This is a genomic window from Bacillus cereus group sp. BfR-BA-01330, from assembly GCF_022663885.1.
Lineage (GTDB): Bacteria > Bacillota > Bacilli > Bacillales > Bacillaceae_G > Bacillus_A > Bacillus_A cereus.
Genome location: NZ_JAKUGK010000009.1, coordinates 57,672 through 115,342 on the forward strand (window position 1 = coordinate 57,672; position 57,671 = coordinate 115,342).

Sequence of the window (57,671 nt, forward strand, 5' to 3'; positions counted from 1 at the left end):
ACCATTGGAAATTTTCAAACCGATTAAAATATTGGCATATTTTTCTCCCCAATGCCCTTTTAAATCTTCAAATTTAACCTGCTCATTATGATTTGGTGTGCTTTGTAGTTTATATGCATTTACTAGCATCGTAGCCATAGCAGCGCGAGTTACTTTTCCGGATGGATTGAAGATTCCATTACCCTCACCTTTAACAATACCAGCTTTTTCAGCAGCAGCAATATACGGAGTCGCCCAGTGGTTTTGTGAATCTGTAAATGATGGTTTTGCATTAGAGTCAATTTGTAGACCTAAAACTTTTGTCATAATTTTTGTAGCCGAAGCTCTGTCTAATGAGTCATTTGAACCGAAAGTTCCGTCTGGATAGCCATTCAATACCTGTTTATCAACTAAATAATTAACGGATTTGTCCGCCCATGCAGGAACATCTGGGAACTTATGAGTATTTGCAAATGTATTAGATGAGTAGGATAATAGACTTCCAGCAAGAATTCCTGTAGCAATTAATTTGTATTTCAAAATGTAACACCTCTATCAAGTTATTACAATTTGGTAAATATATCATTTATAATTAATCTTTAAATAATACGACCTTGAATAAAGGATAGATTAAGTTCTTCGCATTACTATATAGCAGATAATGAATTTAAAATCGAACTATTACTCCAAAAATAATCCTCGGACATACACTTATAGATAGAGATTATTAAATATAATTACCAACATCGTGTAACCAGTATAGTTACTTATATATATGAGTGTCAATTAAAATAACCTTACACTTTTGTAAGATAATCACCTTAATAGTAAACCAAGTAATTATTAAATAATATAAATAGTTACTACATATAATAAAATAATAATCTTAAATTTTGAACAAAAGCTAATTATTTTGATAGAAAAACAACTTATAATAACCACATTTTTAACAATGCTTTTGAATCCTACTTTACTCTATAATTCTCTGTTATATCCCAACGTGAATGCTCCTATACTATAGTCAATTGCTGCAATGAATACTACAACTTATAATATTGTATTCCCTCAAAAAACATCTCTAGAAGCCACCTAAAGTAGCCTTTATTAATACACCCACACAATCCATCTTTTCACCCCCTTAAGACATCCTCAAATTTTACAAGGAATGAAAAAAGAAGAGGGATACCTTCCCTCTTCACCAAAAAAATTAAAAAACACCTTAATTTATATCCCCTGCCCTTTACAATCTCACGTCTATTGATAGCCAGTTTAATTCTTCAATTCTATTTTTGTAGATCCATATATTCTTCTAAAGTCTGTTTTTGTTTATATATAGTTCTTAACAGAAAGACTGTATATCCTTCTATTTGTTTGACATCATTAAAATGCTCACAGATATAAATAAATTCTATTCCTACATATAGATAAAAAATCTAAAAATTTATATAATAAGATTAGAAGTGTAGCATATTATTATTGAAGGGTCTTGGTATAATGCTAGGCATTAATGTAAAAAAAACAAATGAAAAGTTAATTATTTCATGGCAATTGGCGGAGATTACAATTCCATTACGTGATGTGATTGAGGTTACCGAAGATGCTACCTATGCTGGTGTTGAAGAAATAGATGTAATACGTATTGGAACAGCTTATGGGACAACAGACCGTATTTTAATTAAAACAGTAAAACAAAATTATGTATTATTTACTACAAATAAAGTTGCTATTTTAAATGCCATTCACGCTTAAATATAGGAGTCTTCTTGGCTAAAATGATAAAAATAAGCACATCTTGTTATAAAAACAGATGTGCTTATTTTTTAATTTCTATGCATTTTTACGTTTTAAGAAAATCACTCCACCAACAATTAACAGTAATGCTCCTGCAGCCATAGAGATCCAACTTGTAAGATTAGTACCTGTTTGCGGTAACCATCCAATTTTAGATTGAATTTCTTTCTTAAGTTGTGGTTGTTCTTTTACTTGCTCGTTAGGTTGCTCTGGTGTTGTCGTATTTTTACCTGAATTTGGCTGTTCTGGTTTTGGTTGTTCCGATTTTCCCTCTTTAAATTTCACTGTTTGTCCCTTATCTTCAATTTCAGCGTGAATAGCTACTAATATATTATCTTGATACAGTTCTTCAAATACTACTACTTCTTTACCTTGTAATGCAGAAGCATTGAAAGTGAAGTCTAATGTGATAGAACCATTCTTCTCTTTAGCAGTAAACTTAGATTCTACTGTTACTTCTTTACCATCAACTAATAATGGCTTGTTTGTTGCTTTATCCACTAGTTTACCTTTTACTACGTACTCTTTACCCACGATTAAGTCTTTGTATTCCACTTTATCTTGGATTGTTACAGATTTAGAAGCATCTAACTCTTTAGAACCATCAGCTTTGTTTGTTGCTGTCGTTTTAATAAAAGGTTCTACAAATCGAACTGTTTGACCTACATCGTTAATGTCAGCATGAGTTGCAATTACTTGCCCTTCATGTAATAAGTCTTCGAACACAACTACTTCTCTTCCTTGCTGTTCAGCACCAACAAAAGTAAAGTCTAATGTTACAAAACCGTTCTTTTCTTTTGCAGTAAATTTAGTCTCAGCTGTTACTTCTTTACCATCAATTAGTAATGGTTTGTTAATAGCTTTGTTCATTAATTTTCCTTTTACAGTGTACTCTTTACCAACAACTAAGTTAGTGTACTCCACTTTATCCTGGATTGTGATAGAATCCTTTGAATGAATCTCTTTTCCACCATCAGCTTTGTTTGTTGCTGTCGTTTTTACTGATGGCTTAACGAACTTAACTGTTTGACCTTTATCATTGATATCAGCATGTGTCGTAACAACTTTTCCGTCTTTCAATAACTCTTCGAATACTACTACTTCTTTTTCTTCTAAACCAGTTGCATCAAAAGTGAAATCTAGTGTAATAGAACCATTTGCTTCTTTTGGTGTAAACTTCGTTTCAGCAGTTACTTCTTTACCATTTACAACTAATGGTTTATTAGTCTCTTTATTCATTAATTTACCTTTTAAAGTATACTCTTTGCCTACTTGTAGGTCTTTGTATTCCACTTTATCTTGGATTGTTACAGACTTAGACGTGTGCATTTCTTTTGTACCATCTGTTTTATCAGTAGCTTTTGTTTCTATTGAAGGAATCTTTTCATCTTTGACAATGTGTTTAATGATTTGACCATTCTCTTTAATTTCAAAAGAGAACGTTTCTTCATTTAATACATAACCTTTTGGTGCAACAGTTTCTTTATATGTGTATTTTCCAAATGGTAACTTTTCAAATTTAGCGATTCCTTTATCGTCTGTTTTTCCTTTTACTACTTCTTTTCCTGCTTCGTTATAAATCGTAAATTCTGCATTTGGAAGCTTGTTATTTCCATCAGCTACATCTACCTTTGTAATTTCTAGATCACCTTTGATAAGATGATTAACTGCCAATAGCTCAATAATCTTTCCATGTTCCTTTATTTCGAACATAATTGGTTCTTTAACAAGAACGTAACCATTTGGAGAAGCCTTTTCTACAAATGAATATTTACCATACGCTAAATCTTTGACGTTAATCTCACCATTTTTATCTGTCTTATATTCCCCAACTACTTTTCCACTTGCATCTTTTAGCTCGAATGCTGCACCTTCTAATTTTTTACTAATATCTTCATTATCTACTTTTAGTAATTTTACACTACCTTTCACTTCGGTATTTTCCACTGTAAAAGTAAGTGTTTTATTGTGCTCTTTAATTTCAAAAGGATGCTTTGTTTTATTTCCAATATATCCATTAGGTGTTTTTGTCTCTAAGAAATAATATTTACCATACGTAAGACCTTCAACGTTTGCAATTCCATTTTCTTTTGTTACTACTTTTTTCACTTCTTTTCCATCTTCAGTGAAGACTGTGAATTCAACATTTGGTAAAATCTTTCCTGAATCACTAAGCTTTTTAATTTCGATGCTACCTTTTACTTTGTTATTTACTATTTGGACAGCTCCTGTTTCTCCTGTCTTAACTTCAATAGTTTGTGGTTTATCATCTGAAACATAGCCTGTTGGTGCTTTAATTTCTTTTAATGTGTAAGTACCAATTGGTAAGTTGTTTAATTCTGCCATACCATCAGCACCAGTCGTGATTTTTCCGACTGATTCATTATTTACATTAAAGACCTCAAATACTGCACCAGCTAAAACTTCTCCATTTTCTCCAACCTTTTTAATTTTTAAAGAACCAGCTGCTTCCCAATTTACTGCAAGATCACTACTAAGCTTTTCTTCATTTCTCTCTAATAGTACTGTAGCATTCTGAACAGTATCCGTACCACGGTAAGCAATTGCTTGAACTTTAGTTAAATTAGCAGCAACACTTAAATTAAATTCACCCGTTTTTGTATTCTTAGGAATTTGGATACGAAATTTTTCTCCAACTGAAAGCTGATCTTTCACTTCTCCATTTTCACTTACAATTCTAACTCCATTAGGTGTATTTTTCGCTACTACCTTATAAGAACCACTCTTAGCATTTGTTTGTACTGAATATAGATTTGTTTCGAAGAATTCACCCTTTAATTCTGCTTTTTGCTTTTCAGCAGGAATCACATTCATAAAAACATCTTGAGTCTCTTCACTATTATTAGCATTACTAATAATAGCCTTAGCTGCTTTTTCAACATTTTTATTCTCATGTTTTAATTCATTTACATCGAGTTGACCTAATGCATTCCAAACCGCAAGTTGCGTTGCATAATGCGCTTCATTTTTATTAGCTACTCCCAGCTGTTCAGCACTTTTTTGCGGGAAACCATTTAATAAGACTCTATATACTACATTATCTGTTTTCCCCATTTCAGGAAGATCTTCACCATTTGGTGATTTTAATCCAAGGGTTAAGCAATAAGCAATTTGACCACTTGAATTTTTAATCATTTCAGTGCGAATGTACTTACCTAGACTATTACTATAACTCCAGTCCATTGAATATTTCTCATGCGTCATAACCTCTGCACTAGCCCTAGGTAAAAATACATTAAGGAATAATGCCAGTACTGATAATAATGTAAAAACTCTTATAATGACTCTCTTACCCAATTTTGTAACCTCCCTAGAATAAATTAATCCGAGTATATATCGCAATATCTAAAACATTCACGATCGACCCATTTATCATTATAAAACAATAAATTACAAATATTAAATAATTTTAATAAAATAGTCAAAAAATTTACACATTTTATTATTTATCAAGTTTTTTAACGAATTTACTATATACAAATTCTAAAACACGCCTACAATTTAAAAGACAAATATGTATGTTAAATATATAAATAGCAATTCCTTTACTCCAGTTATTAAGCTTTCCCCTATTAAAAATATCCTCTTCATTTTCTTGTTAACCTGAGTAACTTATACACCTCTTCTAATCTATTACACTCCTCCATTTAAATATAAAGGTGACTTCTCGTTCAAAGAATAAAGTGAAACTTTAATCCTCCCGATTCCCATCTAACTTCTTTGCTTTCATTGAATTTTTGGGCGGGAGTCTTACTGCCCCAAAATAGCGGGATACATTATGCAATATTGCATTTGATAATCATTTTCAGTGTAACTATAATGATTACAGGATTACTATTAATCCAATATTCTACATGGAGGTTTTATTATGTTTAAAAAAATTATTGTATCTTCTATGGCGCTTACTATGTTCGGTGGAGCTGCAACTATGCTAGAGGCACCTACTGCTCAAGCAGCTTCTTATAACTCAACGTCATCCTCTTACTTTGATGTCACTCCTGAAGAGGCCGTGGCTTTCTATCAATCTCAAGACTATAAAAAATTAAAAGTATTTTTGGATGACTTTGAAGCAAGAAACCCTTATACTCCAGGTGGAGGCTACGCTCAAGGGAGTGTACGTATGCAAAAATTCAACGATGCTCTTAGAGATGCAAAATTAACAAATGTCTATCAAGAATTTATTAGAATCTCATACTACAATCATTATCCAGAACCAAAATAATAACAACGGATTAAATGTTTATTATTTCTATAACTTAGCCTAATTTTAAATGTATAACCTAAAAATAATTACTAAAACCACTCATATAAGGGTGGTTTTTCTATTTCCCCATATAATTTAGCGGAATGTTACATCATCTTTATTTTAATATGTTTTATAGTAGACATTCTCTAGTTGACACAATCTAGTAGGTTAGCAATGGGAATATCAAAATATATTTATAATTATTTTCTGTTTAATAGCAAAAAACGAACACCCTCTCACAATTAGATAAGGTGCTCGTTTTCATTTTTATCGGTAATTCTCAATTCACTTTAGCTTCTTTCCAATAAGTAAAGATTAAATTAACTTAAAAACAAAGCGTTTTAAATTTAATTCATAGATCTTACTGAAACTTGGAATTGCCCCTTAGAACCATCATCATTTGAAACGTAAATTTTATATGTTCCATTCGGCAATGGAGATAAAGCATTCCGTACATTTGTAACATTAATTTGTTGTTCTCCAGGTTTTATATAACCACCAACAATTAGCTCTGTATTTGGACCTTTTACACTATATCCCATTGTATTTTGACCATTATTTTTCATAGAAAAGCTTAAGTCAGTACTCCCATCATATACGAAAGAAGTTACAGCCTCGCCACTATAATCCATTGTTTGGGTTAATAATAAGTCTGCAGAAACATGTTCAACTACATGAATTGGATCATTCGTTTTGTGTACTTCTTCAGCATAAGTATTATTCCCTAACACACCAAGTGTTAATGCTGAAACTACTCCACAACTAAGCACTAGTTTATTTAACTTCATTTTAAGTTCCCCCTTGATGTTTGTATTCTATTACCATCATACATCCTTTTTAAGTGCGTTTTTATGTAATAATTCATATCTATAAACCTATATATTTTAACTTTCCGCCTTAATAGTTATTGAGAAAGCCACATAGATAAAGCTACAATATTACACTTCATAAAAAACTTATAAATTTTAAAATCTTTTTCTAATAAAGTTTTATACGAGGAAGTACCAAAATACTCAAATAAATAGCATTTCTATTTCAGATAAAATGTACTAATAAAATTTTTCTAAAATTTCACTTTGTAATTTGATATATTCCATGTTAATATAACGAAGGCTACAAAATAGGAGTCACCACACATATCATTTTCACAGAATATTCATACTTAAAGAACCTTATTTTATCAGTAACTCAATCCCAATTTTACCTATACAAAAGTTAGTTTATAATTTCATATGCACATGAATTTAAATAGATTTTTTATCTATTATTTTTTCTATTTTCCTTATCGATTTTAATACGAGTAATATAACAGCACTTTTCAAGTACCCTTCCTTTTTAGATAAAAAGTCTACTAATACTAAACATCTTTGTCCAACTCATACATAATTCTACTTACAAACTATCGGAGATGCAAAACTATGGGAATTTCTACTCTTTTATTAAATACCTTTATTATAATAATTTGTATCCTTAGCTATCACGTACTCTGGCTAGAGTTTAAAGAAAAAATAACATGTAATAATATGTTATTTTCTATCCTTTCCTCCATTGCTATTATTTTTTGTATGACTTTTCCTTTTCATTTACATGTGGGATTTATTTATGATTTACGTTTTATTCCTATTATATTAGTTTTTCTATATGGAAATACAAAAAACATTGTTTTTATAGGAATTTTATATCTTTCTTACCGGTTTTACTTAGGCGGAAATGGCGTTCTTCCATCATTTATTATCTTCACTATTATTTTGGGTATAACAATGCTCTTTCGTTACTTATTACCTATGTATTTTAAAGAAAAAAAGATATTATTAAGCTTACTTCTTATTTTAGTATGTACAGCTTCACTTTCTATTTGCGGTATTGTAACTCAAATAAATACAGGAGGTAAAATAGACTCTACTCTCATAGAATTTTTATTAAATTATATAGTCATTAATATTTTCACAGTATTATTATCAGTTTATTTTATAGAGGAAATGATTGAGAAATATAAAATGAAAGAAAAACTGCAACGGGCTGAAAAATTTTATATAGCTAGCGAACTAGCAGCGTCAATTGCACACGAAATCCACAACCCACTAACCACGGTACATGGATTCACTCAATTATTAAATGAAAAACATGCCTCTAAGCTATCTCAGGAGCAATACTTAGAAATCATGTTAATTGAAATGCAGCAAATACAATCTACTATTAATAACTATTTATCTTTAACCAAACCACAGAACACCCTAAAAGAGAAAATAGATATTAATCACATTTTAAATCAGGTGAAAGATACTATTTCACCACTCGCTCTGTCATACAAAGTTGAAATCAAACAAAATAGTACAGATTCCTTTTATATAAATGGGGACCCCGAAAAATTCAAACTCTGTCTAAACAACATCATCCAAAACGGAATTGAGGCTATGAAAAATGGTGGATTATTACAAATAAATATACAAAAAGTAAAAGAAAATATCATAATTGATATTATTGATTCAGGAATTGGGATGTCATCTCAACAAATAAAACGAATTGCTTTGCCATTCTATTCAACAACAGAAAAAGGAACTGGGCTTGGTACTATGATTGCTTATAGTATTATTAGAGAATTAAACGGAGATATAGAGATAGAGAGTGAATTAGGTAAAGGGACACGTTTTTCTATTAGTATCCCTTGCTAACGTGATAACAATTTTCTATTTAGTTAATTACATAAAAGGATCAGAGTATATCTATTGTTACAGATATACTCTGATCCTTTAGTTTAATTCAATTAAAAACACTTAATATTTATAACTTTTCTTACATCGTGATGAAATACTAGTTCATCGATTTTATCTCATTTACTGATTAGATTTGTTTAATGTAAATATAATATCTCGCGATACTTAATTTGTTATTATCATTAGGGACATTTCCTGCAGTTGTTTTTTCATTAAAGTACAGACCTTGTGCCATTCATTGAAAAAGACAACTCCCTTTTTACTACTTCACTTCCACCGTATAATTCCCTGTTCCACCACCATACTGATACACATGTAAATAATACTTCCCTGGATACGTGTAGTAACTACCTACTAGTTTATTCCCTTGTTGCTGAGCATACGTAACATAATTATTTAAATCTGCTTCAGAATAAAGTACCCAGTTCATTCCGATATTATTTTCATTCGTTACGTTAATTTGAAGGTTTTTAGCATTCTCCACATTAATTTCAAAGAAGTCACTTGTATCGCCATTTCCTAAACTAGCATGTAAAACTTGATTTAACTGCAGTTTGTTTGCTGTTTGGAATGAGTTATTCGGTTCTTTTTCTACACTGTTATCTTCTTTCTTTTGAACAGTTACAGTCGCTGTAGCAGTATTAGTTGCTCCTTTATCGTCTGTTACTGTTAATTTAGCCGTATACGCTCCTTCTTTTGTATATACGTGAGTTGGATTTTGCTCATTACTTACTGCTCCATCACCAAACTCCCATTTATATGAAATAATTTTCCCATCTTCATCTTTTGATCCGTTGCTTGTAAATGAAATTGCTTCATTTACATTTCCACTATACGGACCGTTTATAACCGCAACTGGTGCTTTATTCTCTGCCCCTTCTTCCGTATCAATACCATGGAACACAACATCATATTCAAATTGTCCTGATGCATTCACGCGATAATTTACGAAGTATGCTGTTACTGTTTTATAGCCTGTCCATTCCTTTACACTTAAACGTTTTAACGTATCATTAACGTTTTGTGTAATTGTTTTCCAATCTTCATATTCTCCTTTTGCTGCAGTTCCTGTATATGTTCCTTGTAGTGTGAATGTATTAAAGAACTGTGATTTATTTTTCTTCACTGATACATTTTTCAATTTTGCTTCCGCTGTTATTTCTGCTGCAATATCTGAAACTGGCTTCGATGCATGATTCGCTAAATAATCGTCTGATACTAATGGCACATTATACTTCTCACGATTATCAACTAGCATTTGCATATAGTCTTGATATTCTTTATTTAAATTCGCATCTTTACTTAATGTAGAGCGATATGCATCATATGCTGTTACATCATTTTTCCTAATAAGATCATGTATTTTATCGAACATATCATATCTCTTATTGTACATATACGATTGTAAAGCAAAGGAATAATTATAGAAATCCCACGTTCCATACTTTGCATTTAACGTTCGCTCTGCCGTATAACGCTCTGCTGGATTTGAAGATAATCCTCCTATAATACTCTTTCTCGGTACAACATTATCCGTTCTCGTTGCCCCTGCAAAAAATTCAGCATTCCCTTCTTCAAACCAAGATAATCTTTCATTTTCATATATTTTCCCTTGTCCCCATAACCCTGGTACTTCATATCTGCCTTGTAAATAATGCGTGAACTCGTGTCTGAATAATTCTTCTAAACTATAAATACTTTCTTCTGGCGTACGCTCATAAGTAAAGAACGTACCTGTTCCTTCTATATAAAGACCACCGTTATTCGTTTCATAACCGTACAATTGACGATTAAATTGATATTCTGCTGGGCTATTATAAATAACCATCGTTAGTACATCATCAGGATTTCCTTTTTCTAAAGGTTGATCACTTTCAACCGTACGATGGAATTGTGCCTTCACTTCTTTTGCCGCCCAATATAAACGTTTTACTTTTTCTTCTGTCACTTTATCTCCAGCTTTTAAAACAATTGCCCCATCATCAAACGTATACGTTTTTGGCAAATATTTTTTCTTTCCATCTTCTCTTATTTGATCTAAATTCACCACTTTACCATTTGCATCTTTTCCGCCATAATTCGTTGCGATTTGCTCAGCAGCTACGAAATATTGCTCCCCTAAATACGGATAAATTTTCATCGCATCTGTTACAACTTGTAACCCTTTCGTTCCTGTACTATGGAATGTACCGAGTCTACCTGTATAATAAATGCCATTATTAATAAGCCAACCGTTTTTTGCTGTAATCGTTCCCATTAATGCAAAACGACTTAGTTCATTAATATAACTATCTATTTTCTGATACCATACTGTATCTTTCGGTGCTTTCCTCGTATCGTACAAATACGATTGAATGTCGTAATCAACACCTTGCATAATATCGTAAATAGCATTTCCAGCTGAAAGATTATCTACTAATGTAGAAAAATTATCATTATATTGTTTAAAAATCTTTGCAGCTGATGTTATCGTTTCCACATCACTCGAAGCGTTTCCTATTAACTTTCCGTATGATGATACCACTCTATTTTGCTCTAATGTACCCAGCTTGAAATTTGAATTGTTAGCTATCGCTTTTAATGCAGGTAAGCATTTATCATGATAACTCCGTTCATTTAATTTACTAAGTTCCGAATTATAAAATCCTAAATAAAATCCTGAACGCAATACCTCCACTAATGTCTCAATCCCTTTTGAATCATCCTTCGTATAGGCTTGTCCTTGCTGCTTCAATTTATCAATAATCGCCTGCATCCTACTATCATTTTGATAGAATGCTAGACTGTCTGTATTAAACTGAAATAGCCCCGTAATTTGCTCCCAATCAATTGTTACAAGTAAATCTACTAACTGCTGATTGCTTAATTGATTTAATTCAGCAATTGTATAAGTTTTCGCTACAGCTAATTGCTTACTTTCTTTTTTCACCTCAGGTGGTCTTTGTGATAAATCGGCAAATTGTAGCCTTTTCTCAAAAGACTTGCTTTCGAGCACTTTCGATGAATGAGCTAATTCTTGTACTGGTAGTTGTACACCGACTGGCTCCATTTTGAGCACATTTCGATAAGAAACTTGCTCTCCCTTAGTATCTTCTGCCAAACTGACCCCTTGAAAACTCCCTAACATTAAACTAGCAAAACTTACCCCTACTAACATTTTCTTTGAATAGCTTTTCATGCTCTCCCCTACCTTACATTTTTAGTGTCCCGCTCCATTATTTTACTATTTTTACTTTTTGTCCTGTATTGAGAAAAAATAAGGTAACGTTCACACATATATTCATTTCATGTAAAATTAACGCTTGACTTTCCGTGCATTTTAGATCAAAAAAAGATAGATAATAGCAAAATTTCTGCTACATCTATCCTCGTTTTCAACACTATGATTTTAACTTTATAAACGTAACTTCCGGTAATGTTTGCATATGCTGAATAAACTCATTCTTTTCTTCTGACGATATATTTTTCAGCTGCATTCCTACCTTATAAACAGTTTCTGTACCTTGCTGTGAAGCTTCCACCTCATATGAGAGTATTGGGATGCCTTTCACTTGTAGTGTTTCTAATATTTGTTGTATCGCTTCATGTTTATTTACAAACATTTGCACTGTTATATTTTGTGGAAATAGAAATTGCACCTTAAAAATACGACTTACAATTTCTAAACCAATTAAAACGAGGATCGTCGCTCCAATGCCTACTACATACATTCCCGCTCCAATTGCTAATCCTATACCGGCAGTAGCCCATAAACCAGCCGCGGTCGTTAATCCTTTCACCGCCTGCTTTTGAATAATAATTGTGCCTGCACCTAAAAAACCAACTCCACTAACGACTTGTGCTGCAATCCGACTTGGGTCTAGAGACGTATGCTCTTCATACACAATATCTGAAAAGGCATATTTCGAAACAACCATTATTAACGCACTTCCTACCGCTACGAGGAAATGAGTCTTTAATCCAGCTTCTTTCGATCGAATTTCTCTTTCAATACCAATCATTGCTCCTAACAAGCCAGCAACACCGATTCGTATAATAAAATCAAAATCTACACTCACGGGCACTTCCCCCTTTCATTCATTATAGATAGATAAAACAAAAATTATCACAAACATCCATTTATCACCATGAAAGAATACCACTAAAATACACTTAATACTCCGACTGTTTTATGTTAATATTTTAAATATTAACATAAAATAAATAACTCATGATTTTAAACCTTCACTAATTTTCTAAAAAACCAAAGGTGGATTGCATGAAATTAGGTTGATAAATTTTAGAAAACGCTTTCATTTTGTTTCATAATTTTTTATAAAAAATACATAAATAAAGGAGCTTACTAACAATGAACGTCTCGTTACTTACACCTACTACTGATTTACAAGAAGAATACTTAGATTTCTATAACGAATGGAAAGATAGCGGTGAAACAATGATCCCGTGGGTTATCTCAAAAAATCCTGCCAACTTCCCAGCTATGGTTCAAGAACTTCTCGATGCGCATAACGGAATAAATATCCCTGAAACTTGGGTACCAGACTCTACATATTGGCTTGTTACAGATGAAAATAAAATTGTGGGAGCTGTTAATATACGTCATAGTTTAACCGAACATTTATTTAACGCTGGCGGTCATATTGGTTATGGCATTCGCCCTTCTGAAAGAAGAAAAGGTTATGCTACGAAGTTACTAGCATTATCATTAGAAAAAACGAAGGAATTAGACATCACGAAAGTACTTGTCGTTTGCGACGCAGTGAATACCGCTTCTGAAAAAACGATTTTACATAACGGCGGGCTTCGTGATGATGATTTCACTGAGGAAGATGGGAATGTAGTAAGAAGATATTGGATTGAGCTATGAATGATCACAAATAAGCGAGAAAGTGATTATACACTTTCTCGCTTATTTTACACTGCTTCTATTTCAAACTGCACTGTAATACCACTTGGATCTACCACCACAAACCCATTTGTAGTTTCATTTATTTCATGTTGTTTTTCTATTAATCTTTCTTTCACTTCATCTAACGCTTCTTTATACGGTAGTACAATCGTATACACCTTTAGCCCAGTTGCATGTACTGGTGGGTGTGGATTGTTTACTCCGTTCCACGTATTTGCACCAATATGGTGATGATATCCCCCTGCTGAAATAAATAAGCAATCCTCTTCACGCTGTTGTACTTCAAAACCTACTGTTTCCACATAAAATTCATGTGATTTCTCTACATCAGCTATTCGTAAATGTACGTGCCCAACGACAGTATTAGCAGGCAAACCATCAAACTCATAATCAACGAATGTTGCCAATTCTTTTAAATCAAGTGGTGTACTTCCTCCTGGCCCTTCTCCCCATCGATCGCGCGGACGGTCTGCATAAATTTCAATACCATTCCCCTCTAAATCTTGCAAATAAAAAGCTTCGCTATATGTATGATCACTTGCACTATTAAACCTTGAAATTGGTAAAATTTCATTTGAATATGTATAACGCCCTTCTTGCTCAGCCGGGCTGTCAATTACATTCTTATTACGAAGAACCCCAAATAGCGCAGAAGCAAAAGCTTCACGAGTCGGAACTAAAAAGGCTACATGATATATACCAGTCGTACGCGGTTCTTGCAGTACCCCGTCCTCTAACTTTTCAAGAACAAGTAACGCATTCTTTCCACCTTTTCCAGATAAATATGCTTTATTCCCCTCTTGCTTAATTACCTCTAATCCTACAACATTCTCATAAAAAGCAATTTGACGCTCTAAATCTTTCACTTTAAATTCAACATGACCAATACGTGTTTTCGGATGAATTTTTACCATGAATAACTTCATCTCCTTATCCCTATATTTTCCCATTACATATAACCGTTACTATGAAGGATACAACTAAAATCATCCTATGTAAATAAGAAAAGTCAGAATTTACATACATTTTTATTTTCATAATAAAAAGCCACCTTTTCTAACTTTTAGAAAAGGTGGCTTTTTAACTCTTATCTCATTTTATGTACTTCAGCAACTAGCTTTCCACCCTGAATGCCCATATAAAGCTTCACAGGTGCATCATTCGTATTTTCAAATACTAAATCTAAGTATGGATATGCAATTGTAGCATCTCTTCCTTGTGGAACATAACCTACCGTTTTAGAATGTGTAGTTCTCTCCACCATTTTCAGACCAGCTTGATCTGCTGCATTGTATAAAGTTGAAGATGTTTGACAAACACCACCGCCATATCCATCTACTAATTTACCATCAACTATTTCTTTCCCTAATTGATATCCTTTATCTGGTGTTGTATCACCGATTAATGAATTAAAAGAGAAACGGTCTCCTTTTGCTAACACAACTCCATTTATGCTCGCTGCTGACAAACGAATATTCTCAATACGGCCACCTGTTGAACCACCTAAGTTCGTTTCATATCTACCAATTACCGTACCATTTCCTTGCGCATCACTTAATGTTGCGACTGGTTTTTTCTCCACGATCGGCAACTGATACGTAGCATCCCACATACCAACATTTAACAATTTATCTACTAATTCTTTTTCCATTAATTCATAAGAAGGTTTTCCTTCTTGCCAACTTCCATCAGGTGCTATACGTGAAGGAACCATTTTTTTGTCGACGCTTTTTCCAACCTCACCAACAACCTTTGTTACAGACTTTTTAAATTTCGCTTCATCTTCAAAATAGCCTAAACTAGATAAATCTAATTTTTTCACTTCAGTACCAGTTCGACCATCAACTAAACTAATAGTATCCTGCACTTCTGCTTTAGCCTCTACAGTATGCCCACCAATATCACTTACCAATGCAACATCACTTACTTTTGCACCACAGCCACTCATTATAGCTACACATAACACCCCAACCAATATACCCTTTACTTTACGGAACAATATACTCTCTCCCTTTCCCCAACATCACTATTATGTATTTATTTCATTTTCATGTATGTTTTGTTACAATCATTTTACAATATGTTTATAAAATGTTACAAGTTATTTTTCACTCTATATAAATTACTCTTTTCTTTTATAAATGTCTATACATATTTACATAAAAGTTTGAGTTTGATAGAATTGTAACTTTTATGTAAACTCTCTTTTATCCAGTATATACCATTAAGTAAAAGAAATACAAATCAAAAACCCTCAAGCTATTTTTTATAAAGTGAAACTGTAATCAGTGGGGGTTTTACGGGCATCCCGACCTTCTTTGTTTCTGCTGAATTTTGACATGGGGGTCTTATTGCCCAGCAAATAGCGGGATAAAGAGAAATCCCGTCAACATAAATAGGTATTTGCCGTGCCACCACTCCGCTTTTGCACATACATTATGGTGAATTCAACCTATTTTAAAGAAATGGAGGATGTTATTATGTATCCCTACAATCCATATGATCCATATAATCAATATGCGTACCAACAACCACAGTATGACTTACAAACACAATATCAATCTTATATAGATCAAGCAGAGCACACGAATCCATATGACCAAAATAGACAATTCCAACTTCCAATCTCTTTTCCTGGCACTGGAAATCGTCAATTAGAAAGACGCGTAAATGAGCTTGAACAAAGAGTTCGTCAACTAGAAAATACAGTTGAGCGCCATACACGTAGACTAAACCGCTTAAACCAACGTTTACGCACAGTAGAAAACAGACTAAACATTCCATTCGCAGCATTAGAAGACGGATTTTAATCGAGAAAATAAAGATTATATAAAGGAAGGGGCTTCCCCTTCCTTATATAAATTGACGAAAGTTTTTTCCATCTCTATACTGATAAGAGTTAATGAAATGAAACAAGGTGATAAATATGGATTTTGAAATAAATTATCTTTCCTTTTATGTTGTACAAGTAGAAGGAAAAGGTGAAGCAGTTGATAAACGCTACAAACATTTTCAAACTTTAGACGCTGAAGAATATGAAGATAGTTCCTTAAAAGAATTTTTGAATGGTGAGTTATTAAAAATATCGAAGCGAAAAGTAGAACGTCATGCAAAAACAGAACAAGCCCCAACAAAAATTGGTCGCTTTATTGTAGAAGAAGGGCACGAACTTGATTCAAACCCTCATTACAACCTTTTTAATCGTATTCGCTTTGCAGAAACAAAAGAAAACTTTAAAGATATGAGCGAACCTCTCGTTTATACATATCTTGACACAAGCGCTGTACGTGGTGGTGTATTTTTAATTGCTCAGGCAAAACTACGCAAATACTTTGATGATCCATTCGTATTCGTAATGAAATGCGACTTTGAACCAAAGGTTGCTTCTATTTCTGATGAATCAACACTGATTCGTAACGTTGAAATGGCCATCACAACAAAGAATATGAAATCTATCCAATATCCGTACATGCCTGAAGAAGGTATGGTTGAAGTAGGCGAACTAAAAATACACCAAGCATCACATGCCCGCTACTTTGAAGACTTCTTAAAATTCGTCGAATACGAACGCTCTATGCCTGAAATTATGAAAACACAAGTAATGGACATGGTATACGACCAAATTGAAGATGTATTTGAAGAAGGTACGGAAGAACGCGAACAATTCGACCAAGCGATGGAAGTATGGGCTGCCAGTCCGAAACGCGAAATTATGGAACAATTTTCAACCGAAGAAGTAATGGAAGCAACTGCTCAAATCGTCGAGCATGCTCCTGAAGTCGAATTAAAACTAAAAGCAGATCATATCTCTGTGAAGGCCCTGCTTGCTGATTTCGGGGATCAAATACATATTGCGAAGGTAAATGATCGATATGTACTTATGATTGAAGCAGACACACTTACATTTGAAAAAGGCTTCTCTCCTATTGAGTTTCTGAAGCCAGATGAGCTGCAAGATGTGATTGAGCGGATTGAGAATAAGCAGCAGTATTCGTTTGATCCGAGCGGTATTGAATAAAGTGAAACTTTAATCAGTGGGGTTTTGTTCATCCCCCACTAATTATTAACCCTCACCAATCGGGCTTTTACGGGATAAATACTTCCATATAACTGTTGTTACTGGGCGCTTATAATAAGCGCTCTTTTGTTTATATTAAAAACCGATTCTACTAAGAATCGATTTTTCTGCTTTATAATAAAACATGTTTATTTTCAAATTTTTTTGATGCAAGATGACATTTGTTGCAGAATCAAATACATCCCTTCCTTGTTATACAAGCTTATTTCCATTAGAAATATCTACTTCAATATTTCTAGTTGACCAAGTCCTTCTATAAGTTGTTAAGATGCAAATTCACTTTACTACCTCAAATTTATTGTACTCGTAAAAAGATAATTGAAAACGATATTCCGGATGTTCTCTCACCCAATCGTAGGCTTCTTCTAAAATTTCCATTTTGTTTTGCAAGTCATTAAGTTCACTACATTCGTCCCTTTTCTGTTTGCACAGAGGGCAGAATCCATTCACTATTTCCGCACTCGTCGCCCTAATAGTTTTACTTTCTAAATCAACTACTAGACGAAGAATAACAGAATGCTCTTCTTTTGTAGTCACCTTCATTTCAGCAATCCGATCCTCATTCCAAAAGACACCGTTTAATTCCATCTTTACTGTGACATCTTTAATATCCAAGTCTACCACTATCACACCTCCCTTGTACAAAGCTCAATCTTACTCTTCTATTTTAAACTTTAATACACCACAACTTAAAGAGATATTAAGTTTTTTCCAATTCTTCTTTACTATGAAAGAAAGTGTAGTTAATGCTAATTGTGTGGTAAATATTATCCCAAAAACTAAAACAGTTAAAATGTTAAAGATTGTTTCCATTAAACTACACTCTTTTCTTTATATATATATTTATTTTATTAATACGGTTTAAAGCTCTTATTACGTCTTAACACTCCCAAAGCAATTATAATGCACAATCACAACAACAAGTTGATGCCTATTTAATATCAATACGCTGTTATTACATGTATGTAGTTAGAGGTGGAGGAGAAATTCATTTAACCTCTGTATTCTCCTCCATCTCAGCCAAATACCTAATCTGCCGTTCCGCTTTTCTCACTGCTGTACGAAAATGTTTTTTCAGGAGTTCTACTGTATTTTCACTTATATAATATCTTTCCGTTATACTTTCCCACGTGTCACTACTTTCAAATGTACTCCATTCAAAAGGGCGTTCTGTATTTTTCTTTAGTTCTTTAAATACCCATTTTCGCATCTTTTTTTTCGCTTTTTCTGTTAGTTTTCCGTTTTTTACAAGTTCAAGTTCACCATGTCTTTTGTATCGCTTATTAATATCTCTCTCGCTATATACTTTAAGAAGTATATTTGCTGTATTTTCAGCATCTGCTAAAGCACGGTGCTGTTTTCCTTCCCACGTTAAAGCGAGCTGTTCTACCGCAAAGTGTAAACTTGGCGTATGTTCAAACAATTCCTCATATGCTTGGAAAACAAATTTTTGCAAATCAATTCTATTTTCTTTTTCTATACTTGGGCATTCAACACCATATAATGTACAATCATGAGATAGAAAGCGATAATCTTCTTTTCCCCATGAAACAAATATAGAACCTTCGCCGATGAACTGAATAAATTTCTCTATAATTTGAGGGAATTTTTCTACACCCATTAAATCTTTTTTCGTAATACCGGTTAATTTTGTTGTATGACGAGTTAATCGTGCACTTGGTTTTACTAACTCCGAAAATTCTTCAATTATCTTCATTGTACCTATTTCTATTTTTACAGCTCCGATATCAACTATTTCTGATGGATCTTCTGATTTATACGGTCTGAAATTCCTTTCAATATCAAACACAATGAAATGTGTAGCGTTTTTCAATTTATTTACCTCTTTCTAAATTCCTTTTCACACAAACACTTTATTTTCAGTATTTATTTATTCATGTACTTTATACAAAAATACTCCGAATAAATAAATGAAAATTCAGTCTTGTTATGATATGTAAGTAGGAGGACATCTATAAAAATGCAAAAAAAAAGAAGGGCGAGCCCTTCTTTTTTCAAAAATTACTTCTTGTTTACGTTAGTAGCTTGAGGTCCACGGTTACCTTGTTCTACTTCGAAAGTAACTTCTTGACCTTCTTCTAAAGTTTTGAAGCCTTCGCCTTGGATAGCTGAGAAATGAACGAATACGTCTTCTCCGCCTTCAACTTCGATGAAACCGAAACCTTTTTCTGAGTTAAACCATTTTACTTTACCGTTTTGCATGAAAAAAATCCTCCTACAATGTACCTATATGTACATATTCATTTTCAACCACCTTACAATAATAAGCCAGATATTAAAAAACTGCAACCCCTGAGGAGATTTAACATTGCTATCCTCCTCGGAAGTTACAGCTCATTTAAATCTCTATATTATTAAAAGTAAAATGGTTTAAATATACTATATCATATCAATATAATAAAAGTAAAGTTTTTTTCTTAAATTATTTTTTGTTCCCACTGCATTGCTTTTAATTCACCTGATCCGGCTACTACATAACCATCTTTTTGATTAACAATGCGCCATCCGTGCCCTTTAACTGAATCACATACTGTAACAATACCTTCTTCAAGAAGCACACGGCACACACTACTAATCCCCGCCTTATTTTGCGTTGAAGTTGTATATAAAACATGTTGATCTACACTTAAGTCTAAATAACTACTTGCTTTCTGCTCACTTTGACATGTATGCCAATATATTTTTTCACTTGCAATACTTTCATCTATTTTACAATAAGAAATATTTCCGCTAACTCCCTTGCACGATCCACTTGCCGCTACTAAATAAGAATTGTGTAAAGTCAACGCGGAGATCATTTGATTCATCGCAATTTTAATCCTCTTTAATTTACGTGTCTTCAAATCAAAGAGCCAAACACCACCATATTTAGCATGTATTTTCGTACCAATAAATAAGTAATGTTTATATAAAAATAATGATCGAATAGACGGTGCCGCACTGCCATACTCAAGAAACGGATGAATAGTTTCCCATGTCAAACCGAAATTATTAGAAAGATACAGCGTTTTTTCTCCATGAGCAACAACAGTTCCTTGTACATTGCTACATACATTCCAACTCGTTGCTTTTGTTGGAAAACGCTGAATTGTCCAGTTCTCTCCACCATTCATACTGCGAATAAAAATCCCTTCGTCACCTACACCATAAACTACATTATCTTCGCTATGTAAATCCCTAATTCGTTTTTGAAAACCATTTAAAATTCGTTTCCATTCTCCGTCTTGTTCAACAAATAAGCCATTATATGTAGTAGCTAACAACAGTTTTCCATCTCTTAACTTTGTAATAGCAGTTGCACTTAACATTGTCTCCACGTTGACACTCCCATTCTTAGAACTTCTCAGCAAATGCAATTGCAAAATTACTGCATTTTTCAACATCCTCTTCATCTTCTGGAGCTAATTCAATTTTCAGCCCTTCTTGTACAAGCTCTGCACCGCGTTCCACAAGACGTTCTTCAAATATCGTTACCGCTTCACAAAACAGTTCATACGCCGTATCACCCGATCCGAATACCGCTACCTTTTTCCCAGCTAAATCTATATTTTCTAAGTCATCATGAAAATCTTCCGCTTCAAATGGTAATTCACCATCGCCCCACGTATAAGATCCTAAAATGATTCCATCATAAGCTAATAATTCTTCAGCGTCCATGCCTTCCATTTCTTGCAATACTACTTCATGATCAAAAGCATCTAAACTAACTTTAATTAAATCAGCAATACTCTCTGTATTTCCTGACATACTTGCATAAGCTATTAAAATTTTTGCCACTTTGGCATCCCCCTCTAACAATAAATGATTCTCATTCTCATTATATTAATAATGAGAATCAATTTCAATTGATTTTTTCTACTTTTTTTACATTTCACATTACTTATTTCAAATAAGGTGAAACTTTAATCAGTGAGGGTATTCATCCCCCACCTAACTTCTTTGTTTCCGCTGAATTTTGAGGCGGGGGGGCTTACTGCCCGGCAAATAGCGGGATAAAGTGAAAGTTTAATGAGTCCTCACCAATCAGGCTTTTTCAGACAACCCACAAAGAGCGGAATAAATAAAAAAGCACAGATGACTATACAATCATCTGTGCTTTTTTATTATTTTTTAAAAATACCAAAAGGCTTTCCTACTGGTAAAACAACTTTTCCGAAGTGTGTATTTAACACTGCTGCTGCTGAACCGTAGAAAGATAATAATGAAATAAGAAGTTCAGAATATGCTGCTAAATTATGCATTGCATGCGGCATAACACCTAAAGTACTTAATGAAAGACCGATAAATAAGAAATCAATAAGGACGAAAATCATAAATAATACTTTATGTGTTTCCATTGCACCAATTGTCATAAAGATTGTGAAAATCAAATATCCGATAAAGGCTACACCAAGCTGTTTTGAATCTGCAGCTTGTGCTAATTTTTCGCCAAATACTCCAAGTTGAATTAACCAAGTCATTCCAACACCTAGCCAAAATAGACCGTACGCACCGAATGCTGTTGTACCGAATGTATTGTTATGCTTTGCATCATGAATGCAAGCAAAGATTTGTGCAAATCCTCCTAAAAAGATTGCCCACGGTAATACAAGTGAAACGCCATCTGTTAAGCCTAACTTTTGAGATGATGCTACAAGTGTTACCATCGCTAATCCAAATAGACCAATTCCAGATGGATCCGCTGTTGTCATTTTCACATGATGTGTAGTAGTTTGATTGCTCATATAAACCTCCTGATTATAAACATACTCGAATACAATACTTAAATCAGAAGACTATGTCAATGGTTTTTTTTGTATGTTGTCAGACGTTATATTTTATAATGATTAAATATATTTCTGACCACTTCATAAGGTTTTATATTCACTTTTTCCAACTCGTTTATCGGTAGCCATAACGGAATATAATTTCCCCTACCTTCCAGCTGAAATTCCTCAGCTGTTCCGCTTCCGAACACTCCGCCTGTAATATAGGCAGCATAATAATATTCATTTCCTTTATATTTTACCTTTGCAATAAGGTGCTCCACTTGTATATGTACCCCTAATTCTTCGTATACCTCTCTTTTCGTTGCCTCTTCAGGCGTTTCACCTTCCTCAATCCCTCCGCCAGGAAAAACATAATATCTTTCCTCTTCTCGAATACGTTTTATAAGAGCGATTTTTCCTTCCTGTACAATGATAGCGGCTCCGCGATTTCTTATCATTTTATTACCTCAATACGAATCGCAACTGTTCCCCACTCTTTTTCTTGTTCTTTCGTATATATTTTGTATGTACTTTCTAACATTTCCTCTAAACTATCATTTTCACAATCCAATAATTTTTTATCGATTTGTTCATATATAGCTTTAAAGCTCTCGTATCGCTTTATTTCCGTTACTTTTACCGTCATCATTTCTGTTGTCTTAAGATTCGTAAATACGATTTCATCGTCTTTGTTTATTAGTTGACGTTTTTTATCGTATAGGCGTACTTCATATACTTTTTCCCCTGATTGAATTGACTGAAACGGTTTATTATATAAACCCATTTCGTATCGCATACATCCCACTCCCTTTTGTTCATTTCACCTATTAATACAGTTCACATTACTACATCTTGCATATAATATTCCATACGTATCACTTAATTGAGAAAGGAGGCTGAAGAAGCATGTTATATTTAAATCAAAAACCTGAATATAATAAATATGATATTGGTGATTATACTTATAGTAAAGTAGGGCCAACCATTTTTTCTTGGAACGATGAAACAAAATTGAAAATAGGTAAGTTTTGTTCATTAGCAGAAGAAGTCGTTTTCATACTTGGCGGTGAACATCGCGCAGACTGGATAACGACTTATCCATTTAATGCACTTTTTGATGAAGGAGCACATATTACTGGTCACCCTTCTTCAAAAGGTGATATCGTAGTTGGCAATGATGTATGGATTGGTTATCAATCCTGCATTTTATCTGGTGTTACAATTGGTAACGGTGCCATTATTGGTGCAAAAAGTGTTGTTACAAAAGACGTCCCTCCATATGCAATTGTGGCTGGTAATCCAGCAAAATTTATTCGATATCGTTTCCCGCAAGAAACAATTGACAAACTAGAGAATCTTGCATGGTGGGACTGGGACATTTCTGTTATAAAAGGAGCTATTCCATTACTACTTTCCGACAAAATCGACGAATTTTTCACCTCGCCCGAAAAAGAATCTACATGATTAATGAAGAAAGAGCATCCTTCTCTTACAGGATGCTCTTTCTTCATTTATTTTTTCTTTATTTGCAAATGATCACACGGAGAACATTGAAAAGGAATTTTCCCTAAGCAATTAAGATTCGTTTCGCAAATTTGTTCAATCGTTGGAACAAATGGAATGACAACTATGTTACTTTCTACTATTTGTGTAACAGGTGGCAATACTGTGCCTACTTGATGTTCAAAACGAATACTCGCTTGATTTATATAATTTCCTGAACCATTTGGCGCGCTCTGTACTGCTACTTGGAACGAAACTGTCCTTGCTTCACCAGGATTTAAACTTCCGATAAGAAACCCTACTGCCGGGCTTACATTCGGCACTGGCGTATTATCAACCGTTACACTTCCAGGAACAAATCGAACACTACTATCTAACATATCTTGAAAACGAATATTTTGCATTACAGTATCACCCGTATTTGTGATGACTGTCGTAAACGTAATGACATCTCCAATTGTTGCTACCTGTAAATCTGCCGTTTTTACGACTGTCGTTGAGACATTTTGAGGAATAAACGGGATAACAACTGTATTACTATCACCTTCAACTACTACTGGCGGCTCATTCGGATTTACAGTTGCAAGCCCATTCGCTGTAGCAGTATTTGTAACTAAATTATTTACTTGCCCTCCTATTATTACAACTTGGAAATTAATAATTGCTGCATCATTTGGCTGAAAATCACCTAACGGAATACCAGTATTCGGATTAGCAAATGGAAGAGGTACATCATTTACCGTTACCGTACCATTTATAAATAGCGTATTCGGATCAATGATATCTGTTAACACAATATTGGTCACAGGAACTGTACTATCATTTATAACAGCGATTCCGTAAGTGACAACATCCCCTATCATTGCTACTTCAAAGTTTGCTCCTTTTGCAACAAATAAGATTGCAGTATTTACCGTCACTATAACTGTATTGCTTGTATCCATCACTGTAACTGGCGGCTCCCCTGGTACTAAAATATATTCTGCTAACGCCCCAGCAACGTTCACTACTGTACCACCATCCGGAAAACTTGTAATCGTAGCTTCATATGTTACAAGTGCCGTCTCACCAACTGGTATATCAGGTATCGTAAATCCAATCTGCGGATTTAACCCCGGTTGCGGAACCCCATTTATCGTTACACTATTTGGAACGAAATCAGCTTCCTGAGATAGCACATCGATAAATTGAACATTCATTGCATCAGCAGTACCAGTATTTAATATACGAACAGTATACGTTACCGTTTCTCCTACACCAACAACTGAATGGTCTACTTCTTTTAGCATATCTAAGCTGCCTCTATTTACCGGCGTAACCGTCGTATTACTTGAATTTGTAATTGTAGACGGAGGTTCTCCTGGAATCAATTCGAAATCACCCGTTACTCTTGCTGTATTCATAATGCTACTAGAAGGCGGAACTGCGATTACATTTACTTCAAATGTAATTAATACACTATCCCCTACTGCAAGATCAGGCAATGCAAAGCCTACAAATGGATCTAAACCTACTTGCGAAATCCCATTTATTTGTACACTTCCAGGAACGAATTCTAAACTAGGTGATGGAACATCGATAAACTGAACATTCGTTGCTGTTACCGTTCCCGTATTTGTAACTTGCACACTATACGTTAACGTATCTCCTAATCGTGTCGCTTCTTTATTTACAGATTTTATAACGCTGAATCGTCCTCTATTCACTCTAGTTATCGTCGTATTACTCGGCTCTGTTACTACAACTGGTGGTTCTCCTGGCACTAAAGTAAAGCTTCCTGTTATATTTGCAACGTTCGTAATTGTTCCTGATGACGGGATGTTTGTAACTGTCGCTTGAAACGTCACTATAACTGTTTCACCAACTGGGATATCTCCAACTCCAAATCCAGTAATCGGATTTAAGTTTGGTTGCGGGGCTCCATTTATCGTTACACTATTTGGTACAAATGACGCTCCTGCTGAAATGGTATCAACAAACTGAACAGCATTAGCTGTTACTGTTCCTGTATTTGTTATTTGAACCGTATACGTTAATATATCTCCAACGAGAGTAGCAACCCTATTTACTTGTTTAATAACATTAAATTGCCCTCTATTTACAGTTGTAAGTGTTGTATTGCTCGGCTCTGTTACTATAACTGGTGGTTCTCCTGGTACTAATACAAAACTTCCAGTTACATTTGCCGTATTGGCAATTGTTCCGTTTGATGGCGCACTAACAACGGTTACTTGGAAGATGACTTCTACACTTTCACCTGGATTTATATCTGGAAGCGGGAATCCGTTATTCGGATTGAATCCAGGTTGTAACACACCATCTATCGTTACACTGTTCGGCACGAATGCTATAGAGGAAGGTAATACATCACTATATTGAACATTCGTTGCTGGCACTGTTCCTGTATTTTGAACTACTGTTGTATATGTGATTGTATCGCCTACTGCAACAACCGGCTGACTCACTGATTTTAAAACATTCAAACCAGGCTCATTGATTTCTGTTAATGTCGTATTACTTGTCGTTGTTTCCGTAATAGGCGGTTCTGTTTCACTTACAGCAAATGTAGCTGTAACGTCTACAAAATTAACAATCGTTCCACCTTCTGGTATGCTTGTAACCACTTCCTGATATGTGACAAGTACAAAATCATCGACAGGTATATCTGGAACTGTAAAACCAATGAAAGGATCTAATCCTGGTGCTGGTACCCCGTTTATGCTCACACTTCCTGGTACAAATGCTACACCCGCGGAAGTAGTATCGATAAATTGAACATTCGTCGCTGGCACTGTTCCGAAATTAAAAATCAATACATCATACGTTAATATTTCTCCTACCGTCGCTACTTCTTTATCTACTAGTTTCAATGGAAAAATAAACGCTATATTAATTGTCGTAACGACTAAATTTGTTAATATCGTTTCCGTAATCGGTGGTTCCTGCGGATTTGGTTGTGAAGTAAATGTAACATCTGCATCATTTAATATGACTTCATTATCTGGAATTTCTGTAATCGTCACTTGGAATGTGACCTCAATACTTCCACCAGCGATTAATAATGGAGTAACTGTAAATCCTATTTCTGGATTTAAACCAAGTTGCTGCACTCCACCTATCGTTACACTATTGTCAACAAACGTCGTTCCTTCTGGTATGACATCTTGGAAGAACACATCTGTAACAGGGATAATTCCTACGTTTGAAATGAGCACAGTATACGTTAATACATCCCCAACGGCCCCAGTTGCAACATCAACTGTTTTTGTTGCAGTTACTTCACCAGGAGGAGGTAACGGTATTGTAACTACCGTTGTATTACTTGAATTCGTTGTTGTTACAGGTGGCTGTAAAGGATTTAATAAGAAAGTGGCTGTAGCAGATGCTGTATTTAATACTGCTCCACGTGTAGACGGTGCAACTACCGTAACTTGGAACGTTACTGTCAATGATGTTCCAGCTGCAATATTAGGAAGCGGGAAACCAACATTTGGGTCAAATCCAGGTTGTGGCGTTCCATTTATCGTTACACTATTTGCTACAAAAGTTGTTTCTAAAGCAATTGGATCAAGGAAAGAGACATTCGTTGCTGTTACTGTACCGTTATTTCGAATGACAACAGAATACGTGTAAGTTTCTCCAAGTGCTGCTTGTTGTACAGATGAAGATTTTTGTATATTTAACTGTGCTGTGTTTACTTGCGTCACTACAAAATTACTATTTGTAACAGTCGTTATTGGAGGGTTTGCTGGATTTATAAGAAAACTTGCAGTAACGTTCGATTGGTTTCTTATATTTCCACCGCTCGGAACACTCGTCACTGTAACTTGAAACGTAATCGTAGCCGTTTGCCCGACCGGAATATTTGGTACCGGGAAACCTAGCATAGGATCCGCGCCTTGCTGTACGACTCCATTTATCGTCACACTATTTGCTACAAAGGCAGTACCAGACGGAATTGGATCTTGAAAAACAATATTCGTTGCAGGAACAGTTCCTGTATTTTGAATAAGAATCGTATACGTTAACGTATCTCCTACACCGGCTTGTAGTGTATTTACACTCTTCATTACATTAAGTGATCCTACATTCACTCGCGTCACAACAATATTACTAATCGTTACAATTGTAATTGGTGGCTGGAGAGGACTTACTTGGAAATCAGCAGTGACATTCGCATTATTCGGAAGAACTCTATTTGGTGGTACACTCGTGATTGTCACTTGAAAAGTGACCGTCACCATTCCTCCTACTGGAATATTAGCAAGTGGAAATCCAGTTGTCGGGTTTAAACCTGGTTGAGGTGTCCCGTTTATTGTTACACTATTCGCTACAAAAGTGGTTCCAACTGGAATCGGATCAAGGAATGATACATTTGTCGCTGTCACCGTTCCACTATTTTGTATACGAACTGTATACGTTAACGTATCTCCTACACCGGCTTCAGTAGCACTTACACTTTTCATTACATTTAACCCTGAAGAATTCACGATCGTCATAACAGTATTACTTGGTACTGTTACAGTAATCGGCGGCTCTGTTGGATTTACAAGGAAATCTCCAGTTACATTCGCATTATTTACAACATTATTTCCTTGGGGAATTTCATCAATTAATACTTCAAATGTAACAATAACACTGGCGCCAGTAGGCAAATTATTTAATGGGAATCCAAGTTCTGGATCTGCCCCTTCTTGTAAAACACCATTCACAACTACACTATTTTCAATAAATAATGTCCCTTGGGGAATTGAATCTTGGAAAAATACATTCGTAGCTGGTACACTACCTGCATTTATGACTTCTATTGTATATACTAAAATATCCCCTACTGTTGCAACATCCGTATTGACTGCTTTCACAACTTCAAAGTTTCCTGATTGTACTGTCGTATTCACAACATTACTCGGTACATTGATTGTTACTGGTGGTTCATTCGGATTCACTTGAAAGCTTGCTGTTACATTTGCTTGATTTAAAATATCTTCATTTTCTGGATTCTGTACAATTACTACGTCAAATGTGACTACAACCGTTTGAGCCGCAGGAATATTCGGAAGAGAGAATCCTGTATTCGGATTTAGTCCACTTTGTTGTACTCCATTAATTGTTACAGAATTTGCAACAAATGAAACAGCAGAAGAAATAGGGTCTTGGAAAAATACATTTGTTAACGGAACATTCCCTGTATTTTGGACGGCAATTGTGTACGTTAAAGTATCCCCTACCGCCGCTTGCGTTGTATTTACTTCTTTTATTACATTTAAACCGCCTGTATTAACTTGTGTCACAACTGTATTCGTTTGTCTATTAATTGTTATCGGTGGCTGATTCGGAATAACGACGAAATTAGCAGATACATTTCCGCGATTCGCAATCGTACCTCCCGATGGTGTAGATGTTACTCGTACTTGAAATGTAACAGTCCTACTTCCGCCAGGAGATATATTAGCTACTGTAAACCCAGTCGCTGGATTTACCCCAGGTTGTGAAACCCCATCCACAGTCACACTATTTGCGATAAATGTCGTTCCAATTGGGATCGGATCTTGAAAAATAACGTTCGTTGCAAGTACATTTCCTGTATTTTGAATTGTTACCGTGTACGTAAGAACGTCGTTAACCGTTGCAAAAGCTTTATCCACTGTTTTTCTCGTTGTTATATCAGCTATATTAATTGTCGTAACTACAGTATTACTTGTCGCTTGCCCTGAAACTGGTTGTTGACCAGGCACTGGAGTAAAGTTAAATGTTACACTCGCACGGTTTGGAATTGGATTGACAAGAGGGTTCGATGTTACTCGAACTTGAAAGCGCACTACAGTCGTTTGCGATGCATTAATACTTCCAAGATTAATACTACTTGCTGGATTCGCTCCTGGACGCGCTACTCCATTTACCGTAACGCTATTTGCGACAAATGTTGTTCCAGCGGGGATACTATCAACAAAAATAACATTGTTCGCAGTGACGTTTCCATTATTTGTGACATTAACTGTATACGTTAATACATCATTAAGTGTTGCCGTCTGTAAATCTACAGATTTTTGCATACTAATAGTTGCTTGGTTCACTGTCGTTTGTACTGTGTTTGAAGAAGACGTACTTGTAATAGGGGGACTACCAACGAAGGGACGGAATTGATATGACACCATTGCACGATTTAAAATAGGATTGGGATTCGGGAATGATGTTATTCGAACTTGAAATGTAACAATTCTTTGCGTGTTATTTGGGATTGTACCTAAATTAATTCCATTAGCAGGGTTTGCATTCGGCTGTGTTACTCCCCCTACCGTAACACTACCTGCAACAAACGTCGTTCCGTTCGGAATACTATCACGTAATACAATGTTTTCTGCACTTCCTGTTCCTGTATTTGGGACCGTAATTGTATAAGTGAGAGTATCCCCTACCCCCGCGACTGTTCTATTAACTGATTTAACAGGATTAATAATTGGACCTGTTGCATCAATTTGAACACCAAAACCAGCTGCTGCGTATCCATCTCCATTTGTAACAAATCGAACCGTTGCTGATGTTTGACTGTTTACTAAAGATGAGGAGGCATCTACATTCGTAATATCCCACCCTTGTCTTCGGACGGCCAAAGCTACCCCTAACGGCTGATTCAAATCTCCAAACGTGCCGCTCGTATCTAAATTTCCACTATCATTACAAATTTGTGACTGAAAGAAATTATTCGCAGGATTTCTCGGTCCGAATAATGCAACTGTAGCATTTGCATTCGGCCCAAAGCGAAGTTGATCTCCAACAATGTTAGAATCACCTTCTTGAGCAGTTACGAGCACTCTTCCTGTAACAGCTCCTGTTGCCGGCGTAGCAAAACCTGAAATTGTAGCATCAACTGGCGGGGATGAAGCATCGATAATTTCTTGACCTGCATATACTGACAAATTTCGAAGTGGTAAACTTGCATTTTGATACACAACCTCAAGCGTCCATCCAGCTGAACGACTGATTGTTGGGTCGGCTGAAGTTCTTGCAGCTGGCACAGCACCCGTTGTATATGTGCCTGCTCCACCTGCACTAACAAGATTTGTTACATTGGCAGAGCGAGCATAATAAAACTGATTTCCTACTGAACCTTGCTGCGCGGTAGCAGGATCTGGCGTAACAGAAAACGTCCCTGCTGGCGTTGTAAATGTAATGTTATCATTTAAAAATGGTAACACATCTTCCGTATCAGTCCGGAAAGTACCAGCCCAAACTAATTCTGCATATAATACACTGCTTCCCGCTGGAAGATTTAAAATTGCACTTGAAGAATTCAATTGCCATTCATCTGTTGTCCCTGCTGGGAACCCTGGTACTTGCAATGCTGTATTTACTGTCGTAAACACAGCAAGTGTACCAAAAATATTACCTGGTGCAGGTGATGTAGGGCTAAGTCCCAGCGTATTCCCAGTAAACGTGACGGCACCAGGTACTGTTGTCGTAAACCTATTTATAAAAGGCACACAATCATCTCATTTCATTTATAGTAAAAAGTGCTCTATACTATAAAATGTAGACAAACTATATAATGTACGTTGTCCAACAAAATTCCACATATATGGAGAGGGGTTTATTACACTATGCGCTACGTTATCATAACAGGAACTTCACAAGGCTTAGGTGAGGCAATCGCTACGCAATTGTTAGAAGAAAATACAACTGTCATCTCTATTTCTAGAAGAGAAAATAAAGAGCTTACTAAACTTGCAGAACAATATAATAGCAATTGCATTTTTCATTCCCTAGATCTTCAAGATGTACATAACTTAGAAACTAACTTTAAAGAGATCATTTCATCTATTAAAAAAGACAATGTATCCTCTATTCATTTAATTAATAATGCGGGTACAGTTGCACCTATGAAGCCAATTGAAAAAGCTGAAAGCGAACAATTCATTACGAACGTTCACATTAATTTACTTGCACCTATGATTCTTACATCTACATTTATGAAACATACGAAAGACTGGAAAGTAGATAAACGCGTTATTAACATTTCATCTGGTGCAGGAAAAAATCCTTACTTTGGCTGGGGCGCTTATTGTACAACAAAAGCTGGTGTAAATATGTTTACACAGTGCGTAGCAACTGAAGAAGTAGAAAAAGAATATCCAGTAAAAATCGTCGCTTTTGCACCTGGTGTTGTTGATACTAATATGCAATCACAAATTCGTGAAACAAATAAAGAAGATTTCATAAATTTGGACCGCTTCATTGCATTAAAAGAAGAAGGAAAACTATTATCACCTGAATATGTTGCGAAAGCTATTCGTAACTTACTAGAAACTGATGACTTCCCTCAAGGCGAGATTATTAGAATTGATGAATAACAAAAAGGTGTGCTAAAATTGCACACCTTTTTGTTTTACTTCTCTAAAAATATAAGCACAGACTCCGCAATTTGCTCATAACCAATTTCTTGATAAATTTTATTCGATATCGGATTCGCTAAATCAGTATATAACGTAGTCGTCTTGTACCCTTCATCTAACATACGTTGACTAAGTGCCGCTACACAATTAGATGCGTATCCCTTTTTCCTTGCTTCTTTCGGCGTGTATACGAAATTAACTGTTATATTATTTTTCGTTGGTCTCGTTTTTGCAGCTACAGAAACAAGTTTCCTATCTACTTCCAAACCAAACAGTCGATTTGTAGTTATTAATGTATGCGCAGTTTGTTTTGCTTCTTCTTTCGTAGTAGGAAGCTTTACGTCTTCACAAAATTGATATATCCACTGTTCTATTAATGGTAATTCATCATTATTTACCGCCCGGAAAAGTCCGTTCGCATTACACTTCTTCTTTACTCTGTTCAGCTCATACACACCTTGCTCCATTGCAACATTCATTTTCTTATTTTCTAATACCGCAATCTCTTCCGCTAATTTCTGTACAATTTTCTTATTACCGATCAATCCAGGAATATCCGGATATACTTTCGTTAACTCTTTTGCAAGTTCCTCAATAGCTACTCCCGAAATTTCAGAAGTTGCAACAATGATTTGTTTCTTCTCTTCTGTTTGCAGAAATACAACCGCAATGTCTTCTCCTTGTTTCGCTATCCCCATAAATATCGGTTCTTGAACCATTTGTAATACACCTAATATGAGATTGTTTTCCTGCTCATTCTTTTCTAGAAATGGTGTAACATCTTCTTTAAAATGAAAAATCTCTTCATATACATGTAATTGAATCATCGACAATCTCTTCTCTCTATTTATATTTTAATTAAGTATTGGCGATTAATTCATTAAATCCCTCTTTTACGATTCAATAATATTCAAAGCTAATGTATTCAAGGCATTTTCAGCTTGTAAAATTCTCTGTTTTTCCTTATCAAATACATCTTCTTCTTTTCGAAAGGACTCTTTTCGATTTTTAATCATACGCTTCATTTCTTTTTTACTCGGTCCACCGTATACATTTCTTTTTTGAATAAAAGCTTCTGGCGATATAATTTCTTTCCACTCTTTTTCTAATAAATTTATTTTAAAATGTTCTTGCAAATACATATTTACATCTTTGAAGTGTAATTCATGTAGTTCTTTTTTCTGCTTCAATGACATATTTGCAATAGCACTTGCTGCATGATGAGCATGCCGAAATGGAATTTCATAATTTTTCGTTAAAACATCAGCGAAATCCGTTATCGTTATTGCATGTTTATAGGAACGACTTTTTAACGTTTCTTCTTCTACTTTCATCGTTAGGATCACTGCATTCATCATACAAAAAACACGAATCGCCTTTTCAATCCCTTTATATAAATATGGCTGCAAGTCATCTTCCGTATCGACAATATCACCAAATGGTGTATTATGAATCATTTGAAATACTGTAAATGCTTCTCCTAAAGCACTACTCGTAATTGCACGAGCGTGTTCAATTGAAACCGGATTTCGTTTTTGCGGCATAATACTACTAATTTGTACATATGGCTTTGCAACAGTAATACCGTCATATTCTTTCGTTGCTAACAACAAAAAGTCATGAATCCATCTACTCGTATTCGTCATCATTACCATAAGTAGCGAGCTAACTTCTAATAAATAATCCGCTCCGGCAACAGCATCATATGAGTTCTCAATTACAGTTGTAAATCCAAGTAGATGAGCAACTCGTTCTCGTTTAATCGGGAAACTTGTTGTAGAGAGTGCAGCCGCCCCCATTGGAGACTGATTTAAAAGCTGGTACGTTTTTTTCATTCGTTCTAAATCTCTTTGCATCATATCATAAATTGCTAAAGTATAATGACCAAATGTTGTTGGCTGTGCCGGTTGTGTATGTGTATAAGCTGGCATGATCGTTTCCTTATGATCATCAGCAAGTTGCAGTACACTTTCTTGCAATAGCAAATAATGTTCCATTAATCGTAATATATACCGCCTTAAACTCATGCGATACATCGTTACACCCATATCATTTCTACTTCTACCAATATGCATATTACTTACAAAATCGCATTTCGCTTCTTGAGAAATTAAATGTTCGACTAAAAAAAAGAGATCTTCATGCTGCTCTGTATAGAGCAATTGCTCTTCTGGAATTCCCTCTACCTTTTTTAATGCGTGCAATATAACTTTAGCTTCTTCCTTTTTCATTAAATTTTCTTCCGTCAGCATCGTAATATGTGCTTTATGCACTTGAAACATATCTTTCAATAAGTAATTTCGTTGAAAATGAAATACATGTTGTAATACACAATCCACATATGTTTTCCCAGGGAAATCAGCGCCTTCACTCTTTATAAACTCTTCTTTACTTTGTTTCATCACCTTTTCCCCTCTCACCTAAGTATTACTACCCATCATACCCAGAGATAGAAAAAAAGTGCTTGTACATAAAAATAAACTCGGTGCTCTCTGCACCGAGTTTATTTAATAAAAGTCGCATCATACTTATCACTTTGCAACACTTGGAAATGTAAGTTTGCTAAATGTTTCCGTATTTCTGCACTATCGTCTTCATTTAAATTATTCGCCAAAAACACAATCTCCGTACAGTTTCCACGTTTATCCATAGCGTAAACTGCTTTTGTAACCGTCCATGGTGTATAACCATTCTTTTGCCCAGCATGTCTAAATGTTTTACGGTATTTCTTGGCACTCATGTCTGTTTCAACGATATTTGCCCACACTTTTTCTTCAGCTTCTGTCAAGCCACCTTTATGGTTTGCCTTTTGAAGTAATACCATATAATCATTTGCAGAAGCTGCTGGTAATCTATCTGACCAAATTTTGTCGTAACGTTCCTCTAAATAAAGCGGAATTTCTTTCTGTAATAATGGTCCCTTCTTCTTTAAGCGTTCATGAATAATCATCGCATATTCACGATATTGCTCTTGAGACATTTCTTTTAACTTTTTCTCTATTTTATATTTTGGAACATGTAATTCTTTATGCAAATATCCCGGGATATACAAAGATGAAACGATTGGAAATAGTGGTTGATGTGCAGGAAGTGATAAACTTTGTAAATTTCGATTGATGTTATCTAATCCTAACAATTCCATTAAGTATTCAGCATTTGCATTCGAACTAAACTTAACCATTCCTTTTGCCACTTCTTCTAAAGAAACCGCTCCTTCAGTTATCTTGCCCGTCTTCTCCAAATACTTTTGCCATCTATCTTGTGCACCACCATCTGTATTCGGCACATAATAGCGATTCACATCATTAATCGACACGAAACTAGAAGAATCAATTTTCCCTTCAGTAACTTGTTTCGTATATTCAAGCGCCACAATTAATTTCATCGTACTAGCAACTGGCAATACAACATTTGGGTTTACAGAATAAACAACTTTATCATTTCTCTTTACTAGAAGCGCACTATTTTTTTCATCTTTATGTTCTTCAATAAAAGATGCAATATACTGTGCATCATCATTATTTGAACTCCACACTTTTTTCACTAAAAAGTTACCCGATATTAGCAAAACAAAAATACCCACAATTACTGCGCATACTATAGTTTTTTTCAAGTAAAATTCCTCTCCTATTGTGTAACTCTTCTCTATTTATCATTTAAAAACAAAATAATGGAGATGGTCATTTACATAACCATCTCCATTATTTTAACTTGTATGCTCCTATTATGTCTACGTCATAAATTTCACAAAATCCTCAAGAAACTTTTTATAATGTAACGACCAACCAATTCGCACCCAATTTTTTAATGCTTTTGCATCAGGTTGAGGCCGAAAATCAGCAATACTCTCTCCTTTTGCAATTCCAGCTGTATCTACATCGACACGACGATATACATAATCTAAAAGGGATGGATTTGCCGCAACCATCATTGTAACGACGTCATGTACTGGACTTCCTTTTATTTTCGGATTTAACTTTCTATAAGCTTTATAATAGTACGTAAATATCGGCTCGATTAACTTATTAAAACTCGTTTTAGAGTGTTTCGTAATATATTTTACCATTTCCGGTGTAATAATTGCTTCAGATGTAACGTTAAGTGGCACTAATGTCACATTTTTGGCATTTTGCATAACTAATTGTGACGCAATGGGATCACCATGAAAATTCGCCTCTGCGACTGGTGTTACATTGCCAGGCATTAAGAAAGCACCGCCCATTATATAATATTCTTTCACATACTTCATCATCGGCTTTTCTAAAATAAATGCTGTCGCTAATGTTGTTGATCTACCAGCATCGACTATTATTAATTCTCCTTTATATTTTTCAAGAAGATCAAAAAATGTACAAAAAGGCTTTATATTTGGTGAAAAAGTTTTTGGAGGTTTAATTGGCCCTAAACCGTCTGTCCCATGAATTTCTGGATAATACGTCGTAATATCTCCGGATAAAGGAATTTTCGCACCATTAATAACAGGTATATCTTCCCGTCCTGCCATTTGCAATAAATATGCGGCATTACTTGTCGCCTTTTCTTGTGTTACATTTCCATATCCCGTTACTACACCAACAATATCAATATCAGGATGCAACAATCCATACATAATTGCTAAAGAGTCATCAATTCCTGGGTCTCCTAAAAATAACACTTTTTTCATCGACCTCAACTCCATCCCCTCAGTTGTTATTAATTTATGAATAACCGTGGATATACAGAATAAAAAAAGAACAAATTCATACGAAAAAACGCAGTCTTATAAGGACTACGTTCTTCAGCTAACCTATACTGTTTTTTTTACAGCACTCATACTTCCAATAACATAAGCGATAAACGCAAAACAAATCGGGAAGACAACTGTATGTATACCGAACGGATTTGGATAGAAAAGATGAATACACATATATGAGCCTACCCCAACTAAAATAGACGCAAGCGCTCCTGTAGCATTTCCTTTCCTCCAATATAACCCTAATACGATTGGCCAAATGAATGCTGCTTCTAATCCACCGAAAGAAAATAAATTTAGCCATATTAAAAAATCTGGTGGTTTAATCGCCGCTGCATAAACGAGTAGTCCTACAATACCAGTAATCCACAAACTTCCTTTTTTTATCGTACTGTCTGCTGCATCTTTATTTATGTAATTTACATATATATCTTTAATAATTGACGAGCTTACAAGTAATAATAAAGAGTTTACTGTAGACATAATCGCTGCCATCGGTGCAGCTAAGAAAACTCCAGCTAACCAAGGAGGTAACACTTCCATCGCAAGTAGCGGCATTACTTTATCTGGTACCGTTATACCTGGAAGTACTACTCTTGCAAATACACCAGTTAAATGCATACCGATCATAATTGTGCCAACGACAACGGTTCCAATTATTAAAGCTTGATGCATCGCTTTTGAATTTTTATAAGACATGGCACGCACGCTAATTTGCGGTAAGCCGACAACGCCAATTCCAATTAAAATCCAAAATGATGTAACATATGATTTCGTTAAACTGCCATCTGCTCCGAATGGTGTAATTAACTTTGGATTAATTTGAACAAGTTCCTGCATAATCTTTTCAATTCCACCACCAGCAATGACAGTAGCAATTAAAATGATTGTCGTTCCAACTAACATAATGATTCCTAATAATGTATCTGATAGAGCAACTGCACGAAATCCACCAATTAATACGTACACAAGTACAGAAAAAGTAAATAAAAATAGTGCTGTTGTATACGATAGACCCGTTAGTGACTCGATTAATCGTCCACCACCGACCCACTGGGCTACTGTCGCTGAAAATAAAAAGATAATAATACATAACGCAGAAAGTATAACAACTGCTTTATTATTGTATCTCCCTTTTAAATAATCGATAAGAGTAATTGCTTCCATCTTCCTAGCGATAATTGCAAACTTTTTACCGATAACCGTTAAAACGATATAGCCTGTTACAACCTGAATCGCAGATAACAGTACCCATCCAAGACCCATATTGTAAGCAATACCAGGGCCACCAATAAAGCTACTTGCACTACCGTACGTAGCAATCATTGTCATCGCTAATAATAAACCGCCTAGCTCACGCCCACCAAGAAAATATTCTTGTAAAAATTTATTATGAGCAGTTGCTTGCACACGTCTTGAAGCATATACACCAATTAAAAATACAACGATAAACGAAATTATCATTGGAATGATTACATACCAATTCATCTATTATTCCTCACTTTTTTCTTCCTCATCGAGTGAAATATCTTGAAATACAAAACGAACAACTAAACTAAGTAAAATAACCATAACGATAAATCCAACGATACAGCTATAAAAAAACCATGCGGGAAAACCTAATACATATGTATATTCATTCGGATTTTTACTACCAAGCCCATAAGCAAATCCGTACCATATTATAAAATTAATAATAGCAAGTCCAAGACCAATTAACGCTTCTCTATGGGCTATTCGAAAGCGTGGATCATCATGATAATCTTTCATTTTTACCCCTCCTCTCACGATGTATTATTGTACCATTGTTCTTCTAGTTTTTCCTACTAGAAAGCAAAAACAAGCAGGATTTTTTATAATCATATAGAAGATTCTCTTACATTACATATTTTTTACAATTGTAACACAAATGAAATTTGAATTTTCAGTATTTCTTAATTATGATTTTAATTAGAGGCTTTCCATCTAGTTTCCACATCCTTGATTTCGGAATAAGCGCCGTCTCGTACTGCGTTTACATTATATTTTCAAGGGGGTTATACAATGAGTCAACTAGCTGTAAATCTTCATGAAAAGGTAGAGAAATTTCTTCAAGGTACAAAAAAGTTATATGTGAATGGATCTTTCATTGAAAGCGCTTCCGGTAAAACATTTAAAACACCTAACCCAGCAACTGGCGAAACACTTGCCGTCGTTTCTGAAGCTGGTCGCGAAGATATTCATAAAGCTGTAGTCGCAGCTCGTATGGCTTTTGACGAAGGTCCTTGGTCTCGTATGAGCACCGCTGGGCGAAGCCGTCTCATGTACAAGTTAGCTGATTTAATGGAAGAACATAAAGAAGAGCTTGCACAGCTCGAAACATTAGATAACGGAAAGCCAATCCGTGAAACAATGGCAGCAGACATACCACTTGCAATTGAGCATATGCGCTATTACGCTGGATGGGCTACGAAAATCGTTGGTCAAACAATTCCTGTTTCCGGTGATTACTTTAACTATACACGCCATGAAGCTGTTGGTGTCGTTGGTCAAATTATCCCTTGGAACTTCCCGCTTCTTATGGCAATGTGGAAAATGGGAGCAGCGCTTGCTACAGGATGTACAATCGTTTTAAAACCTGCAGAACAAACTCCACTATCTGCTCTATACTTAGCTGAATTAATTGAAGAAGCTGGATTCCCGAAAGGTGTTATTAATATCGTACCTGGATTCGGTGAATCAGCTGGACAAGCTCTCGTTAATCATCCACTCGTTGATAAAATTGCATTTACCGGTTCTACTCCTGTCGGTAAACAAATTATGCGACAAGCATCCGAAACATTAAAACGCGTTACACTTGAATTAGGCGGTAAATCACCAAATATCATATTGCCAGATGCTGATTTATCTCGCGCGATTCCTGGTGCACTTTCTGGTGTTATGTTTAACCAAGGACAAGTATGCTCTGCTGGATCACGCTTATTTGTTCCGAAGAAAATGTATGATAATGTCATGGCTGATCTCGTCCTCTATTCTAAAAAACTAAATCAAGGTGTCGGTCTTAACCCTGAAATAACAATTGGCCCTCTCGTTTCCGAAGAACAACAAAAACGTGTAATGGGCTACATTGAAAAAGGGATTGAAGAAGGCGCTGAAGTACTTTGCGGAGGAAGTAATCCATTCGATCAAGGCTACTTCGTTTCTCCTACAGTATTCGCTGACGTAAATGATGAAATGACGATCGCAAAAGAAGAAATTTTCGGTCCAGTTATTTCTGCAATACCGTTTAACGATATTGACGAAGTAATTGAACGTGCAAATAAATCACAATTCGGCTTAGCGGCTGGTGTGTGGACAGAAAATGTTAAAACAGCACACTATGTTGCAAGTAAAGTACGTGCAGGTACAGTATGGGTAAACTGCTATAACGTCTTTGATGCAGCATCTCCATTTGGAGGGTTTAAACAATCTGGTCTTGGCCGTGAAATGGGATCTTACGCATTAAATAACTATACAGAAGTAAAGAGCGTTTGGCTTAACTTAAATTAATGAGAAAGAACCTGACCTACCTGGTCAGGTTCTTTTCATTATGTATTCCTTTAAACTTGCAGTCCTCCGCTCACATTTAATACTTCACCTGTAATATAAGATGCGTATTCTGATGCTAAAAAGGCTGCTGCGTTCGCAATATCTTCTGGCGTTCCAATTCTACCAACTGGAATAGCGCCAACCATCTTTTCTTTCACTTTATCTGGTATCGTTTTGGTCATATCTGTATCCATAAACCCCGGACAAATCGCATTACAAGTAATACCGAAACTTCCAACTTCTTTCGCTGCTGTTTTCGTTAATCCTACAACTCCTGCCTTTGTAGCCGCATAATTTGCTTGACCTATGTTTCCTTCTCTACTAATTGAAGATATATTAATAATGCGTCCATACCCTTGTTGTCTCATGTAAAGAAGCGCGGGTTGCATACAATAAAAAACTCCAGTTAAATTCACTTGTAATACTTGTTCCCAAGCAGATTTCTCCATTTTATGTAACATTGCGTCTCTTGTAATTCCAGCATTATTCACCAAAATATGTAATGTACCAAATTTTTGAACCGCATATTCAATTAACGACTTTGCTTCATTTTGATTACTCACATCACATCGATATGAGCACACTTCATATCCTTCATCTGATAACTCACGTGTCGTTTTTTGTAGATTCTCTTCATTTACATCGCTAATTAATACTTTCGCCCCTAGTTTTGCATAAACCCTTGCAATCTCTTTTCCAATTCCCTGTGCAGCTCCTGTTACAACAGCTGTTTTCCCATTTAAAAACTCCATTCCTATCCCCCATTTCTATTACTTATACTGTATATTTCGGCTCCTTGCTTTCCAATTCCTCTTTGTATAAAAAAGTCTATTTGTGTCAAACTAACTTTGCAACGTCGCATAAACGCAAGGAGATTGTGTCGAATGAACAAAAAGAATTTCAAACAAAGCAAAGCAACTGATGGCATTGATGTTGAGTTCTCTCGCGAACTCGCTGACCACAATGACTTAGAAGCAAACGCACGTGCAAATGCCGCTGATGCACGTCAAAAGCGCCAATCAACCGAAAAATAAGGTACATCACAACCTTATTCTTTTCAAAAGGGACCTACTACCCAACAAAATAAACCGAGAGACATCTCTCGGTTTATTTTCTATATTTTTTTGCATAATGAGCCAAAGTAAGCAATGGATATATATGAGCATAACTATGATAACGAATATAAAACCCACCTGGTAAACCTGTTCCAGTAGGATATTTTTCATTTATATAAGAGTTGGAGAGCAAATATGAAATACCTTTTCGAATGACTGGCGTTTCTTTATCATAGTAAGAAATGAGGGCATCTAACGCCCATGCTGTTTGGGATGGTGTACTAAATGGCAAAGTAACAAATCTTTTTTCCACACTACTTTGGCAAGATTCTCCCCAGCCACCATCTTCATGCTGTATATGTTCAAGCCATAAAGCTGCTCGTTTCACTGATGGATCGCTAGATGGTATTCCTAGTGACCGTAAACCAGTCAACACTGCCCACGTACCATATATATAACAAATTCCCCATTTCCCATACCACGATCCATTTTCCTCTTGTACATTCATTAACCAATTTATCGCACTTTGTTTTTGTTTCTCGGGCAATTCATTTTGCGTATACGTTCCGAAAAATTCTAATACTCTTCCTGTAATATCTGGTGTAGAAGGATCTGTAATCATATCACTTGCATTTTCGATTGGTAAATTTGCTAATATACGGCTCGTTACCCCTTTTTCAAAAGCCCCCCAACCACCATCATTATTTTGCAATCCTTTAACCCAATTAACCGCTCGCTTCCAAGCAGTGTCTACATTTTCGTTCCCTCTACTTCGCGCCAATGCTCTTAACGCAGCAGTTGTATCATCAATATCTGGAATCGTCGTATTCACATCCGAAAAGCCCCAACCACCCGGGAAGAGATCCGGTGCATGTACACTCCAATCTACTTTCTTCGTTTGCTGTTTTCTTAGTAAATATGCTGATGCATTGTGAATCACTTTACTTGCTTTCGGAACTTGAGCTTCTTGCAAAGCATAACTGAGTAAAGCTGTATCCCATACAGTTGATGGAGAGTTTTGCAAATGGCTCCCTCTCTCCATCTTCCATATATAAGATGTGATTCCCGTTATAGCTTTTTGAATAATTGGTGATTGAATAGAATGTCCTAATGCAAGTAAAGCATAAATCATATAAAACGAGGCAGTTGCGTAGCTATATAATGTTCCATTTTCATCAATACGCTCTTTCATAAAACGTTCTACTTCCTCATATCCTTTATGATGCAAAGAAAGTGGATACGTTATAATTTTCTTCACGTCACTTACTAACGTTTGAAAAACTGGAGACCGATCCTCCCGAAACCATTCTCCGCCCCCGCCTGCAATGTGATTTAAATTTGGCAATAACTTTTTCCCTACTCGAAATCTTTTATTTAAACACAACATCATCGGAATTAAATGAATACGTGCTGAGCTACTCAGTTCAAAAATACTGAGAGGGGAATCATTCTGCAGAAACATAATTGGTGTTGGCAAATGAAAGAGAGAAGGATATTCATATTCTCCATGAATCGCTAATAAAAACTTCGTCATAAAATGAGCACGCGCTACCCCACCGCGCTCATTTATAAACAATTCCGCTCGCTTCATATTCACATCTTCTTTTGTATATTTTTCCGATGCAAGTAAGGCAGCATAAGATTGAATTGTAGCAGATAAATTACCACCCACTTCATCTTCATACAATTTCCATGTTCCTTCATTTGTTTGGAGTGATGCTAATCTTTTTACAAACGGTTCTATCTCTTTATCTTTACCTAATAATTTTAATAAAAAAATCATATGACAATCTGTTAGTGGCGCTCCTTCAAAACAAAACCGCCACGTACCATCTTGCCGTTGCATTGTTTGAAGTGCAGTTGTTCTTCTCGCTATTTCTTCATGCACTTTTTCATATAATAACAAGTTGCTCACCCACCCTTTCGAAATCCGTATAACGATATTCAAAAAGGTAGCTGAATATGTATAAAAACAAAGAAAAGCAGAACATATAAAATGTTCTGCTCATAAACAATACCCTACTCCGACAATAATCCCTAATAAAGCACCGACTACTACTTCATACGGTGTATGCCCAACAAGTTCATTTAACTTCTTATATTCTGTTTCTCTACCGTGAAAAAAGTCATTCAATATTTTTGCTTGTTTACTTACTGCAAGCCTTACTCCTGAAGCATCATACATAACAATAATGGCAAAAATTGTAGCAACCGCAAACATCGAGCTTTCCACACCTTCCACTACTCCAACTCCTGTAGCAAGCGCTGTAACTGTTGAAGCATGAGAACTTGGCATCCCACCTGAAGCAAAAAACTTTGCAAAATCAAATTCACCTGTTTTAACTAATTTGAAGACTACTTTCGTTAATTGTGCTAAAAACCATGAAATTACAGCTGCCATAAGCGGATCATTATGTAAAATTGTTTCCATGTTCTCAGCTCCTTACTGACTATAATGGAAATTCTATATAATATAAGTATAAAGAAAAATGCGTAGAAAATACTACGCATTATGATACTTTTGCTGATTTATTTTTTATAAATTTCGGTTGTTTCTGCACTAAAAACTTAGTCTTCGCTACCGAGAATACAAATAATGCAACCCATATACAGAAAAATGCAATCATATGAGTAGATGTGAAATGTTCACCAAATACGAATACACCTAAAATTAAGCTAATTGTTGGTGCAATATATTGTAAAAAACCTACCATATAAAGCGGAATAAGTTGGGCTCCTTTTGCAAAATAAAAAAGTGGTAGAGCTGTAACAATACCTGCTCCTATTAATAGTAATGTCGATAACATTGAAATAGATCCAAATGAGCCGAAACCATGGGCGCCTGTCATAACAAGGTAAATGATTGCAAGCGGTGTCACTAACATCGTTTCCATCGTAAGTCCAATTGTAGCATCATAGTTTAACAGTTTTTTCGTTAATCCGTATAATCCAAATGAAAAGGCAAGTGAAAGAGAAACCCACGGAATAGATCCGAAACGCACTGTTAAAATGATAACCCCCACTCCAGCTAAACCAACTGCAACATATTGCCAGAAGTTTAACTTTTCCTTTAAAACGACTGTACCAAGTAAAATACTAATAAGCGGATTAATATAATAGCCAAGACTCGCTTCAATAACATGATTATGATTAACAGCCCATATGTAAACAAACCAGTTTCCGCTAATCAAGACTGAAGCTATTGTTAATGACATTAATAATTTAGGTCGTTTAAAAAGATTCACAAATTCCCCAATAAACTGACGAAACCTCTTCGTAACACCTAATACGAGTAACATAAAAACAAATGCCCAAACGATGCGGTGTGCTAATATTTCATCTGCTGGAACTTCCTCAACCCATTTCCAATAAATCGGTAGGATTCCCCACATCGTGTAAGCACCAGCCGCGTATAGTATCCCTTTTTTTTGCTCTGCTGATTGACTCCCCATCTTCCTTTTTCTCCTCTTCTCATTTTTTCTCCATTATACGGTCTCACATGCTCACTTTACCAATAATCAATCTGCATTTCTTTCGACATTTCTCATACAACGAATACTAAACATACCGTTATTACAACAAGTAACGGTATGCCGAAAACAAATTTCTTTTTATGAATTTTATGATGAAACATATACATGCCGATCCAAGCTCCAACTGCTCCTCCAGCTGCCGCCGATAAAAACAACGTACTTTCTGGCGTTCTCCACTGTTTCTTCTTTGCTTTTCGTTTATCAAGCCCCATAAGGCTAAAAGCTATAACGTTAATAATAAGAAAATAAATCCATTTCATCGCTTTCTCTCCTTATGAAAAATTCGATTAATAGTAACACGAAAAAACGACGGAAACAACTGAAGAACTCTTTTTATCCAACTAGTTTCATTCCTTTTTCTTAATTAGTTACCTTCATATTTACATAACCAACTAAAATCGCAGTTAAAGCATTTAATATTGAAAAATGTTATGAGTAGAATCTTATATTTCATTACATTCATCCACTACCATATCATCAAAAAAATTGCTCTCAATCACTTTCTCATCAAAACGAAGAACTACAATTAGCCCTACATATAAAGAAACAAAATTTAGAAACCATTCCCCATTCTCATCTTTCTTAGCTAAGCATTTAAATATCTCTTGAAATTGCACCCGCTCGTCTGCAGCAACAATGGGACGTACACCAAAATATTTCAATACAAGATTCAGCTTCAGCTGTACGGATAATGATAAAATATATTTTAATAGCTTCGTATACTCTGCACTATCTTTTTGACTATACAACTTCACAAGCTTTGGATGTAAATTCGAAAGCGATAATTCCTCGTCAGTCACTCTAGTTACTTCTATCGTTTCAATCATCTTTTTCATATCCATCACATTCACCCCTTCTGAAAAAATTCTAAAGCCAAAGAGTACTTAATTCAAAATGTACAACAATTGTGCGTTTCTCGTCTCTCGTTCTTCCTCACTGACTAAATCATACTTTTTTAGGAGGTGAAAAACATCATTTAATAATTTCTGTGAATGAATACCTTGCAAAAAACTCTTTAACTCTTTAAAGATCCCTTCAGGTAAAAAATTCTTTTGACTTTCAAGCTTATTCATCACATCTTCAATAGAATGATCAATGTTACATGCCATACTAAACTTCCCCCTCTATCCTCTATAAATAATATCCTCAGCTAACGATGTAAACACTTCTCCAACAAGAGAATCTTCATCATATACAGATGAACCATTATTTTCTTCACGTTTCGCAAAAGGTATTTTGGCAATTACTTCTGTTTGCAATTGTCCTGCAAGCATTTCGCCGCCGCCTTTTCCGAAGAGATAATTTTTCGATCCATCTTGTTCTTCATAATAAGCCATATTTTCCACAATACCTAAAATCTCATGCTTCGTATGTTTTGCCATTACACCAACTCTTGAAGCAACGAATGAAGCTATATTGTGCGGAGTTGTAACAATTATTTCTTTCGCTTGCGGAATCATCGCTGCAACATCAATCGCAACATCTCCTGTACCTGGTGGTAAATCAAGTAATAAATAATCTAATTCTCCCCAGTGCGTATTCGCAAGGAAATTTTGAATCCATTTATTTAGCATCGGTCCGCGCCACATCACTGGGTTATTTCCTTCTGTAAAGAATCCCATCGACATGATTTTAACACCGTGACTAATGACTGGAATTGCCGTTTGATCAATCATCGTTGGTTTCTTATTCGTTTCCATCATAGCTGGAATACTAAAACCATATATATCTGCATCTAATATCCCCACTTTTTTGCCCATACGAGCTAGTGCAGTTGCAAGATTAATTGTCACCGTTGATTTTCCAACTCCGCCTTTTCCGCTCGTTACAGTAATAAAACGTACTCCTGAATCGGGGTGAAGCATGCTCGGCATACCAGTTTCTGTTCTAGTATTTCGCTTTAACTTCTCTGTTAAAGCTGCACGTTCTTCTTGTGTCATAGAACCAAATGTTACCTCCACTTTAGAGGCACCAATTGCGTGAAGCGATTCTTCAATATCTTGTTGAATTTTTGCTTTTAACGGACAACCTTGGATTGTTAGTACTACTTCAAGTTTAACCTCTGTTCCGTTCATTTGTATATTTCTAACCATATTTAATTCTACAACACTTTTGTGTAACTCTGGATCCTCTACATGTTTTAATGCATTCATTATTTGTTCTTGAGTAAGCATAGAACTCATCCCTTCTCTTATTCTAATTTATATACAACATTTTCTTGGCACTTCATCTGGTGAAAAAGCTTATTATCCACCGCTAACGGGTGGGATTAATGCGACTATATCTCCGGCTTTTATCATCTCTTCATTCATTACAAACTCTTCATTAACAGCCACCATCACTTTATCCAGCGATTGTAAACAATAGCTGGCTTTGAGCCATTCTTTTAATTGCTGCACTGTCATTTCTTGCTTTTCTGAAATTACTAATCGATCCGATCCAACTTCCTCACGCAAATTTGCAAACAGTAAAATTGTAATCATTTTCTCATTCTTCCTTCTTTGGTTTTCCTTCTGGATAAGGTGTGTTTTCAAGTTGATCTCCAACCCACATCGTTCCATCTTCCCAAAATTCTTTTTTCCAAATTGGAACGATTCGTTTTATACGTTCAATCGCGTACTCATTCGCTTCATAAGCTACTTTACGATGCGGTGATGAAACTGCAATGACTACCGCAATATCCATTATTTCTAGCCGCCCTACACGGTGCGTAATTGCTACTTTTGCATCCAGCCATCTTTCACTAATTTCTTCACCAATTCTCATAAGTTGTTTTACTGCCATCGGTTTATATGCTTCATACTCTAAATGTAGCGTTCGTTTTCCTTTTGTTAATTCTCTCACCGTACCAATAAATGTTGTAATCGCACCTGCTTCCCTTCTTGCGACTTTATTCGTTACTTCTTCAACTAAAATCGGTTTATCTACAATCTCAAATAGCACTTGTCCCATTAAAACCACCTCTCACTTTATAAAATGTCCAAGGCCATTCACTACCTTCGTTATCTTCTAATAAAAGAACATCGACAAACATATCTTTTTTATATCCTCTTGTCCCGCCCGGCAATACGATAAACGCGTTGGATTCTGCCAATGAAGAAACTGAGCTAGATTTATCAAACCCTGATGGATAAGCGATTAATTTCCCCTCATCATATTGCAATTTTGCTCGTACAAATCTTGTAAATGGATTCGGTTTTAGAAAATCTTCTCCTAATAACGCTTTTTCTCTTTTTAAATGTACTTTTTCACTAAACATATACGTCCGAATACACGGTCTTACGAATAATTCAAACCCTACGTAACAAGCTGATGGATTCCCTGATAAACCAAATAATAACTTGCCATTTAATTGTGCTACAGTCGTAACACTTCCTGGTCGCATTGCAACTTTATTAAAAAGAACAGATGCACCTAACTTTTCGTAAATAGCTGGTAAATAATCATAATCTCCTACTGATACACCGCCCGTTGTAATTAACATATCTACTTGGCCAAGCGCTTCTTTCACAGCTGTAAAACACGTATTAAAATCATCACTAAACTTCCCAAAATATTTTACTCTTCCGCCCGCTCTTCGAATTTGAGACAATATCATGTACGTATTACTGTTTCGGATTTTCCCTGGCTGTAATGAATCATTGACATCCAGTAATTCACTCCCAGTCGCTAACAGTCCAATTACAGGCTTTCTCGCAACTGGTACTTCACTATAACCGAATGTAGCAAGAAGAGCTGAAATACCTGGATTAATGTACGATCCCTTCTTTGCAAGAACTGTTCCTTTACGAGCATCTTCACCTTGAAAAGAAATATTGTCGCCCGTTTTGAATGATCGCTTCACTTCCATATAATTGTTGCCATTCTTCTCATATTGACGAGTCAGCTCTAACATAACAACCGCATCACACCCATTCGGAATTTGTGCTCCTGTCATAATTCGAACTGCTTGAAATGGACCTACTTTCTCATGGAATAGCGATCCTGCACCAATTTCACCCACTACTTCAAATACAATTGGCGTTTCATAACTTGCTAAATTAGTATCTTCTGCTCGAATAGCAAATCCGTCATACGGCGAACGATTAAATGACGGTACATCATGGTCAGCTACTAAATCCTCTGCTAATATACGTCCATAAGCTAATTCAATTGGTAATAGCTCCTTTAAGCCCTTATCAGCAAATCCCATCACTTTACGAACAGCTTCTTCAACCGTAATTGGCACTCTTCTTTCCATTGTTGACACCCTCTCTATTAACCGAATACGCGATAATATAGTTGTTTCGCTTTCGAAATATCATTTGTACCATGAATAAAAACACGACCATCCCGAAAAAAAACGATGCGGTAATCATCGAATTGGCAAGATAGTAAATACGGATTCCGATCTACTTTTCCCAGTTTTTTTAATACTTTTTCTATATCATCAAAATTGTATTTCCTATTGTCTACTGTTCTAATTTGAACTGTATTTCTTCCGCATAAAACAGCTGCTTTCGTTTGATTTTCGTATGATAAATAAGGATAAGTTCGATTCAAACCGCATGAGAGACAAGCGTCTGTTTTTATTTTCCCTAATTTTATAAAATGATTTTGATTACTCCATATATCAAACATGAAAAATGTTTTTCTAATTGCTGAGAAATCTTCCACTAAAATTTTGAGCGCTTCTGCCACTTGATATGCTGCGACGATTTGAACAGTCGGGCTAATAATCCCAGCAGTATCACACGTCACACCTGTAACAGGGATATTTTTCAACATACAATGTAAACACGGTGTCTCTTGCGGAATAATTATATAACTCATACCATATGATCCAACGCAAGAACCATATACCCACGGAATATTATGTTTTTGTGATAAATCATTTATTACAAATCGAATATCAAAATTATCTGTTGCATCAATGATTACATCTACATTTTTTAATAGACCTTCCATATTTTCTGAAGTTGCATCCATTACGAAAGCATGTATTTGTACTTCCGAATTAATTTGTTCTAGCCGATTTTTTGCAGCAATTGCTTTCGGCATTTTCTCTCTCGCATCTTGTTCAGAGTACAATTGTTGCCTTTGTAAATTACTCCATTCAACGTAGTCACGATCGATAATCGTCAACTTACCAACACCTGCACGTACGAAACTTTCGGCACTTGCACTTCCTAATGCGCCTGCCCCTACAATTAACACATGTTTATTTCGAATTTTTTCTTGTCCTTTACTCCCAATTGGTTTGAACAACTGTTGTCGTGAATACCGATCAGCCATTACATACCCTTCCTCTCAAGAACTCTATTTCATATTAGAATGTTGTTTCTGATAACAAGCAAAGTAAGCAAAACCAACAAACCCAGCTCCTCCAATTACATTTCCGATAAAAACAGGAACAAAATTTTTAGCCAGATCCATCCACGTTAGATGACCAGCAAAAATAACAGCGGAAATGACAAACATATTTGCTACTACTTGCTGAAATCCAATCACTACAAATGCCATAATTGGAATCCAAATTCCGATGATTTTTCCGACAAAATCACTCGTCCCGTAAGCGAGCCAAAGAGCAAGACAAACGAGCCAATTACAACCAATTGCTAAAATTAAAGTTCTTCCAAATGATTCATGTAACTTCCCTTCTGCTATCGCTACTGTTTTATTTAAATACTCTCCCTCTGTTAATCCGCCAAGATGTCCAAAACAATACGCAACGAAAATTGCCCCAATAAAGTTCATGAGAGTAATCCAAACCCAGTTATTCAGTACACTTATCAATGTAATTTTCTTTGCATAAAGCGCCATAGACAGTGACATCATATTTCCCGTAATTAATTCTCCTCCTGCTAATACTACGAGCATGAGTCCAACAGGAAATACTGCTCCTCCTAAAACATTCACTAGACTTCCCCAGCGCTCAGGTAAATTCCCTAAAACTCGAATGTTAAGTAAAAAACCTATCGCAATAAACGATCCTCCTAAAAAACCGAGAATAAGCATCGCTGGCAATGTCTGTCTTACTTTTTGAACACCGGCCTCAATGACAAGCTCAGCAATTTGTTCCGGCTTATGAAATGCCATTACCCATTCCTCCATTTTCTCCAAATAAAAAAGCAGCTTCAAAAAACCTCCTCAAAATAAAGGTTTTTGAATGCTGCTTAATTTCTCTGCACATCTTTTACAGAGATATCAATCATCACTTTTACTATAAAATAGAAAATCCACAACTCTTGTAAATTTTCCATTTTTCACTATGACGCTAGCTATATATATTAACCACCGATATGTGACATTTCAATTTTAGGTATTGTTTTCTTATTTGTATGATTTAAGCGTTCATCTGAATAACGATCTTCCCTATTATTCCATATATCGCGTACTACATCTGTAATGTCCTCATCTGTATGTTCAGAACGAAGCAATTCTCTTAAATCATTTCCTTTAGAAGCAAATAAGCAAGTATATAATTTTCCTTCTGCAGAAATACGAGCTCTCGTACATGATGAGCAAAAAGAATCTGTTACTGATGAAATAATACCTATTTCCTCATCGCTTCCTATATAACGATACCTAGTAGCCACTTCACCAGAATAATTTGCTTCTATCCGTTCTAACGGCATAACTTGATGAATCGTATCTACTATTTCTTGTTTAGAGACGACCTCTTTTAAATCCCAACCATTATAATTTCCAACATCCATATACTCAATAAAACGAAGAATATGCTTATTTTCCTTAAAATATTGCGCCATCTGCAAAATGTCCTGTTCGTTTTTTCCCTTTTGAACGACCATGTTTATTTTAATTTTCATTCCAACTTCAGCTGCAGCCTGTATTCCTTCCAGAACCCTTTGCACTTTGCTCCTATTACCATTTAAATAGAAAAACCGCTCTTCTTCTAAGGAATCTAAGCTAACTGTTACACGTGATAGTCCCGCCTTATATAAATCAGGAGCAAACTTTTTAAGTAACGATCCATTGGTTGTTAAACCGATATCTTCTACACCATCAATTTTATTAAGGCGCTCAATAAGCTTTGGAAGCCCTCTTCGAAGTAACGGTTCTCCGCCTGTAATCCGTAATTTTCTCACACCTAAAGAAACGAAAATACGTGTTATCCTTTCAATTTCATCAAAAGATAAAATTTTATCATTAGACAAAAACGAGTAATCAGGACCAAATATTTCTTCTGGCATACAATATCGGCAGCGAAAATTACAGCGATCAGTAACTGAAATACGTAAATCCTTTAACGGACGTTGCAACTTGTCTAATGTAACTGATTTCATCTTCATTGCCTCACTTTTATTTTATATTTAAAACACGTTCTGGATGGGTATATACATTTAAGGAGTGATTACGAATAAATCCTATTGTCGTAATACCTAAATCTTCCGCTAGTTGCAAAGCTAACTCAGTTGGAGCTGATTTTGATAGTATAATTTCACAACCGATTTTTGCAACTTTCAATAATATTTCCGAAGAAATACGACCACTAAAAACAATGATTTTATCTTTTATAGAAATATCGTTTCTTAAACAATAACCGTAAATTTTGTCTAGTGCATTATGCCTACCAATATCCATTCGGCTTAAAATAATACCATTAACATCACATAAAGCTGCATTATGAACCCCACCAGTACGATGAAACGTATCCGCAGATTGCTGCATTTCTTTCATTAACCGAAAACAATCATCGGCAGCAACCTGTACATGGACACCCTTCATTTTTTTTGCACTTAGTGCATCATTTGCAAAAACAAACCCTTGCCTACTCATACCACAACAAGACGTAATATAGCGTTTATTTTGCATTTGTTCATAATACGGATTTACTTTTGTCGTTGTTATATGCACAAATCCTTCTTTCTCCTGCACCCATACACTATCAATGTCTTCATACTTCCGAATGATTCCTTCAGACGCCAAGAAGCCTATTACCATATCTTCTATATATTCTGGAGTACTAACCATTGTAACAAACTCCTGTCCGTTCATTTTAATGGTGACAGGAAACTCTGTTACAATGCTGTCCTCTATATGTTTAAATGCTCCCTGTTCATAACGAAAGATTTCTCTTTCTACCTGTATCGGTTTCACGATCAGTATCCTTCTCTCACGTTATATTTTTATCAAAAACAAATACAGAAACTGCAATATCTTCTTCTACTTTCATATCTGAAAACAAATTCACTAATTTCGCTCCAACAAGTTCCTCCAAATGTTCACGGGAATTCGCAGCATACACTTCTTGAATCATTTTCGTTCTAGCCATATGAACCATTTCCGCACCGTCCATCGTACTTGAAATAAATTTTTCAGTAGGTGTTAAGTTTCCATAAAGAGTCGCTATAGCCATATTTTCCGCAAAAACAGTATGAATTCGTTCTGGTCCTTTTCCGAAAAGTTCCTTTCGAAGTTTTCGTATCATATCATTAAATTCATGTACTTTTTTTGACATACAATTATACCTCCCAAAAGCCTCATTTTACTCTATTATATATTTTACCAAAATGAGCCTTCCGCCCAAACTATTTCCTACAAATATTTGGGCGGAAAGGTTCACTTCATGAAGTTTATTCGTCTTTTAACCCTTTCCCCATACCTTTTAAGAAATGAAGCCCAAACCCGATAGCACGGTTAATATCTGGGTCTTTCAATACTTTCATAAGATCGAATACCCCTACTTTTTTATTACTTTCTAGATGTTCATTACCTTCTTCTAGCCCGACTAATAAACTACCTATAAGCTTTTTCGTAAGTTCTGGGTCAAGTTCAGTTAACGCACCTGCAGCGCCCATCATATTATTAATTAAATTTGTAACAGGCTCACGAGTTACTTGACCTAGAACAATTTTCGCAATTGGTTCTTTCGCTTTTAGCATTGAATTTGCAGCTTCTAGCATTCCAATGTCATTTAATTCCCCTACTATATTAAACATCTGATTTAGAGCTTCTTCATTATTAGTTAGAAGCTCTTTTAAATCATCTAACTTTTGCTGTTTTATTTTTTCCTCAGTTAATTCTTGTTTTTGAATCATTTTTATAGGTGCAGCCATAGTTTTCTCCTCCTACTTATCCGTTAAATGCACATACCCTGGACGTGCCCACTTACGATGTACCTCAATTCCAGCTTGTGGGTGACGTTTTTTATTGCGTGGGTTCGCTTTTGGCATCGGATTTTCGCCATCAACTTCTAATACTTCCATACGTACTTTTGTTTGTTTATACGCAGGTGTATTCGTACGTACATCCACAGCAGGACCTGTTAAGAAATTAATTGCCGTTTCGTTATCTGTAGAGTTCATCGGTAAATATAACTCATTCGCTTTTACACGATCTGTAACGAGTGCACGTAATTTTAATGCTCCAAAAGGAGAGACAAGACGAACTAACGAACCTGTTTTTACGCCACGTTCTTTTGCAAGGTCTGGAGAGATTTCAACGAAAACACCAGGTACTTTCGTTTGAATACCTGTTGATTTATTTGTCATATTCCCTTCATGGAAATGCTCAAGCATACGACCGTTGTTAATGTGAAGGTCAAACTCAGCTGGAAATTCAGCTGGACGTACCCAGTCAGCAATCGCAAAACGAGCCTTTTTATCTGGGAAGTTAAATCCGTCTTGGAACAGAAGTGGTGTATTCGTTCCATCAAAACTTCCCCAATGGAAACTGTTCCATCCTTCAAGCACTTCATAGTTCGCTTGCGAGAACAATGGTGATAAACTTGCCATCTCAGCAAAGATTTCACTTGGGTGGCTATAATTCCAGTTTGCACCTAGTTTATTCGCAACTTCCTGGACGATCCACCAGTCTGGTTTCGCATCTCCTAGCGTAGGAAGAACTTGATATAATCTTTGGACACGGCGCTCTGTATTTGTGAAAGTACCTTCTTTCTCAAGAGATGGCGCTGCTGGTAATACAACATCTGCATATTGAGCAGTTTTAGAAAGGAAAACATCTTGCACAACGAAGAAATCAAGGCTCGATAACACTTCATGTACATGATTTGCATTAGAATCTACAAGAGCCATATCTTCTCCGACAAGATACATTGCTTTCATTTTTCCTTCGTCAATTGCGTGAAGCATTTCGATATTATTAAGACCTGGTTCACTATCAATTTTCACTCCGTAAGCAGTTTCAAATTTCGCACGTTCCATTTCGTTAGTAACGTGCTGATATCCTGGAAGCCATCCTGGTAAAGTACCCATATCACAAGCACCTTGTACGTTATTGTGGCCTCGAAGTGGGTATGCGCCTGCTCCTGGACGACGGTAGTTCCCTGTTGCAAGAAGTAAGTTTGAAATTGCAGCGGAAGTATCAGAACCACCTGTATTTTGCGTTACCCCCATACCCCAAAGGATACATGTACCATCTGCATCACGAATCATTCCAGCCATTTGAATAAGCGTTTCTTTTGAAATGCCTGTTACTTCTTCTGCATATTCAAGTGTATATTCCTCTAGGCTTTCTTTGAAATCTTCAAAGAAGTTTACATTCTCATTAATGAATTCCTGATCATGCCAACCTTGATCAATCATATATTTCGTAACAGCCATTAACCAAACTTGATCTGTTCCTTGTTTTGGACTAATAAAGACATCTGATCGCTCTGCCATTTCGGTTTTACGAAGATCAGCTACAATTAACTTTTGTCCGTGTAATTTATGTGCACGTTTAATACGTGTAGCTAGAACAGGATGACCTTCTGTCGGATTACATCCTACAATAATAACAAGACCAGATTGCGCAATATCTTTAATCGTTCCGGCATCACCGCCCATACCAATTGTACGGAACAAACCATCCGTTGCTGGTGATTGGCAATAACGTGAGCAGTTATCAATATTATTCGTTCCAAATACTTGTCGAGCTAATTTTTGAATTACATAATTGTCTTCATTTGTAATTTTAGAGGAAGAAATAAATCCGATAGAACCTTTACCGTACTCTTCTTTAATAGCGCCTAATTTATTTGCAACTACATTCAGTGCTTCTTCCCATGTAGATTCAACAAACGTTCCATTTTTACGAATTAAAGGTTTTGTTATTCGTTCTTTAGAATTTACGAAATCCCAACCAAATTTCCCTTTTACACAAGTGGAAATTGCGTTAACTGGTGCATCTGAAGATGGCTGTACTTTAAGAATTTTACGCCCCTTCGTCCACACTTCAAACGAACAACCTACACCACAAAATGTACATACTGTTTTCGTTTTCTTCGTACGAGTATCACGCATGGCCGCTTCCACTTCTGATACCGCAAAAATACCGCTATATCCAGGCTCAACTTCTTTAATTAAATCTACCATCGGTTCAAGAATATCTGGTTTTAATCCCGTCATAAATCCAGCTTCACCGAGCATCGTTTTCTCCATTAAAGCGTTACAAGGACAAATCGTTACACATTGACCACAGCTAACGCATGAAGAATCATTAATATTTACTCCTTCATCCCAAATAACTCGTGGGCGTTCCGCTTCCCAGTCTATCGATAACGTTTCATTTACTTGTAAGTTTTGACACACCTCAACGCATTGACCGCATGCAATACATTGATTAGGATCATAGCGATAAAACGGATGCGTCATATCAACTTCACTTACATCTACTTTCGGTTCATACGGATATTTTTGATGTTCAATTTCCATTAATTCTGCTGTATTATGCAGTTTACAGTTCCCATTGTTGTTGTCACATACTGTACAGTATAATAAATGATTTTCTAGTAACCGATCCATCGCCTCTGTTTGTGCTTCTTTTGCGCGAACAGAAGCACGTTCAATGTTCATACCTTCCGTTGCTATCGTCGAACAAGAACGCATTAACTTTCCGTCAACTTCTACAATACAAGTGTCACATGTTTGAATAGGATCTACTTCTGGCACGTAACAAATTTGCGGATGTTCAATCCCGTTCTCATTAATAACACCCAATATCGTTGAACCGGGCTCCGCTGTATACTTTTTTCCGTCAATTGTAATATGAACCATGTTGTTATTCATGGTCTTTCCCCCTTTTTGAGAATAAAAAAACTCCACCACGAAAATATACGCACCGCATTTCGGCACGTTATTATCATGGTGGAGTAGTTTATTAGCACATCTTGCTAAAATACCAATCCATTTATTCATAAATAAAACGATAGAGTCATAACAGGTCATATCACGATTCCATCTTTAACACTATAATTATAGCGTTAAAGTTAAAAATATACAATATAAAATTTAAACTACGCATATGTCAGCTTGTAACTATCCATAATAACCCATATAAAGTGAAACTTTAATCAGTGGGGGGTTTTCTTCATCCCCCACTGATTATCAGCCCTCACCAATCGGGATAAAACATAACAAGGAGTAAGCGAACAAATGGGGT

Annotated in this window: 51 protein-coding genes (2 of these 51 cut by a window edge); 11 read left to right on the forward strand and 40 right to left on the reverse strand. The window is 35.6% G+C overall.

From position 1 onward, the window contains the following. Positions 1 to 519 carry the beginning of an N-acetylmuramoyl-L-alanine amidase gene (locus tag MR112_RS23720; RefSeq protein WP_000875660.1) on the reverse strand. It extends 714 nt beyond the left edge of the window, so only the first 519 of its 1,233 coding nucleotides appear in the window; it begins with the start codon at positions 517 to 519; its stop codon lies off the left edge, out of view. Positions 520 to 1,473: 954 nt separating this feature from the next. Between MR112_RS23720 and MR112_RS23725 the strand changes: the two genes are divergently transcribed. After that, positions 1,474 to 1,728 carry a SunI/YnzG family protein gene (locus tag MR112_RS23725; RefSeq protein WP_242245507.1) on the forward strand — a complete coding sequence of 85 codons (255 nt, stop codon included), beginning with the start codon at positions 1,474 to 1,476 and terminating at the stop codon, positions 1,726 to 1,728. Positions 1,729 to 1,806: 78 nt separating this feature from the next. Here MR112_RS23725 and MR112_RS23730 read toward each other — a convergent pair whose 3' ends face one another. After that, positions 1,807 to 5,088, reverse strand: coding sequence for a VaFE repeat-containing surface-anchored protein (locus MR112_RS23730; protein ID WP_242245508.1), 3,282 nt, complete (start codon positions 5,086 to 5,088; stop codon positions 1,807 to 1,809). Between the two features lie 571 nt (positions 5,089 to 5,659). On the opposite strand from MR112_RS23730, the gene MR112_RS23735 reads away from it, so the two are divergent. After that, positions 5,660 to 6,013: a hypothetical protein gene (locus MR112_RS23735; protein WP_000473483.1), complete on the forward strand. Its 354-nt coding sequence runs from the start codon at positions 5,660 to 5,662 to the stop codon at positions 6,011 to 6,013. 371 nt (positions 6,014 to 6,384) lie between these two features. Here the strand turns inward: MR112_RS23735 and MR112_RS23740 are convergent, their stop codons facing one another. Further along, a complete protein-coding gene (locus MR112_RS23740; RefSeq protein ID WP_000773522.1) occupies positions 6,385 to 6,825 on the reverse strand; it encodes a hypothetical protein in 441 nt (146 codons plus the stop codon). A 630-nt stretch (positions 6,826 to 7,455) separates the two neighbouring features. Between MR112_RS23740 and MR112_RS23745 the strand changes: the two genes are divergently transcribed. After that, positions 7,456 to 8,709 (forward strand): sensor histidine kinase, encoded by a 1,254-nt coding sequence (locus tag MR112_RS23745; RefSeq protein WP_000513034.1) that lies wholly within the window; start codon positions 7,456 to 7,458, stop codon positions 8,707 to 8,709. Between the two features lie 304 nt (positions 8,710 to 9,013). Here MR112_RS23745 and colA read toward each other — a convergent pair whose 3' ends face one another. Both colA and MR112_RS23755 read right to left on the reverse strand, forming a co-directional pair. After that, on the reverse strand, positions 9,014 to 11,929 hold the full coding sequence (colA, locus tag MR112_RS23750; protein WP_078187639.1) for a collagenase ColA: 2,916 nt from the start codon (positions 11,927 to 11,929) through the stop codon (positions 9,014 to 9,016). Positions 11,930 to 12,131: 202 nt separating this feature from the next. Then, positions 12,132 to 12,809, reverse strand: a complete 678-nt coding sequence (locus tag MR112_RS23755; RefSeq protein ID WP_000109728.1) for an MgtC/SapB family protein — start codon at positions 12,807 to 12,809, stop codon at positions 12,132 to 12,134. 290 nt (positions 12,810 to 13,099) lie between these two features. On the opposite strand from MR112_RS23755, the gene MR112_RS23760 reads away from it, so the two are divergent. After that, positions 13,100 to 13,618 carry a GNAT family N-acetyltransferase gene (locus MR112_RS23760; RefSeq protein ID WP_001103118.1) on the forward strand — a complete coding sequence of 173 codons (519 nt, stop codon included), beginning with the start codon at positions 13,100 to 13,102 and terminating at the stop codon, positions 13,616 to 13,618. Between the two features lie 47 nt (positions 13,619 to 13,665). Here the strand turns inward: MR112_RS23760 and MR112_RS23765 are convergent, their stop codons facing one another. Together MR112_RS23765 and MR112_RS23770 are read right to left on the reverse strand one after the other, a co-directional pair. Next, positions 13,666 to 14,610, reverse strand: a complete 945-nt coding sequence (locus MR112_RS23765) for a VOC family protein (RefSeq protein ID WP_139256967.1) — start codon at positions 14,608 to 14,610, stop codon at positions 13,666 to 13,668. Between the two features lie 137 nt (positions 14,611 to 14,747). Further along, on the reverse strand, positions 14,748 to 15,659 hold the full coding sequence (locus tag MR112_RS23770) for a VanW family protein (protein WP_000488973.1): 912 nt from the start codon (positions 15,657 to 15,659) through the stop codon (positions 14,748 to 14,750). A 481-nt stretch (positions 15,660 to 16,140) separates the two neighbouring features. Between MR112_RS23770 and MR112_RS23775 the strand changes: the two genes are divergently transcribed. Further along, the gene (locus MR112_RS23775; RefSeq protein ID WP_000283715.1) at positions 16,141 to 16,470 is read left to right on the forward strand and encodes a hypothetical protein; all 330 of its coding nucleotides are present in this window, start codon (positions 16,141 to 16,143) and stop codon (positions 16,468 to 16,470) included. 116 nt (positions 16,471 to 16,586) lie between these two features. Further along, complete coding sequence (locus MR112_RS23780; protein ID WP_000345046.1) at positions 16,587 to 17,678, forward strand: DUF3900 domain-containing protein; 1,092 nt, start codon at positions 16,587 to 16,589, stop codon at positions 17,676 to 17,678. Positions 17,679 to 18,014: 336 nt separating this feature from the next. Here the strand turns inward: MR112_RS23780 and MR112_RS23785 are convergent, their stop codons facing one another. The 8 genes from MR112_RS23785 to MR112_RS23820 form a co-directional block, all read right to left on the reverse strand. After that, the gene (locus MR112_RS23785) at positions 18,015 to 18,362 is read right to left on the reverse strand and encodes a hypothetical protein (RefSeq protein WP_000227983.1); all 348 of its coding nucleotides are present in this window, start codon (positions 18,360 to 18,362) and stop codon (positions 18,015 to 18,017) included. A gap of 364 nt (positions 18,363 to 18,726) precedes the next feature. Beyond that, positions 18,727 to 19,572, reverse strand: coding sequence for an exonuclease (locus MR112_RS23790; RefSeq protein WP_000786414.1), 846 nt, complete (start codon positions 19,570 to 19,572; stop codon positions 18,727 to 18,729). A 188-nt stretch (positions 19,573 to 19,760) separates the two neighbouring features. Beyond that, entirely contained in the window at positions 19,761 to 19,961 is a 201-nt protein-coding gene (gene cspB, locus MR112_RS23795) for a cold shock-like protein CspB (RefSeq protein ID WP_001179150.1), read from the reverse strand. Positions 19,962 to 20,176: 215 nt separating this feature from the next. Beyond that, a complete protein-coding gene (locus MR112_RS23800) occupies positions 20,177 to 21,076 on the reverse strand; it encodes a WD40/YVTN/BNR-like repeat-containing protein (RefSeq protein WP_000449496.1) in 900 nt (299 codons plus the stop codon). 16 nt (positions 21,077 to 21,092) lie between these two features. Then, entirely contained in the window at positions 21,093 to 21,536 is a 444-nt protein-coding gene (locus MR112_RS23805; RefSeq protein WP_001062752.1) for a flavodoxin, read from the reverse strand. 326 nt (positions 21,537 to 21,862) lie between these two features. Continuing rightward, on the reverse strand, positions 21,863 to 22,483 hold the full coding sequence (locus MR112_RS23810) for an acetate uptake transporter (RefSeq protein WP_000070938.1): 621 nt from the start codon (positions 22,481 to 22,483) through the stop codon (positions 21,863 to 21,865). Between the two features lie 86 nt (positions 22,484 to 22,569). Continuing rightward, entirely contained in the window at positions 22,570 to 22,965 is a 396-nt protein-coding gene (locus tag MR112_RS23815; protein ID WP_000620822.1) for an NUDIX hydrolase, read from the reverse strand. Beyond that, on the reverse strand, positions 22,962 to 23,303 hold the full coding sequence (locus MR112_RS23820; protein ID WP_001268345.1) for an ASCH domain-containing protein: 342 nt from the start codon (positions 23,301 to 23,303) through the stop codon (positions 22,962 to 22,964). The genes MR112_RS23815 and MR112_RS23820 overlap by 4 nt, the downstream gene beginning before the upstream one ends. Positions 23,304 to 23,413: 110 nt before the next feature. Between MR112_RS23820 and MR112_RS23825 the strand changes: the two genes are divergently transcribed. Next, entirely contained in the window at positions 23,414 to 23,971 is a 558-nt protein-coding gene (locus MR112_RS23825) for a CatB-related O-acetyltransferase (RefSeq protein WP_000966302.1), read from the forward strand. Between the two features lie 47 nt (positions 23,972 to 24,018). Here the strand turns inward: MR112_RS23825 and MR112_RS23830 are convergent, their stop codons facing one another. Next, positions 24,019 to 31,491 (reverse strand): DUF7507 domain-containing protein, encoded by a 7,473-nt coding sequence (locus MR112_RS23830; RefSeq protein ID WP_242245509.1) that lies wholly within the window; start codon positions 31,489 to 31,491, stop codon positions 24,019 to 24,021. Positions 31,492 to 31,608: 117 nt separating this feature from the next. Between MR112_RS23830 and MR112_RS23835 the strand changes: the two genes are divergently transcribed. After that, positions 31,609 to 32,358, forward strand: a complete 750-nt coding sequence (locus MR112_RS23835; RefSeq protein ID WP_211477754.1) for a (S)-benzoin forming benzil reductase — start codon at positions 31,609 to 31,611, stop codon at positions 32,356 to 32,358. Between the two features lie 35 nt (positions 32,359 to 32,393). On the opposite strand, the gene MR112_RS23840 is transcribed toward MR112_RS23835, so the two are convergent. The 6 genes from MR112_RS23840 to MR112_RS23865 form a co-directional block, all read right to left on the reverse strand. Then, entirely contained in the window at positions 32,394 to 33,227 is an 834-nt protein-coding gene (locus MR112_RS23840; RefSeq protein ID WP_000615371.1) for a GNAT family N-acetyltransferase, read from the reverse strand. A 66-nt stretch (positions 33,228 to 33,293) separates the two neighbouring features. Next, positions 33,294 to 34,802: an argininosuccinate lyase gene (gene argH / locus MR112_RS23845; protein WP_242245510.1), complete on the reverse strand. Its 1,509-nt coding sequence runs from the start codon at positions 34,800 to 34,802 to the stop codon at positions 33,294 to 33,296. 101 nt (positions 34,803 to 34,903) lie between these two features. Beyond that, positions 34,904 to 36,013, reverse strand: a complete 1,110-nt coding sequence (locus MR112_RS23850; protein ID WP_000751366.1) for a serine hydrolase — start codon at positions 36,011 to 36,013, stop codon at positions 34,904 to 34,906. 117 nt (positions 36,014 to 36,130) lie between these two features. Next, a complete protein-coding gene (locus MR112_RS23855) occupies positions 36,131 to 37,063 on the reverse strand; it encodes a nucleoside hydrolase (protein ID WP_000756458.1) in 933 nt (310 codons plus the stop codon). 123 nt (positions 37,064 to 37,186) lie between these two features. After that, positions 37,187 to 38,620, reverse strand: coding sequence for a sodium/pantothenate symporter (gene panF, locus MR112_RS23860; RefSeq protein WP_001104820.1), 1,434 nt, complete (start codon positions 38,618 to 38,620; stop codon positions 37,187 to 37,189). Positions 38,621 to 38,623: 3 nt separating this feature from the next. Further along, positions 38,624 to 38,902 carry a YhdT family protein gene (locus MR112_RS23865; protein ID WP_000656239.1) on the reverse strand — a complete coding sequence of 93 codons (279 nt, stop codon included), beginning with the start codon at positions 38,900 to 38,902 and terminating at the stop codon, positions 38,624 to 38,626. Between the two features lie 273 nt (positions 38,903 to 39,175). Between MR112_RS23865 and dhaS the strand changes: the two genes are divergently transcribed. Next, a complete protein-coding gene (gene dhaS / locus MR112_RS23870) occupies positions 39,176 to 40,660 on the forward strand; it encodes an aldehyde dehydrogenase DhaS (protein ID WP_242245511.1) in 1,485 nt (494 codons plus the stop codon). A 50-nt stretch (positions 40,661 to 40,710) separates the two neighbouring features. On the opposite strand, the gene fabG is transcribed toward dhaS, so the two are convergent. Next, positions 40,711 to 41,451 (reverse strand): 3-oxoacyl-ACP reductase FabG, encoded by a 741-nt coding sequence (gene fabG, locus MR112_RS23875; protein WP_000395038.1) that lies wholly within the window; start codon positions 41,449 to 41,451, stop codon positions 40,711 to 40,713. 132 nt (positions 41,452 to 41,583) lie between these two features. Between fabG and MR112_RS23880 the strand changes: the two genes are divergently transcribed. Continuing rightward, positions 41,584 to 41,733, forward strand: a complete 150-nt coding sequence (locus tag MR112_RS23880) for a YfhD family protein (RefSeq protein WP_001035815.1) — start codon at positions 41,584 to 41,586, stop codon at positions 41,731 to 41,733. Between the two features lie 73 nt (positions 41,734 to 41,806). On the opposite strand, the gene MR112_RS23885 is transcribed toward MR112_RS23880, so the two are convergent. The 17 genes from MR112_RS23885 to fdhF all read right to left on the reverse strand — a co-directional run bounded on the left by MR112_RS23885 (position 41,807) and on the right by fdhF (position 57,298). Further along, positions 41,807 to 43,660: a terpene cyclase/mutase family protein gene (locus tag MR112_RS23885; RefSeq protein WP_242245512.1), complete on the reverse strand. Its 1,854-nt coding sequence runs from the start codon at positions 43,658 to 43,660 to the stop codon at positions 41,807 to 41,809. 99 nt (positions 43,661 to 43,759) lie between these two features. After that, positions 43,760 to 44,185, reverse strand: a complete 426-nt coding sequence (locus MR112_RS23890) for a divergent PAP2 family protein (RefSeq protein ID WP_000447820.1) — start codon at positions 44,183 to 44,185, stop codon at positions 43,760 to 43,762. Between the two features lie 79 nt (positions 44,186 to 44,264). Further along, positions 44,265 to 45,206, reverse strand: a complete 942-nt coding sequence (gene rarD, locus MR112_RS23895; protein WP_000535539.1) for an EamA family transporter RarD — start codon at positions 45,204 to 45,206, stop codon at positions 44,265 to 44,267. 92 nt (positions 45,207 to 45,298) lie between these two features. Continuing rightward, complete coding sequence (locus tag MR112_RS23900) at positions 45,299 to 45,547, reverse strand: DUF1294 domain-containing protein (protein ID WP_242245513.1); 249 nt, start codon at positions 45,545 to 45,547, stop codon at positions 45,299 to 45,301. A gap of 183 nt (positions 45,548 to 45,730) precedes the next feature. Next, positions 45,731 to 46,129 (reverse strand): hypothetical protein, encoded by a 399-nt coding sequence (locus tag MR112_RS23905; protein ID WP_078186408.1) that lies wholly within the window; start codon positions 46,127 to 46,129, stop codon positions 45,731 to 45,733. A gap of 42 nt (positions 46,130 to 46,171) precedes the next feature. Then, positions 46,172 to 46,396 (reverse strand): hypothetical protein, encoded by a 225-nt coding sequence (locus MR112_RS23910; protein WP_000752375.1) that lies wholly within the window; start codon positions 46,394 to 46,396, stop codon positions 46,172 to 46,174. A gap of 15 nt (positions 46,397 to 46,411) precedes the next feature. Then, positions 46,412 to 47,461, reverse strand: coding sequence for a P-loop NTPase (locus tag MR112_RS23915; RefSeq protein WP_078186407.1), 1,050 nt, complete (start codon positions 47,459 to 47,461; stop codon positions 46,412 to 46,414). 72 nt (positions 47,462 to 47,533) lie between these two features. Next, complete coding sequence (moaD, locus tag MR112_RS23920) at positions 47,534 to 47,770, reverse strand: molybdopterin converting factor subunit 1 (protein ID WP_000628500.1); 237 nt, start codon at positions 47,768 to 47,770, stop codon at positions 47,534 to 47,536. A 4-nt stretch (positions 47,771 to 47,774) separates the two neighbouring features. After that, on the reverse strand, positions 47,775 to 48,239 hold the full coding sequence (moaE, locus tag MR112_RS23925) for a molybdopterin synthase catalytic subunit MoaE (RefSeq protein WP_000531881.1): 465 nt from the start codon (positions 48,237 to 48,239) through the stop codon (positions 47,775 to 47,777). Next, a complete protein-coding gene (locus MR112_RS23930; protein WP_242245514.1) occupies positions 48,220 to 49,527 on the reverse strand; it encodes a molybdopterin molybdotransferase MoeA in 1,308 nt (435 codons plus the stop codon). Before MR112_RS23930 ends, moaE begins: the two co-directional genes overlap by 20 nt. Before the next feature lie 17 nt (positions 49,528 to 49,544). Then, positions 49,545 to 50,561 carry a molybdopterin-synthase adenylyltransferase MoeB gene (locus MR112_RS23935; protein WP_000785259.1) on the reverse strand — a complete coding sequence of 339 codons (1,017 nt, stop codon included), beginning with the start codon at positions 50,559 to 50,561 and terminating at the stop codon, positions 49,545 to 49,547. A 24-nt stretch (positions 50,562 to 50,585) separates the two neighbouring features. Then, entirely contained in the window at positions 50,586 to 51,365 is a 780-nt protein-coding gene (locus MR112_RS23940; protein WP_078186406.1) for a formate channel, read from the reverse strand. Positions 51,366 to 51,556: 191 nt separating this feature from the next. Further along, complete coding sequence (gene moaA, locus MR112_RS23945; protein ID WP_000844124.1) at positions 51,557 to 52,573, reverse strand: GTP 3',8-cyclase MoaA; 1,017 nt, start codon at positions 52,571 to 52,573, stop codon at positions 51,557 to 51,559. 16 nt (positions 52,574 to 52,589) lie between these two features. After that, positions 52,590 to 53,387 carry a formate dehydrogenase accessory sulfurtransferase FdhD gene (gene fdhD / locus MR112_RS23950; RefSeq protein WP_000802683.1) on the reverse strand — a complete coding sequence of 266 codons (798 nt, stop codon included), beginning with the start codon at positions 53,385 to 53,387 and terminating at the stop codon, positions 52,590 to 52,592. 16 nt (positions 53,388 to 53,403) lie between these two features. Next, entirely contained in the window at positions 53,404 to 53,748 is a 345-nt protein-coding gene (locus MR112_RS23955) for a Na-translocating system protein MpsC family protein (protein WP_000039582.1), read from the reverse strand. Between the two features lie 115 nt (positions 53,749 to 53,863). Next, the gene (locus MR112_RS23960; RefSeq protein WP_242245515.1) at positions 53,864 to 54,346 is read right to left on the reverse strand and encodes a helical membrane plugin domain-containing protein; all 483 of its coding nucleotides are present in this window, start codon (positions 54,344 to 54,346) and stop codon (positions 53,864 to 53,866) included. A 12-nt stretch (positions 54,347 to 54,358) separates the two neighbouring features. Next, positions 54,359 to 57,298: a formate dehydrogenase subunit alpha gene (gene fdhF, locus MR112_RS23965; protein WP_001063638.1), complete on the reverse strand. Its 2,940-nt coding sequence runs from the start codon at positions 57,296 to 57,298 to the stop codon at positions 54,359 to 54,361. Positions 57,299 to 57,664: 366 nt separating this feature from the next. On the opposite strand from fdhF, the gene MR112_RS23970 reads away from it, so the two are divergent. Further along, on the forward strand, positions 57,665 to 57,671 hold the start of the coding sequence (locus tag MR112_RS23970; RefSeq protein WP_000534526.1) for a spore germination protein. It continues 1,532 nt past the right edge of the window; 7 of the gene's 1,539 nt are visible here — the first part of the coding sequence; it begins with the start codon at positions 57,665 to 57,667; its stop codon lies beyond the right edge, outside the window.

Bases quoted from the DNA above. Each gene is read 5' to 3' on its own strand.
- MR112_RS23725 (WP_242245507.1), top strand. From the start codon at position 1,474: ATGCTAGGCATTAATGTAAAAAAAACAAATGAAAAGTTAATTATTTCA.
- MR112_RS23735 (WP_000473483.1), top strand. From the start codon at position 5,660: ATGTTTAAAAAAATTATTGTATCTTCTATGGCGCTTACTATGTTCGGT.
- MR112_RS23740 (WP_000773522.1), bottom strand. From the start codon at position 6,825: ATGAAGTTAAATAAACTAGTGCTTAGTTGTGGAGTAGTTTCAGCATTA.
- MR112_RS23745 (WP_000513034.1), top strand. From the start codon at position 7,456: ATGGGAATTTCTACTCTTTTATTAAATACCTTTATTATAATAATTTGT.
- colA (WP_078187639.1), bottom strand. From the start codon at position 11,929: ATGAAAAGCTATTCAAAGAAAATGTTAGTAGGGGTAAGTTTTGCTAGT.
- MR112_RS23760 (WP_001103118.1), top strand. From the start codon at position 13,100: ATGAACGTCTCGTTACTTACACCTACTACTGATTTACAAGAAGAATAC.
- MR112_RS23765 (WP_139256967.1), bottom strand. From the start codon at position 14,610: ATGGGAAAATATAGGGATAAGGAGATGAAGTTATTCATGGTAAAAATT.
- MR112_RS23775 (WP_000283715.1), top strand. From the start codon at position 16,141: ATGTATCCCTACAATCCATATGATCCATATAATCAATATGCGTACCAA.
- MR112_RS23780 (WP_000345046.1), top strand. From the start codon at position 16,587: ATGGATTTTGAAATAAATTATCTTTCCTTTTATGTTGTACAAGTAGAA.
- cspB (WP_001179150.1), bottom strand. From the start codon at position 19,961: ATGCAAAACGGTAAAGTAAAATGGTTTAACTCAGAAAAAGGTTTCGGT.
- MR112_RS23810 (WP_000070938.1), bottom strand. From the start codon at position 22,483: ATGAGCAATCAAACTACTACACATCATGTGAAAATGACAACAGCGGAT.
- MR112_RS23815 (WP_000620822.1), bottom strand. From the start codon at position 22,965: ATGATAAGAAATCGCGGAGCCGCTATCATTGTACAGGAAGGAAAAATC.
- MR112_RS23820 (WP_001268345.1), bottom strand. From the start codon at position 23,303: ATGCGATACGAAATGGGTTTATATAATAAACCGTTTCAGTCAATTCAA.
- MR112_RS23825 (WP_000966302.1), top strand. From the start codon at position 23,414: ATGTTATATTTAAATCAAAAACCTGAATATAATAAATATGATATTGGT.
- MR112_RS23835 (WP_211477754.1), top strand. From the start codon at position 31,609: ATGCGCTACGTTATCATAACAGGAACTTCACAAGGCTTAGGTGAGGCA.
- MR112_RS23840 (WP_000615371.1), bottom strand. From the start codon at position 33,227: ATGATTCAATTACATGTATATGAAGAGATTTTTCATTTTAAAGAAGAT.
- argH (WP_242245510.1), bottom strand. From the start codon at position 34,802: ATGAAACAAAGTAAAGAAGAGTTTATAAAGAGTGAAGGCGCTGATTTC.
- MR112_RS23855 (WP_000756458.1), bottom strand. From the start codon at position 37,063: ATGAAAAAAGTGTTATTTTTAGGAGACCCAGGAATTGATGACTCTTTA.
- panF (WP_001104820.1), bottom strand. From the start codon at position 38,620: ATGAATTGGTATGTAATCATTCCAATGATAATTTCGTTTATCGTTGTA.
- MR112_RS23865 (WP_000656239.1), bottom strand. From the start codon at position 38,902: ATGAAAGATTATCATGATGATCCACGCTTTCGAATAGCCCATAGAGAA.
- dhaS (WP_242245511.1), top strand. From the start codon at position 39,176: ATGAGTCAACTAGCTGTAAATCTTCATGAAAAGGTAGAGAAATTTCTT.
- fabG (WP_000395038.1), bottom strand. From the start codon at position 41,451: ATGGAGTTTTTAAATGGGAAAACAGCTGTTGTAACAGGAGCTGCACAG.
- MR112_RS23880 (WP_001035815.1), top strand. From the start codon at position 41,584: ATGAACAAAAAGAATTTCAAACAAAGCAAAGCAACTGATGGCATTGAT.
- MR112_RS23890 (WP_000447820.1), bottom strand. From the start codon at position 44,185: ATGGAAACAATTTTACATAATGATCCGCTTATGGCAGCTGTAATTTCA.
- rarD (WP_000535539.1), bottom strand. From the start codon at position 45,206: ATGGGGAGTCAATCAGCAGAGCAAAAAAAAGGGATACTATACGCGGCT.
- MR112_RS23900 (WP_242245513.1), bottom strand. From the start codon at position 45,547: ATGAAATGGATTTATTTTCTTATTATTAACGTTATAGCTTTTAGCCTT.
- MR112_RS23905 (WP_078186408.1), bottom strand. From the start codon at position 46,129: ATGGATATGAAAAAGATGATTGAAACGATAGAAGTAACTAGAGTGACT.
- MR112_RS23910 (WP_000752375.1), bottom strand. From the start codon at position 46,396: ATGGCATGTAACATTGATCATTCTATTGAAGATGTGATGAATAAGCTT.
- MR112_RS23915 (WP_078186407.1), bottom strand. From the start codon at position 47,461: ATGCTTACTCAAGAACAAATAATGAATGCATTAAAACATGTAGAGGAT.
- moaD (WP_000628500.1), bottom strand. From the start codon at position 47,770: ATGATTACAATTTTACTGTTTGCAAATTTGCGTGAGGAAGTTGGATCG.
- moaE (WP_000531881.1), bottom strand. From the start codon at position 48,239: ATGGGACAAGTGCTATTTGAGATTGTAGATAAACCGATTTTAGTTGAA.
- MR112_RS23930 (WP_242245514.1), bottom strand. From the start codon at position 49,527: ATGGAAAGAAGAGTGCCAATTACGGTTGAAGAAGCTGTTCGTAAAGTG.
- MR112_RS23935 (WP_000785259.1), bottom strand. From the start codon at position 50,561: ATGGCTGATCGGTATTCACGACAACAGTTGTTCAAACCAATTGGGAGT.
- MR112_RS23940 (WP_078186406.1), bottom strand. From the start codon at position 51,365: ATGGCATTTCATAAGCCGGAACAAATTGCTGAGCTTGTCATTGAGGCC.
- moaA (WP_000844124.1), bottom strand. From the start codon at position 52,573: ATGAAATCAGTTACATTAGACAAGTTGCAACGTCCGTTAAAGGATTTA.
- MR112_RS23955 (WP_000039582.1), bottom strand. From the start codon at position 53,748: ATGTCAAAAAAAGTACATGAATTTAATGATATGATACGAAAACTTCGA.
- MR112_RS23960 (WP_242245515.1), bottom strand. From the start codon at position 54,346: ATGGCTGCACCTATAAAAATGATTCAAAAACAAGAATTAACTGAGGAA.
- fdhF (WP_001063638.1), bottom strand. From the start codon at position 57,298: ATGAATAACAACATGGTTCATATTACAATTGACGGAAAAAAGTATACA.